Source organism: Aeromonas sp. R1-2, from assembly GCF_040908505.1.
Lineage (GTDB): Bacteria > Pseudomonadota > Gammaproteobacteria > Enterobacterales > Aeromonadaceae > Aeromonas > Aeromonas veronii.
In genome coordinates, this window is record NZ_JBFODU010000010.1 from 114733 (window position 1) to 172403 (window position 57671).

Here is a 57671-nt window from a genome sequence, read left to right on the forward strand (position 1 = left end):
TGGGGGGACGCACCAGCAAGAAGACCCCCCGTACTGGCAAGCTGTTCCTCAACTGGGTCACCGAAGAGGTGCTGCACGCAGTGATCAAGAACCTGTTCGAGTTCGAGGCCGAGATGCTGGATGGCAAACCCATCTATCTGCACATGGGTCACCTTATCGACCGGGCCGGTTATCACAAGTTCAAGGAGCGGGTGCTGCGCGGCGTCACCCTCAACCCGGAAGCCATGGTCGCTGACCGCATCTTCTGGGCCGAAGATCAGTACGTCGCCAACATGCACGTCAAAGCGGTGCAATAGGAAAAACCTCGTTTGGGGAAGCGTGATCAAGTGGCCGACACCGGTGGGGATCTGTCGTTGGCCCGGGCGTAGATCACCCTTCCCCTTTTTTATTCCCGTCGGGGGATCTTTCCCCCGACTATCCGGGGTGCGTCACGGCGTGCCCTGCTATCTCGCCCGGCGCGGCATTGCGAGCGGGCCAGCATCCGGAGCCTGTTATGGACTTTCTCCCTCTCTTCTGTCAGCTGCAAAACAAGCCGGTTCTGATCGTCGGCGGCGGTGAGGTGGCGGTGCGCAAGGCGCGCCTGCTGCTCGATGCCAAGGCGAAGATCACCATCAATGCCCCGCACCTGGAACCCCAGCTGATGAGCTGGGCCGAGCAGGGACGGCTGACCGTCTGCGCCGCCGGCTTTCACCCCGAGCTGCTCGATGGCAAGTGGCTGGTGATCGCCGCCACCAACCAGCCAGAGGTCAACCAGCAGGTCTTCAACGAAGCAAGCCTGCGCCAGATCTTCTGCAATGTGGTGGACTCTCCGGCCCACTGCAGCGCCATCATGCCCGCGATCATTGACCGCTCGCCGCTGATGGTGGCCATCTCCAGCGCAGGTGCGGCGCCGGTACTGAGCCGCCAGCTGCGGGAAAAACTCGAAGCCATGCTACCGCAACACCTCGGCCAGCTCGCGGCGCTGGCAGGCAAGCTGCGCGAGCGGGTCAAACTCATTCCGGACAAGCTGGCCCGCCGCCGCTTCTGGGAGCGGCTCTTTAGCCATGAGCGACTGGCATGCCAGCTGGCCCGCGGCCAGCAACAGGCCGCCGAGCAGAGCGTCGCCGAGCTACTCGATGAGCAACCACAGAGCAAGGGAAGCGTCATCCTGGTGGGCGCGGGCCCCGGCGATGCGGGGCTGCTCACCTTAAGCGGCTTGCAGCAGTTGCAACAGGCGGATGTGGTGGTCTATGACCGGCTGGTCTCGCAGGAGGTGCTGGCACTTGTTCGCCGGGATGCCGAGCGGATCTTTGTTGGCAAGGAGGCGGGCCGCCACTGTGTGCCCCAGCAGGCGATCAACCAGCTGTTGCTGGAACAAGCGCAGCTGGGCAAACAGGTGGTGCGGCTCAAGGGGGGCGATCCCTTTATCTTTGGCCGTGGCGGTGAGGAGCTGGAGACCCTGGCCGAGGCGGGCATCCCCTTCTCGGTGGTACCGGGCATTACGGCAGCCTCAGGCTGCGCCGCCTACAGCGGCATTCCCCTCACCCACCGCGATCACGCCCAGCGAGTGCAGTTCATCACCGGCCACGACAAGGAGGGCAATATCGCCCAGGAGTGGTCGGCGCTGGCCGCCCCACGCCAGACCCTGGTCTTCTACATGGGGCTGGCCCACGCCGCCCGCATTCAGGATGCGCTGCAAACCCACGGCATGCCCGGCCACACCCCGGTGGCGCTGGTGGAGCAAGGCACCCAGCTCAGCCAGCGGGTGGTGCGCGGCGAGCTGCAGCAGTTGGCCGAACTGGCCCGTCAGGTGAAGAGCCCGAGTCTCATCATCATCGGCTCGGTGGTCACTCTGGCCGACAAGCTGGACTGGTATGGGGAAGCCAACGCCATCCACGGCATCTAACCCCGCACGGCGATCACCCAATAGAGACAACAAAACAGAGAGCGGCCATGCCGCTCTCTGTTTTTTGCATCAATGACCAAGCCGTGGCACGGCGTGTCTGTTACTCGAGCCGGATGGGGCCGGTATTCTGAACATCGCTGTCATTCCAGTCGCTCTCATCGCGAATGCGCGGATCCCCCTGCAAGGTGTAGAGGATGGTGCCCTGACGAAACTGCAGCGCACCATCGGCCCGTTTCGCCTTCACCTTGACTCCGTTGACCCACACCTGCTCCTTGCCATCCACCTGAATATTGGCCACCGTGGCGCCTGTCTCGCGGTTTTTGGCGATCCACTTGCCCTGATAGGGCGAGTCCCCCTTGGCCATCGGCAGTGCGGCTGCCTTGCCCGCCGACCAGGCGTGCACGGTGCAAAAGCCGTGGGCCCGGCGATCATGCTTGATGACGTAATCCAGGGTGGGTTCGCTGGCGGGCAGATCGAAGGTGATCCCGATGACCACCTTGCCGTTTGTGGCCGAATAGGCGGCGGGCGCCAGTGTTTTCAGGGTCGCCTTCTTGCCATTGATAAAGACGTTGCCCCCTTGTGACTTGACCCGGATATCGGTGGGACAGGTGGCGCTGAAATTTGGCAGCGCCGCGAGGGCACTGCCGGCATGGGCGGTCATGGCCAACATGACAAGGGTCAGCAGAGCAGGTTTTAGATTCATAGTGATACGCCTTCAAGAGAAGAGAACCTCGTCCGTGAGCGGTGTCGTTCCTGATGGCGGCACTCTAGCTTGACCCTCTCGGGCTACCCAGTTAAAAAAAATAAAACCGGTCAGTGGAATTATTAATAAATATAAATATTTAAAATCAATAGGTTGAGTGACAACCCCGCCAGCCGCCACGTATCAGACAGGCAATAAAAAAGCCGATAACCCGGTTATCGGCTCATTGCCCATGCAGAAGTGGATGCCCGATCAGACCACCACGGCGGTGCCACTGATGCTGACCATCAGCATGCTGCCATTTTGCCCCACCACTTCGTAGTCGATATCGATGCCGACCACCGCATTGGCGCCAAGGGCGGCGGCGCGCTCTTTCAGCTCATCGAAAGCGATCTCGCGGGCACGGGCCAGCTCTTTTTCATAGGCACCGGAGCGGCCGCCGATGATGTCGCGGATCCCGGCAAAGAGATCCTTGAAAATGTTGGCGCCGAGAATGGCTTCGCCTACCACTATGCCGCGGTATTCACGAATGGTTTTGCCTTCCAGCGTGGGGGTCGTCGAGAGGATCATCTTGAACTCCTGTGAGTAGCAGAAGGGCTCAGACTACCCCAACTGCCCGAAAATCCCAACCGGGGGGTGACCTGTACGACGCCGTCCTTAAAAATCACGACGGCCAGATAAAAAAACACCGCGCACGGGGCGCGGTGTTTGTTTCAGAGGGCCATTGCCAACGGCAAGCCGTCACGGATTGTAAGAGACCACTGAGCCACTGAGGCCGGTCATCTGGGAGATCCGCCCCTGCATCCCCTGCAGTTTGGCCTTGGAGACATCCGGTCCGATAAAGACCCGGTTGAGCTGACCCTGCACCGGTGTGCGCGGCGAGGTGTGGGCAGAGTAGCCCGCCGCTCGCAGCTTGCTCACCAGCGCGTTGACGCTGTCGACGTTCTTGAAGGCGCCAAGCTGGAGGATCCAGCTACCCTGTGCCGGTGCCGCAGCAGGCGCGGGTGTGGTCGGCTGGGTCATCTTGCTTTCAATCAGATCGTCGAGGGACTTGATCTGACCCGCCTGCGGCTTGGCCGGTGCGGGCGCCTTGGCCACTTCAACCGGTTTGGCTGGCGTCGGCTTGGGTGCTGGCTTGGGCGGTTCGACCGGTTTTTTGGCCACCACTTCCGGCTTGGGCTGTGGCTTGGGTTGGACATTCTGTTGCGGCTGGACCGGCGCCGGTGCGGCAGGGGTTGTCGCCGGTTGCGCACCGTTGCCCTGACCGGCGAGGGTCATGGGGTCAGCCACCTCTTCCACTTGCCACTGTTGGGCCGCAGAGGCCTGTTGCTGGCTGGCCAGATGATCGGCGGGCAGGCTGCTGGCTGCCGAGACCTGCAGCGCAGGCTTGGCAGGCTCCAGCTCGGGGCGCAGCGGGATCTTGGCAAAGGCCTCCTCCTTTTGTGCCAGCTTGTGACCATCCAGCAAGTCCGGCAGGAAAATAACAACCAGGGCCACCAGGATGACGGTGCCCACCAGACGGTTTTGAAACTTCGAGGCCAAGTTGAATCCTACCTTTACGTAACTCAATATGCGATTTGGCTCCCCGCCCGAGGGCCGGGGAGCCGGGGTGTGGCCTAGACGGCGACACCCGCCAGAATGTCGGCGACAGTGTAAAACGAACCAAACACAATGACCATATCGTCCGGACTCGATGCGGCCAACGCTGCCTGATAAGCGGCGCTGACATCATCAAACTCCCTGGCAGGGCCCTTGCCCTCTCCCAACGCCGCAGCCAGTTGCGCAGCGGTGGCGGCGCGCGGGCCGGTGAGGCTGGCCAGATACCACTCGCCGATCAGACCATCGAGTTCGGCAAGGGATCCCGCCATGTCCTTGTCTTTGAGCATGCCGACCACGGCACGGCGTACACCCGCGCAGGGCATCTTGCGCAATTGCGCGGCCAGATAGGCTGCCGAATGGGGGTTATGGGCCACATCGACGATCACCAGCGGCGCACTTTGCAGCTGCTGCATCCGGCCAGCCAGCCGGGCATTGGCCAGCCCGTCACGAATGGCGGACTCCGGCAGCGGCAAGCCGAGGGATTCCAGCGCCGCCAGCACGGTCACCGCGTTCATCAGCGGCAGCGCTGGTTTTGGCAGATCCCGCCACTGGTTGAGGCCGTGATAATCCCAACCGCTCTCGTGCTCATCGCCACGAAAATCGATACCGACCTGACGCAGGTTTGCGCCAATACGCTGGGCTTCGCTGGCGATAGTCGCAGGCGGATTGGGCTCGCCACTGATGGCGGGTTTACCGGCGCGATAGACCCCAGCCTTCTCCACCGCTACCGCTTCGCGGGTATCACCCAGCCAGTCGCAGTGATCGAGGGCAATGGAGGTGATCATCGCCACATCGGACTCCACCACGTTGGTGGCGTCGAGCCGACCGCCCAGTCCCACTTCCAGCAGCAGCACATCGGGGGCGGCGCGGCAGAAGAGCCACAAGCCAGCCAGGGTGGCGAACTCGAAGAAGGTAAGGGCAATCTCGCCACGCGCCGCTTCCACTTCGGCAAAAGCGGCGCAGTGATCGCTGTCGGACAGCTCTTGCCCGTTGACCCGCACCCGCTCGGTAAAGCGCAGCAGATGTGGCGAGGAGTAGACGCCGACCTTGTAGCCTGCGGTCATCAGAATGCTGGCCGCCATGGCACAGCTGGAGCCTTTGCCGTTGGTGCCCGCCACCGTGATCACCTTGAACGGCAGCTGGGTGAGACCCATGCGCCGGGCGACAGCACCGACCCGATCCAGCCCCATGTCGATATTGACCGGATGGATCTGCTCCAAATAAGAAAGCCAGTCGACAAGCGACCGGCTTTGGGATTGTTGCATGTTTGAACTCATCTTCACTCTTCGATGACGTGAGTATTCAGCATTTTGGCGAGCAGGCTGGCCAGACGGTTACGCATTTCGCGGCGATCGATGATGATATCGATGGCACCCTTTTCCAGCAGGAACTCGGAGCGCTGGAAGCCTTCCGGCAGCTTCTCGCGCACGGTCTGCTCGATAACACGCGGACCTGCAAAGCCGATCAGCGCCTTGGGCTCGCCCACGTTGATGTCACCCAGCATCGCCAAACTGGCAGAGACGCCACCCATGGTGGGGTCGGTCAGCACGGAGATATAGGGCAGGCCCGCCTTGGTGAGTCGGTCCAGCGCTGCACTGGTCTTGGCCATCTGCATCAGGGAGAAGAGGGCTTCCTGCATGCGAGCACCACCAGAGGCGGAGAAGCAGACCAGGCCACGGCCTTCCTTGATGCACTCCTCGACGGCGCGTACAAAGCGGGCACCGACCACGGAGGCCATGGAGCCACCCATGAAGGAGAATTCGAACGAACAGGCGACAACCGGTACCCCTTTGAGGGTCCCTTTCATCACCACCAGCGCATCTTTCTCCGCCGTCTCTTTCTGAGCGGCAGACAAACGATCCTTGTAGCGCTTGGAATCCTTGAATTTCAGTACATCCTGCGGCTCCAGCTCGGCACCGATCTCGGTACGACCCTGCTCATCGAGGAAGCTCTCGAGACGGGCGCGGGCGCTGATGCGCATATGATGATCACACTTGGGGCACACTTCGAGGTTGCGCTCCAACTCTGCCCGGTAGAGCACCTGTTCACAAGCACTGCACTTGGTCCACACCCCTTCCGGAATGTTGTGACGACGGGGCGCAGTGATCTTGCTCTTGGGAAGAATCTTCTCAAGCCAGCTCATGGAATTCCTTAATGCTTTTGTGCCTGACAAAACGCATCGAGCCTAGATTGTTCAATGACTTAATAGCTCGATGGCAACAAATGACGGGTCATTAAACCACAATTTTTCGGGCGCAGTTACTAAAAACTGGTCGTACCCGGTGCCGAGTCCGGCAGCCACAGCGGGCCGAGCGGCAACTGCGGCAGAGCAAACTCGGCCGGGTAATCCACGTCGACCAGATAGAGGCCACCGGCCTTGGCGGTCGGCCCGGCCAGATTGCGATCCTTGGCAGCCAGCACCTCGGCAATCCACTCCACCGGTTTGAGCCCCTGCCCCACCAGCAGCAGGGAGCCGGTGATGTTGCGCACCATATGGTGCAGGAAGGCGTTGGCCTTGATGTCGAGCACGATGTAGGGGCCGGAGCGGCTGACACACAGATGGGTCACATTGCGCCACGGGGTGTTGGATTGGCAGGCGACGGCACGGAAGGTGCTGAAGTCGTGCTCCCCCAGCAGGCTCTGGCCCGCCTGGTGCATCAACTCGGCATCGATGGTCTCGTGGTAGTGGCTGACGCCACTGCCGAGGATCGCCGGCCGGTAGTTGTGGTTGTAGATGACATAGCGGTAGCGACGGGCGGTGGCGCTGAAGCGGGCGTGGAAGCTCTCGTCCACCTGCTTGACCCAGCGCACGGCGATATCCGGCGGCAGGTTGGAATTGAGCCCCAGGGTCCAGGCCCCTTCGGCACGGTTCGCCTCGGTATCGAAGTGGATCACCTGACCGGTCGCATGGACACCGGCATCGGTGCGTCCGGCACACTGGATGGAGACAGGATGGTTGGCAATCCGGCTCAGCGCCGTCTCCAGTTCAGCCTGCACGCTGATCACTTCACGCTGACGCTGCCAGCCGAAATACCGGCTGCCGTCATATTCAATACCTAGGGCAATTCGCATGGATAAACTTGTCTTGTTGTGAAAACGCAGTGAAAGAAACGGGGCGGATTATACGCGCTCAGCCCGAAAAGTCCCACCACGCGCGCAATTGGCCTGGATTGCGAGCCTGCGCGGCCATACTCGCACCGTCGCAACTCGCCAAAAGAAGAGGGCAGCCTGCTGGCTGCCCCCGTTTTGCTGACCCCGTAATGGGGAATGCTTTAGCCCAACCGCTTGAGTAACTTCTCGGCTTCGGCGCGCTGGTGATCGCTACCCTGTTCCGCCGCCTCTTGCAGCAGCTCGCGAGCGCTATCCTTGTCATCAATCTCGAGGTATGCACGGGCCAGATCCAGCTTGGCACCCACACCGCCGTCGTCGGCATCCACGTCAAATCCGGTGGATTCCGGCAGCACCTCGGGGAAGCCATCGAGCCCCACATCCAGCGAGAAGCCCTGATACGGCTCCTGCTCCGGCGCGGTGGCATCCGCTTCAGCCAGCAGCTTGTCAATCTCGACGTAGCCGCTCTCCTGCGCCTGCTCACGGGGTTGAACATCTGCCGGATGAGACTCCACCTCGGCAAACGCATCTTCGAAATCGGAGAGCGCCAGCTCGTTGGGATCCCACTCCAGATCCAGCTCCGCTTCCTTCGCCTTGACAGGCTCAAGACCGAGCTCGGCCAGCATGGCATCCGCACTCTCGTCAGCGTCCTCTGCGGCACTGAGATCAATGGCGTTATCATCTTTGCCAGCAGCAGGCTCGTCGAGGGCACTGTCGAAATCACCGAGATCGAAGCTCGCCAGACCGTCGTCAGCGGCGCCGACTTCGTCGATGGAGCTCAAATCGGGCTCGAGGTCGGCGGAGAGATCCGCATCCAGCTCGGCAAACAGGGCTGCCTGCAGCTCCTCTTCGCTCATGATCTCGTCAGCGGCCTTGGGCTTGGGGTTGAACTCGCTGGCCAGATCCATGGCGGGCTCGTTGGCCAGCGCAATGGGCTCATCCAGCGAGAGATCGAGATCCGGCACCAGATCCGGGTCACGACTGGCTGGCTGGGCCGCCATCCGCTCGGGCTCAAAGCCCTGCAGCTCCATCTCGCCCTCGTCACTGAACACCAGATCGACATCCGGCTTGGCGGCCGGCTCGTCAGACTCCATCGGCATAAAGCCATCCGGTGTGTTGAGATCCGGCACCGGGCGCACCGGCTCGTTGTCGGTCACATCGACGCTCAGCAGATCATCAAACTCGCTCTGCTCCTGATCCATCATCATGGCGGTGGATTCGGAGAGACTCTTCTCCTGCTCTTCCAGTTCGCGGCGAGCACGGGCACGCAGCCACAGAGTCACCAGTGCCAATACCAGCAGCACCGGCAGCAGGATGATCATGGCGAGGTTGAGCGGCGAGGAGAGCAGATCCATCAACCAGTTTTTCTCAGGCTCAGGCTCGGCTGCCACCGGCGGGACCGGTTGCGCCTTGAGCTCGGCAATCTCTTTTTGCAGCGCGGTCTGATCCTGCAGCTGGGCCTTGAGGGTCTCCACCTCTTCGGTCAGGGATTGCAGACGCAGCTTGAGCCTGTGGTTCATCTCGGTCACCTGGCCGAGCTGGGCATTGGCATCTTCCAGTGCCAGCGCCATCTCGGTAGCCGGTTTGCCCACCGGTTTATCCAGATCGGAAGGCAGAGGCGCTGGTGTGGTGCCTTCTGCTGCGCTCGGAGCAGGTGCTACCGCCTCTTTCGGCGCAGGCTCGCTCACCTTGGCCACTTCTTTGGTTTCAGCCGCCGCTTGCGGTGCCACCACCGGGGCTGGAATGGGGGCGGCTTTCGCCACTGGCAGCGGCGCAGGCGCAGCCTTCACCGACTCGGTCTTGACGGCTTCAACCTTCGCGGGTTTGGCGGCAGCCGGTTTGGCGGTATGGGCCTGCTTGTCAGCCAGATATTTGGGGCTTAACCCCTTCCAGCTGGCGTTGTCGCTGCGGAACTTGGCGCGAGCCTGAGCATCAGTAATGACGCTCGCCTCGGCCGCGGTCGGCAGCAGAATGCGGGATCCCACCAGAATGTGGTTGATATTGCCATCGGCGAAACTGCGGGGGTTTTTCTCGTAAATCGCCACCATGGTCTGGTAGACGCTGACCCGATTGGAGGGGCGATATTTGCTCGCCAGGCTCCAGAGGGTATCGGTCGGACGAACAGGGCCATAGCTACCGGCATTGGCAGTGACCTGACGCACCACCGGCTGGGCGGTTGTACGCACCGGTTGTGCGACGGGTCTGGCGACCGGCTGCGCCAGCGGCTGGGAATTGACGGCGGGAGGTGCGGGTTCGTCAGGGCCTTTTAGCTCGACAAAAAAAGGCTCCCGCGCCGAGTCTTCAGCCTGGACGGTGCCCAGCAGACCCAATGCGAGTAGCGTTGCCAATGTTATGCGGGAATGTCCCATATTCGTTCCTTCGTATGACGGCCCTATCACATTGAAAAATCTGGATAGTTACCCCAAAACAGTCGGTTCAATATAAATCAGGCTCGCCTGGCAAGCCAGCAGTCCGACACATTTAGCACCCAACTTGACCCTGAGTGTAGGAAAAAACTTAATCAGTTGATATCGCAACAGAATCTTGAAGTGACGGAGTGCGGCATGGGTCACACCCCGGTTTGATCACAGGCCGGATGCGCAGCACTCCCTGCTGCGCATCGGTGGCATCTGACCAGCCTTACAGATAGTCGCGAACCAGCAGCTCGGCAATCTGTACACTGTTGGTTGCCGCGCCCTTACGAACGTTATCGGCCACGATCCACATATTGATACCACTTGGATGAGAAATATCCTGGCGCACCCGACCCACCAGCACCTCATCCTTGCCGGTTGCGTCACGCACCGGGGTCGGATAGTCCCCTTCGTCATCAAACAGGGTCACACCCGGCGCATTGCGCAGCAGGTCCTTGACCTGTTCGGCATCGAGCGGCTGGTGCAGTTCGACGTGTACCGCCTCGGCGTGGCCGTAGAAGACCGGCACCCGCACGCAGGTGGGGTTCACGGCAATGCTGGCATCGCCGAGGATCTTCTGGGTTTCCCATACCATCTTCATCTCTTCACGGGTGTAGCCGTTGTCGGTGAAGCTGTCGATCTGCGGGATCAGGTTAAAGGCGATCTGTTGCGGATAAAGGGTCGGTTCCACCGGACGGCCGTTGAGCAGATGAGCTGTCTGACCTGCCAGCTCGCTGACCCCCTCTTTGCCGGAGCCTGATACGGATTGATAGGTGGCCACGTTGATGCGGGCAATGCCCACTTCGTCGTGCAGCGGCTTCAAAGCCACCAGCATCTGGATGGTGGAACAATTGGGGTTGGCGATGATGTTGCGATTGCGAAAATCGGCCAGCGCATCCGGGTTCACTTCCGGGATCACCAGCGGGATATCTTCGTCGTAACGGAAGCAGGAGGTGTTGTCGATGACGATGCAGCCGTGTTCGGCAGCAATCGGCGCCCACTTGGCAGAGACCTCGGCACCGGCGGAGAAGAGTGCGATCTGTACCTGGCTCCAGTCAAACTCCTCCACATCGAGGATCTCGAGGTTCTTGCCGCCAAAGCGCACGGTATCACCGGCGCTGCGGCTGGAAGCCAGCGGATAGAGGGTCGCTACCGGAAATTCGCGCTCTTCCAGGATCTCGATCATCGCCTGACCCACGGCGCCGCTGGCACCCAATACTGCTACGTTAAACTGCTGGCTCATTCTGTTCTCCTCTGATAATGCTGCAATGGCGCCGGGTGGCGCCATGGTCGGCAGGCTCCCGCACGGCGAGATGACGCAGCCTGATATGGCTGAGCCGGCGCAGTAGCATCTGCGCCAGCTCAGTAAAAAAATGGGAGCGAGGTAGGCAGTACGGCTCACCCCTTCCGGTTATCTTCCAACTCCTAGTCCCCGATTCGGGGGCGTGACAGCGCAAATCCCAGCTCGCCCAGCGCTTGGTCGGCAAACGCCCCCTCAACCTGCAGGGAGGATAGTTCACGGCGCTCGGGGTAGTGTTTGCGCTGCTCGTCAAAGCTGCCGGGCAGACCGAGTCGGGCCCGGAAACGGGCATCATCGCGGCGCACGTCATAAACCAGATGCACCAGCTGCTTGATCAACGCCTGATCCGGTGCGCGGCCCGGCACCACCGCCTGCACATCGGGGGCTGGCAGGAGCTTACTCAAATCCTGACGAGGCTGGCGTCCCAGCTGCTGGCAGAGCGCCTGGTAGAGCATCCAGGTACCGCGGGCCTTCCCCTCCAGGCTGTAACCGGCTATATGGGGGGTGGCAATCTCGGTATGGGGCACCAGCGCAGCCAGTGGCTCGGGCTCGTTCTCCCACACATCCATCACCAGTCGCAAAGGCGTATCGCCCAACTGACGCGCCAGCAGGGCCCGGTTATCCCACACCTCGCCACGGGAAGCATTGATCAGGATCTGCCCGGCAGGGCGCGCGGCAATCTGTTCGGCATCGAGCAGATGGTAGGTGGCATCCACTCCTTCGCGTGTGATCGGCACGTGGAAGCTGACAATATCGGCGCCAAGGGCGGCCTGATAATCGACAAAACCCGCTGCGGGATTTTCCCGCGCCTTGGGCGGATCGCAGCGCAGCACCCGCATGCCGAGCGCTTGGGCCTTGGTCGCCACGCACTCGCCGGTATTGCCCGCGCCAATCACCGCCAACGTCATGGCCGAGAGGTCGAGTTCATAGCGCTCCGCCAGCACCAGCAGGGCGGAGAGCACATAATCCCCCACCGAATACTTGTTGCAACCGGGGGCGCTGAAGAAGGGAATATTGCGGCTTGCCAGCAACGCCTTGTCCACATGGTCGGTGCCTATGGTGGCGGTGCCGACAAACCCGAGTTTGGGGCTGGTCGCCAGCAAATTGCCGTTGACGCGGGTGACCGAACGCACCAGCAGCACATCGGCATCGAGCAGATCGCGGGCCTGCATCTGCCGTCCGGGCAAGGGGATCACCTCGCCAAATTCGGCAAACAGCTCCACGGCATGGGGCATATTCTCATCAACGACTATCTTCATCGGGCTCTCTTTGGTCACAACCGCCACGGGGGCGCCATTCTAGCGCAAAGCCGCCCGAGATTTCAGCCTGTGATGCAATCCGGCGCGAAACGGGCCCACATTGCGCGGCAGCCGCTCCATCCGCCCGCTCAAACAGAGGATGTCGCCACAAATGTGTAAGCAGAGGTAACAAACGTGCTGCTCGGCTTTGTCCGGGCATATCACGGTGGCACAATGCCCTCTTTTTCGCGATCGCCCATACCCACCATGCCGCCACACGCTCCGCCGCTCCCAATGTCAACCGCCTCACTCACCCGCAGTCAGGTGCTTGGCTTCACAGCCCTGTTAATCCTGCCCCTGTTACTACTCGCCACATTGCCCTGGCAGCCTTTTCTGACCGGTTCACTGCAATCAGGCTGGTTATGGTGGTCATACGCCCTCACCCGCATGGTCGATATTCCCGGGATCGGGGTCAGTGGCGCCCTCTTGCTGTTGCTGACCCGCTACAAACTCAAACTGGAGCTGGCTCCCTTCATTGCGCTGGGGTGTGCGCTTGCAGCCCTGCTCGCCAGCGACTGGGTGCTCAAGAGCCTGATCAAACACCTGACCGAAGAGCCCAGACCCTATCTGCTCTGGCTGGAGAGTCAGGCGCTGATCCCGGCCATCAAGCACTTCTACGCCAGTAGCATCGATGTGCGCAGTGAACAGGTTCACGCCGCCAGCCAGTTGCTGGCCCTGCCAGAGTGGCTCGGCCACCACTGGCAGGCCGAGGTGAACTACGCCTTCCCCTCCGGCCACAGTATCGCCGCCATCAGCCTGGCCCAGTTCTTTGGCCTTATCTGGCTGGCCCGCGCCCCCACGGGCGTCTGGCTGCTGCCGTTGTGGGCGCTAGGGGTTGGTCTGTCACGCATGGTAATGGGAATGCATTGGCCGGTGGATGTGCTGGCCAGCGCCCTGTTGGGCACGCTCACGGCGTTGGTTGCCGCCCGCTGGTGGCTGCACAGATATTGAATTGTGCGCCATCTTGGCGCGGCCGACTGCGTGGGATGGGAGGACAAGCCTGTGCTTTTTTGCCATAATGCCGCCTCATTTTATCCCGACCGAGATCCCATGACCGACGCAGTTCATACCCTCAAGGGCCGTTTCCGTGGTTTTTACCCCGTCGTCATCGATGTTGAAACAGCCGGGTTCAACGCCAAGACCGATGCCCTGCTCGAAATCGCGGCTTACACCCTGAAAATGGATGAGCAGGGCTGGCTCGTTCCCGATCAGGTATTCCACTTTCATGTCGAGCCTTTCGAAGGGGCCAACCTGGAAAAGGCTGCGCTGGAGTTCACCGGCATCGACCCCTACAACCCGTTGCGTGGCGCTGTCTCGGAAAAAGAGGCACTGACCGAGATCTTCAAGGGGATCCGCAAGGGGATGAAGGAGCAGGATTGCGGCCGCGCCATCATAGTGGCCCACAACGCCACCTTTGATCACGGCTTCGTGATGGCTGCCGCCGAGCGCGCTGGCCTCAAGCGCAATCCGTTCCACCCGTTTGCGACCTTCGACACCGCAGCCCTCTCCGGATTGGCGCTGGGGCAGACCGTGCTGGCCAAAGCGTGCCAGAGCGCCCGCATCCCGTTTGACAATAAAGAGGCGCACTCTGCCCTCTATGACACCGAACGCACCACAGAGCTGTTCTGTCATATCGTTAACCGCTGGAAGAGCATGGGGGGTTGGCCGCCAGCGCATCCGGATGATGACACAACCGATGCTCCTGCCGACGATGAGGGGCAAGAATAAACGGACGAAGGCTGCCACTGGCAGCCTTCGCTTTTTGGGGAAGTGATTGATTGCACGGCGCATCGGAAATCGCTATCAACGTCACTATCCACCGCTGCGCACGGGATGCACGGAGACAAACAGGTCACAAACCCTCATGTTGAGCAACCTTGTGCCACATGCTGCTGCGATATGAGGGGTTTGACTGATTTTTTTCTCGACATTTGTCACATTTTTCGCAAACTAACTCCCCTTCACATGACAGACAGCAATAACAAACTATAAGGAAATCAAATGAATCCAGTTGTTATCGCAGTCGGGCTGATGCTGGTGCTCAGTCTGCTGCGGATCAATGTGGTGGTCTCGCTGGCGCTGGGGGCCATTGCTGGCGGCCTGGTCGGTGGGCTGTCGTTGACCGATACCCTCACCACCTTCAGCGGTGGCCTGGGCGGTGGCGCCGAGATTGCTCTCTCCTACGCCATGCTGGGCGCCTTTGCGGTTGCCATCTCCCGCTCCGGGATCACCGACCTGCTGGCCCGCAAGGTGATCAGCCAGTTGGGCAAGGATGCCAGCTCGACCCGCATCATGTGGGTCAAAACCCTGCTGCTCTCTTCCGTGCTGGCCGTGGCGATCTCCTCCCAGAACCTGATCCCGGTTCACATCGCCTTTATTCCCATCCTGATCCCGCCGCTGCTGCATGTGATGGCGCAGATGCAGATCGACCGTCGTCAGGTGGCCTGTGTCATCACCTTTGGCCTGACAGCTACCTATATGGTGCTGCCGGTCGGCTTTGGTGGCATCTTCCTGAACAACATTCTGGCCAAGAACCTGATTGATAACGGCGTGCCCATCACCACCAGCCAGATCCCGCTGGCGATGGCCATTCCGGTCGCCGGTATGGTACTGGGCCTGCTGATTGCGGTATTCATCAGCTATCGCAAACCGCGCCAGTACGATCTGGCCAAGATCCTGGATGCCGAGCCCGAAGCGGTCGAGCTCAATCTCACCCACATCTGGGTGGCCCTGCTGGCCATTGGCGTAGCGCTGGGGCTGCAACTGATGACCAACAGCATCGTACTGGGTGCACTGGCCGGTTTTGTCATCTTCACCTGCGGCGGCGTCATCAAGTTTCGCGAAAGCCAGGATGCTTTCACCCAAGGGGTGCGGATGATGTCGCTGATCGGCTTCATCATGATCTCCGCCGCCGGTTTTGCCGCGGTGATGAAGGCAACCCACGGGGTCGACTCTCTGGTTCAGGTGGTCGCCTCCGGCATCGGTCAGCACAAGGGGATCGCCGCCTTCCTGATGCTGCTGGTGGGTCTGCTCATCACCATGGGGATCGGTTCTTCCTTCTCCACCGTGCCCATCATCGCCACCATCTATGTGCCGCTCTGTCTGCAGCTTGGCTTCTCACCAATGGCGATCATCGCACTGGTTGGTACCGCTGGCGCGCTGGGGGATGCGGGTTCACCAGCCTCCGACTCGACTCTGGGGCCCACCTCCGGCCTCAACGCAGATGGTCAGCACGACCATATCTGGGACAGCGTGGTGCCCACCTTTATTCACTACAACATCCCGCTGGTGATCTTCGGCTGGATTGCCGCCATGGTGCTCTGATAGCCCCTCGGGCTGCGAACTCTGCACGTCACAATGCACAACAAGAAGGCGACCAGATGGTCGCCTTCTTGTTGTATTCGACTAGATAAACAACAGCACGTTAGCTTGTGGTGACGGTGAAAAGGTACCGCTCGCTAACCCAGCGCAACCTCCTGCATGATGCTCCGATTGATAAAGTAGCGATGGCAGAACAGCAAAAAGTCCTGCAACGGCAAGGGCCTCGAGTAGAAATAGCCCTGAATTTCATCAACGCCGATGCTCAGCACCGCCTTCAGCTCATCGTTGTTCTCCACCCCTTCCGCCACCACCCGCACACCGAGTTGATGAGAGAGGCTGGTGATCGCCTCGACGAACAGGGCCTGACGGGTATCGTTGTCGATGGCAGTGATAAATGAGCGGTCAATCTTGAGCTTGTCGAAATAGAGTTCCCGCAAGTAGGAGAACGATGACCAGCCGGTACCGAAATCATCAAGGGCCACCCGCACTCCGATATGACGCAGGGTATCGATGATCTGCTTGCTCAGCTCGATATCATCCAGAGCAATCGTTTCGGTCAGCTCTACGATCAGCTGTTGCAGGCTTAGCGGCCCCTCCCTCATGTTCTCATCCAGCTGGGCTGCCAACCCTATAGTGAACATGGAACTCGAGAGGTTGACCGAGATCTCCAGCGGTTCAATCAAGTCGCTCGGGAAAATGGCGAGATCATGTTGCAAGCGCCGGAAGATCCATAACCCGAGCGCCTCCCCCAGCCCGTTATCTTCCGCCAGCGAGATGATATCGAGGGGCGGAATAAACCCGTACTCCGGGTGATTCCAGCGGATCAGTACCTCAGCCCCCAGTCGCACCCTACCTTGACCACGGACAATGGGCTGATAGTAGAGGCTCAACTGCAAATTGCTGTGGTGCTGGATCAGCTCGCGCAACTCGGTCGACAAACGGCGGTTGCGCAGATAGTGCTGATACATGCTGCTGGAGAAAACCACGTAACGATTCAGCCGCTTGCGCTTGGCACTGTCGAGGGCGATATCGGCAAACAGCAGCATCTCCTCCGGCGTGTGTACCGGTCGCACGTACTGGCTGACCCCCATAAAGACCCGCACCCGGTGGGCGGGATCAGTCGCCAAGGCAAGCCCGGCAAGTTCGTTACGCAGCTGCTCCAGAAATGGAAAGCGCAAATAGGTGGGCATAACGCCGGAAATAATAATGGCAAACTCATCGCTACCGGTTCGGGCGGCAAAGAGACCGTCAACCGATACCGCGCGGATCCGCTCGGCCAGTTGCGTCAGCAATGCATCCCCCACCTCGTAGCCCAGGCTGTCATTTACCTCCCTGAAATGGCCAAGATCCACCAGACAGACGGTCACGCTGCTGCGCCCCCCTTTATGTCCCGTCAGCTGCTTGAGGTGTTTGATCAAGGAGGCCCGGTTTGGCAAGCGGGTTAGCGCATCATTCCACGCAAGAAAGTGCTGGTGGCGCACTTCGCGAAACAGCATCAGCAGCATCACCACGGTCGCCAACATCAAGAAAGCCAGAATGAAGAAGTTCTGGATACGCGACGAGTTGAGTACCTCCCGCTGGGCAATAGCGGATGGACCGGTGAAATTTTTCACCATCACATCGCGGATGGCAGCCAGATCCCGAGCCAACTCCTCGGCGAAACGAGCAAGTTCTTTCGAATCTCGATCTCCACTGACCACGGCCTGCTCATACTTCTCGAACAGGGCCATGATCTTCCCTACCGCTTGTTCAGCACCAAAGCGAGCTCGGACCTGCTTTGCCTCTTCACCGTGCAGGAAGACATCGAGGCGGTTCCAGGCAATATCAAAACGCTTGTTCATCTCTTTCTGACTGGTCGAACCGGTGCGATAGAGAGAGAGCGCCTCATCAAAGCCACGGATTTCCAGCTCCAGCTGCGCCAACGCCCAGGCGGAGAGTTGGGTATAGCGGGTCACAGCATTAAAAGCACGGTCATAGTTCCAGACCGACCAGATGGCGACCCCCAAAAAGGCAGTCACCATCAGGATCAAGCTCAGAAACTTGCCGCGCAGCATCTTATTTGCTCTCAATCGCCGTCAGTTGCCACACCATCCGGCTGTGATAGAGCTCCTTGTTCAGCTCCGGGTGATCAGAGAGGGGATAGATGATCCAGAGCGGCCCCTTGTTGCGCAGGGTCAACACCTTGCCATCCTGCTTCTCGGCCAGCAGTACCGCATATTTATCTCCATCTTCCAGCGGCACAGCTGCCCAGTAGTCATTGATGGCGACCGCCTTGACCTCCCCACTCTTGAGACCATACATCTTGACCAGGTCTCGCAGCAGCACACCACGATAGGTGTGCACCCCCTCGGTCCAAGGGGTCTCGGTCTTGACCTCTGTCTGAGGCAAGGCCTCAAACTCGGCCCGGGTCAACACGACCTCCCCTTTACCATTACAACAGCCATTTCCCTTGATCTTGAGGAAAGGATCATCAGCCAACACCATGCCAGAAACGAGACAGCCGGATAACAGCAACATACTGCCAAGCCATCCACCCATGATAGACCTCCGTATCGTACTGTTTGTTTTATTGGTTTCACTCTGCTCACCCACATGACAACGGTAGAGTCACAATGCAAAACAATGTTGCTGCAACCAGCTCACCACAACAGGCAACCTGCATCAGGCTGTACCCGAATGCCACCAAAAGCATGGCATCCTGGCTCCGAATGTCACAACTGCATCGGAAAATATTCATGTCCCTTTGGCTCTCGACCTGGCTTATGGAACAGAAATATGACCCCTACACAGGCAAACTGACGGTACAGTCCCTATCGCAGATACAAAAAAAGGCCGCTCCATGAGCGGCCTTCTTCATAACGGGATCAGCAATCAGCTTTCGCGACGCTTGCCACCGAATTTGCGATCTTTGTTGAAGCCACCTTCACGGCGCTCCCCGCTCTTGTTGAACGGACGGTCACCCTGGGGACGGCGATCCTTGTTGAAAGGACGGTCGCCACGGAAAGGACGATCACCACGGGGCGGACGGCTGCTGGTGTTGCCACCGGCCGGCACTTCGGTGTAGCGGGTGATTTGCAGCGGACGCTGGCAAACACGGGCTTTCTTGATCACTTCCAGTACATCGGCGGTCATGCCTTTCGGCAGATCGACGGTGGAGAAGTCATCAGCGATGTCGATGTTGCCGATGAAGCGGCTCTCGATGTTCGCTTCGTTGGCGATGGCGCCTACGATCTGGCCCGGCTTGACACCGTGATGGGCACCCACGTCTACGCGATAGCGCTCCATCTCCACATCCGGGTTATCTTTCAGCGGACGGGGCTCCAGGGACGGCATGCGACGGGCAGGACGATCGCCACGGTCACCGAAGTCACGACCGCCACGGTCGTTGAAGTCACGGCGCTCGAAGCCACCACGATCGTTGCCAGCATTCAGCAGCGGATCCGGAATGGAGTCATCCAGCAGCAGCGGTTGGTCACCCTGTACCAGCTTGGCCAGTGCAGCAGCCAGCTCCAGCGGATCGGCAGAATCCTCTTCGATCAGCTCGTTGACCAGGTTGTGGTAGATCTCGAGCTCTTCACCCATCATGGTTTCGCGGATGCGCTCTTTGAACTTGGCCAGACGATGCTGGTTGATGTCCTCGGTACTCGGCATCTTCATCGGCTCGATGGCCTGGCGAGTTGCGTGCTCGATGGCGCGCAGCATACGACGCTCGCGGGGAGCGACGAACAGGATGGCTTCGCCTTTACGACCGGCACGACCGGTACGACCGATACGGTGAACGTAAGATTCGGTGTCGTACGGAATGTCGTAGTTCACTACGTGAGTGATGCGCTCAACGTCCAGACCACGGGCGACAACGTCGGTGGCGATCAGGATATCCAGCTGGCCTTGACGCAGTTTGTCAACGGTACGCTCACGCAGTTTCTGCGGGATGTCGCCATGCAGCGCTTCACAGGCGTGACCACGGGCGGCCAGCTTGCCAGCCAGCTCTTCGGCAGCGTTCTTGGTACGCACGAACACCAGCAAGGCTTCGTAGGATTCCACTTCCAGCAGACGGGTCATGGCGTCCAGCTTGTGCAGACCGGTCACTTGCCAGTAGCGCTGGCGAATAGTGGTCGCGGTAGCAGTCTTGGAGGCGATCTTGATCTCTTTGGGCTGCTTCAGGTGCTTCTGGGCCACGCGACGGATCTGCTCCGGCATGGTGGCAGAAAACAGGGCAACCTGACGAGTGCTCGGGCACTGCTCCATGATCCAGTCAACGTCGTCGATGAAGCCCATACGCAGCATTTCATCAGCTTCGTCCAGTACCAGAGCTTTCAGGCCGGAGAGTTCCAGGTTCTTGCGACGGATCAGATCCATCACGCGGCCCGGAGTACCGACGACAACCTGAGCACCGCGACGCAGGGCACGGGTCTGGGTTTCGTAGGAGGCACCGCCGTAGATGGGCAGTACGTGAAAATCAGGCATGTGGTGGGCGTAGCGTTGGCACGCTTCAGCCACTTGCAGCGCCAGTTCGCGGGTAGGCGCCAGCACCAGGATCTGGGTGTTGCGGTTACCAGCTTCCAGACGAGACAACAGAGGCAAGGCAAAAGCAGCGGTCTTCCCTGTACCGGTTTGCGCCTGCCCCAGCAGATCGTGTCCCGCCATCAGGTGGGGAATTGCTGCGGCCTGGATCGGTGACGGGCGCTCATAGCCCACGTCCTGCAGCGCTTTCAATACAGGCGCGGCCAGTCCAAGCTCACTAAAAAGGGGCAGTTGTTCGGTATCAGACATAGATTCTTCCAGATTAAGGCAGGCGGCTAACACCGCGGAATAGCAAAAAGGCGGCGATTATAGCGCCACTTTGTTCTGCTGTCTTGAAAAATGTGATAAGCCTCTCAAGACGTTGGCAATTATAGAGGGATCTGACGAGTATGGCTTGCTTATTTTGCACTCATAGTGCGTTATTGCAGATCACTCCTCGCTGGAGTCCTTGCCCCGCTTGTGTTTGAGCACCGCCATGGTCAGTCGGCTGGTGCACAATAAACGCTCACGTTCGTCCCGAATTTCAATCTGCCACACTTGGGTTGTTGCTCCCAGATGGAGCGGTGCGCAACGCCCGGTCACCACCCCTTCCCGTTTGGCCCGCAGATGGTTGGCATTCACCTCCAACCCCACACAGTAGCTATCTGGCCCGACCGCCATATTGGCCGCAAGCGACCCAAGCGTCTCCGCCAGCACAACAGAGGCACCACCGTGCAGCATGCCAAGGGGCTGGTGGGTGCGGTGATCCACCGGCATGGTCGCTTCCAACCAGTCGGGGCCAAAAGCGGTGTAGACGATATCGAGATGGGCCATCAGGGTGTTGCGAGAGGTGGCGTTGAGCCCCTCCAGACTCATGGGTTTACGCCATATAGGCGCAATATCGTGACTCATTGCGAGCAGACTCCTTATGTAGCGATGAATGCGTACCGATATGAGTGAAACGACCTCCATCGGCAACATGGTTCGGTTATATGAGTTGTTGGTTACCAGGTGACGTGGTAACAACGCAGCCCCGACTCGGCGCTGCGTGTTACACAATCATGCCATTAAGCGGGATGTTACCAGGGGTAGGTAACGCCGGGCCACTCGGCCCACGGCACATCTCGCCCCGGCAAGCGGGGGGCTGGCCACTGCCACACCCTGGCGAGCCACTCGCGCAGCTGAATCTCCAGCTCTTCATCCGTGATGGGCGCCTCGGCCACCTTCCAGAAGAAAAGCTCCACCGCTACCTCTGGCAACACCGAGGGGTAGAGATAAACCCCGCCCCAAAATTGCGGCTCCCGATCCGGGCTCCAGAGGCCATAGGCAAAGGAGCGCTTGGCCAGAAACTCCGACTGCTGCCACTCCAGATCTCCTTCGTGCTGGCTCAGGCTGAAGTTGGCGGAGGGCCAGAGATCGTGCGGGCGAAACAGCTGATGGAGCTGCTCGCGCTCGCGCAACATGGCGACAAACTCCACCACCGCCTGAGCGGGAGTGGTGGGTAACAGCAAGAAACGTGGGTGCCGATAGGCCTTCGGCACCCGAAACCGCTTGGGAAACGTCAGCATCAGAGCAGCTCCAGCAGGGCTTGCAATGGATGTTTGAGCTTTTCCCCCTCCATCCGCTTGACCTGACTGCGACACGAATAGCCGGTCGCCAGACAGCGCGCTCTGGGCAGGCGGGCGAGCGGGTCGGCCCAGCTCAACCCATAAATCCCCTTGGAGTTCTCCACCTGTTTGACGTCGTGACCATAGGTGCCCGCCATACCGCAGCAACCCACAGAGACTGGCTGCAAGCTGGCCCCGAAGCGGCCAAACAGGGTGCTCCAGTCGCCGTGAGTGGAGGGCTTGGCGGTCTTCTCGGTGCAGTGGGCAAAGAGATACCAGGGCTCGCCCCCCTCCTCGCTCTTGGTCTTGTCAGTGCGAGCAGGCAGTTGATCTGCTGGCAGCGAGAGCAGCCACTCCTGCGGCAACAACACCTGAAAATCACCGCGGGCCGACCCCAGCGCCTTGGCATACTCGTCGCGATAGCAGAGCACCATGGCCGGATCCACCCCCACCATGGGAATGCCAAGCGCCGCCACCTTGTTGAGGAACTGGGCGCTGTTGGCCGCTGTACGGGCAAAGGCGCGCAGGAACCCCTTGATATGCTGGGGTTTACCGTTGGGTTTAAAGGGCAGCAAGTAGGGCTGGAAGCCGAGCTTGCTGGCGAGTTTCACCAGGTCGCGCACCACAGGGGCGTCGTAATAACTGGTGAAGGGATCCTGCACGATGAGCACCACCTGCTTGCGCTGCTCGACGCTCATGCGCTCCAACCCCGGCAGATCAAAATAGCGGGCACGGTTATCGTGCAGGCTCTCGGCAAGGGTCGGCACCGAGAGCAGCGGCACATCGACCATGCCGATGCTCTTCTCGGTCGCCTTCTGGGCCCACTCTTTTTCGAGGAAAAAGTTGACCAGCTTCGGCGCCTTGGCAAGCAACGGCGTATAGCTTTCGACGGTGCCGACGAAGTAATCCTTGGGGGCGCGCAGGTAGCGACCGTGATAGAGCTGCATAAAGCGGGCGCGAAAATCGGGTACATCCACCTTGATCGGGCACTGACTGGTGCACGCCTTGCAGGCCAGACAGCCCGCCATCGCCTCCATCACCTCATGGGAGAAATCATACTCGCCGCGCTGTTTAGCCCAGCTGTTGCGCACCTTGTCCACCAGCTGTTTGAAGCGCACACCACCGGATTGCAGTGCAACCTCTTCCGCCAACGGATCGAAGCCCTGTTCCGCCAGCTGACGCAACCATTCACGCATCAGGCCCGCCCGCCCCTTGGGGGAGTGGCGGCGATCGCGGCTGACCTTGACCGAGGGGCACATGGGGGAGTCGGTCTCGAAGGTGAAGCAGAGACCGTTGCCGTTGCAATCCATGGCGCGGGTGTAGCTGGTGCGCACCGCGAGCGGGATCTGGCGGTCAAACTTGCCGCGCTTGGGCCCATCCACCGACACCAGCTCGGCATCGCTGCCATAGGGGATACAGATCTTGCCCGGGTTGATACGGTTGGCCGGGTCGAACGCCCCCTTGACGCGCTGCAGCTCCTCCCACAACTCGCCAAAGAAGGCGGGGCTGTATTCGGAGCGAAAGCCCTTGCCATGTTCCCCCCACATCAAGCCGCCATATTTGGCAGTGAGCGCTACCACCTGATCGGAGATGCGGCGCAGCAGCACCTCCTGCTCGGGATCGCACAAATCTAGCGCCGGGCGCACGTGCAGCACACCGGCATCGACGTGGCCGAACATGCCGTAGTCGAGGCCGTGGGCATCCAGCAGGGCGCGAAACTCCATGATGAAATCGGCCAATGACTCGGGCGGCACCGCGGTATCTTCGGTGAAGGCCACCGGCTTCTTGCGTCCTTCGGCGTTGCCCAGCAGCCCCACCGACTTCTTGCGCATGGTGTAGATGGTCTCGATGCTCGGCAAGTGGTCACACACCTGATAGCCGATGATCCCTGCCTCGCCCTTGGCCAGCAGCGCGTCGATACGACGGCAGAGCTCCGCCACCTTGGCCCTGTGTTCTGCCTCGTCGGTGTCGGCAAACTCGACGATGTTGAGCCCCTGCAGATCCTTGCCGGGCACATCCTGAATAAGCTCTTTCACCGAATGCCAGATGATGTCGGCGCGGGCCAACCCGAGCACCCGGGAATCCACCGTCTCCACCGACAGCGCTTGGGCTTCAACCATAAAGGGGGCGTTGCGCAGGGCGGAGGGGAAACTGTCGTACTTGACGTTGACCAAGGTGCGGTAGCGCGGGATTGGCGTGATATTGAGTTTGGCTTCGGTGATAAAGCCGAGAGACCCTTCAGATCCGCACAGCACCCGGCTCACATCCAGCGTGTCGGTATCGGGTTGATAGAGGTGCTTGAGATCGTAGCCGGTCAGAAAGCGGTTGAGCTTGGGGAAGGTCGCCTCGATGTCGGCGCGGCGCTCCTTGCCGATACGATAGAGGGTGCGATAGATCTCCCCTTCCCGATTCTCCAGCGCCAGCTTGTCGGTCAGTCGCTCACCGGTCAGCGGCTCGGTGGCCATGATGTCGCCATTCTCCAGCACCGCTTTGAGCCCCAGCACGTGATCCGAGGTTTTGCCGTAAACCAGAGACCCCTGCCCCGAGGCGTCGGTGTTGATCATGCCGCCTAAGGTGGCGCGGTTGGAGGTGGAGAGATCCGGCGAGAAGAAGTAGCCATGGGGCTTGAGATAGGCGTTGAGCTGGTCTTTCACCACCCCGGCCTGGGCGCGCACCCACCCCTCATCCAGATTAATTTCCATGATCTGGTTCATATAACGGGAGAGATCGACGATAATGCCGCCGCCCAATGACTGGCCATTGGTGCCGGTACCGCCACCACGAGGGAAAAAACTCAGGGAGGCGAACGCCGGCTCTGCGGCCAGCTTGAGCATTGCTGCTATGTCGTCCGCACTGCGCGGATAGAGAACCGCCTGAGGTACTACCTGATAGACGCTGTTATCCGTCGCCATCGCCAACCGGCTTGCATAAGACTTTTCGATATCACCACGAAATGCGCTGCGCTCTAGCAACTCAAGAAACTGCAGGGTTGTGGGTGACAAACTGTCCTGGTAATCGAGTCTCGGGATCATGAATCCTTGTTCCCATCCTTTGCTTGATGCCGGCACGCCGGCGACAACGACTGGCCAGCCGCCTGTCAATGGCAATCAGGCCAGTCCGCTCACATGTGAGCGGGCAGTATATCAGCTAGAAAACCGCTTGCGCTTGGCAATATTCACCATTTGAAAGGAGGACTTTTATGGCTCACCACAGCCATGTTATCAGTACGCTGGTCACCACCGAAAAACAGGCGCTTACCCTGTCGCTGTTCGGTTGTATCACCTTTGCCATCTTCGGCATCGGCTACGGCCTCTTCGTCGGTTCCAACGCCATCATGCTCGATGGTATCTTCACCCTGTTCAGCATGGGTATGACGGGCCTCGGTCTTGTTACCGCCTATCTCGTTACCCGCCCTTCCGATGCGCGCTTCCAGTACGGCTATGCCCACTTCGAGCCCATCACCAACGTCATCAATGGCGCCATTATCTTGCTGCTCTGCCTTGGCGCTCTCTATAGCGGCATCACCACCCTGCTGGAGGGCGGACGGGAGATCGATCTTGGCCACGCCCTCATCTATGCCGCCGTCTCCACCTTCTTCTGCGCCATCATCTATCGCATCGAAGCCCAGGTTGCCGAACAGGTAGACTCCGAGCTGGTGCGGGTCGACTCCAAGGAGTGGCTGGTGGATACCCTGCTCAGCGCCACCCTGCTTATCGGTTTCGTGGTCGCCATTGGCCTCGATGCCATCGGCTACGGCCAATACAACCGCTACATAGACCCGGTGCTGGTCTCGCTGCTGGCCCTCTGTGCCACCCTCATTCCCATCAAGGTGCTCGGCCGCAACCTGCGGGAAGTGCTGAAGATCGCCCCCAAGGGAGATGTGCCACGGCAAGTCGAGCAGGAGATCGAGGCGCTGCGCCAGCGCCACGGCATCGAGTGCTACAGCCATCTGGCCAAAAGCGGTCGTCGCTTCGATCTGGAATTGAACATTCTGGTGGCGCCGGGTCAGGAGTGGCCTGTCGAACGTCAGGATGCCCTGCGTCAGGAGCTCTGGTCTCGCCTTGGCGACACCCTGGGGGATGCCTGGCTCTCGGTCTGTTTCACCCGCGAAAAGCGCTGGTTGTAACGACCGCACGGGGGAGCGCGGCACCGCCGCCTCCCCTGTCGCATCACAACCCCATCACGCCTCGCTGACACTGCGCTTGCCAAATTGGCGCCAGCCGCTATCATCAGGGCTCATTTTTCACCCGAGGTTTTATTGCCCATCATGGACAATCCCCGAAGTTGCCCTTCGTCTCTCTCTGTCAAAGCCTATCTTTTTCTGCTTAATCAGCGCCTCTGAATAACACCTTTGCCTTGCTGTTACTGCGGCCATCGTGCGCCGTGATCACTGTTTGCTCTGTCTGTTTTTATTGAGGTCATACAATGGAATTGCTGCTGGATCCCCACATCTGGATTGGTCTGTTTACCCTGATCATTCTGGAAATCGTGCTGGGGATCGACAACCTGGTCTTTATCGCCATCCTGGTGAAAAAACTGCCCCCCGCCCAGCGGGACAAGGCACGCGTCATCGGCCTGTCGCTGGCCCTGCTGATGCGACTTGGGCTCTTGAGCGTCATGTCATGGCTGGTCACCCTGACCACCCCGATTTTGCACCTGTGGGATCACCCCTTCTCCGGTCGGGACCTGATCCTGATGGGGGGCGGCCTGTTCCTGCTGTTCAAGGCCACCTCCGAGCTGCATGAGCGGCTGGAAGCCAAGCCCCAGGATGATGGCCCGGTTGGCGCCTACGCCAGCTTCGGCGTGGTGATCGCCCAAATTTTGGTGCTAGATGCGGTCTTCTCGCTCGACTCCATCATCACTGCCGTCGGCATGGTGGAACACCTTGGCGTGATGATGGCCGCCGTGACCATCGCAATGGTGGTGATGGTGCTCGCTTCCAAGCCGCTGACCCGCTTCGTCAACGCCCACCCCACCGTGGTGGTGCTCTGTCTGAGCTTCCTGCTGATGATCGGCTTCAGCCTGGTGGCGGAAGGGTTCGGTTTCCACATTCCGAAGGGCTACCTCTACGCGGCCATCGGCTTCTCGGTGCTGATCGAGTTTTTCAACCAGCTGGCCCAGCGCAGCGCCATGCGTCACGAATCCAAACAGCCGCTGCGCGAGCGCACCACCGCCGCCATCTTCAAATTGATGGGCAGCAAGGCCTATCAGGATCAGCCGGATGACGATCTGGATGCCCCGGCCGTAGCGCCGGTGAGCTTTGGCGAGGAGGAGCGCTATATGGTGACCGGCGTGCTGTCGCTGGCCGAGCGCTCCATTCGCACCATCATGACCCCGCGCTCGGAGATGGCCTGGATCGATATCAACGACTCCATCGACGAGATCCGCGCCCTGCTGCTGCGCGAGCCCCACAGCCTGTTCCCTATCTGTGACGGGGATCTGGACGAGGTGATCGGAGTGGTCAAGGCGCGGGACTTGCTGTTTGCCTTGAACGAAGGGCAATCTTTGAGCGAACTGGCCAAGCAGAACGATCCCATCATCGTGCCGCAGACCATCAACGTGATCCGCCTGCTGGCGGAGCTGCGCAAAGCCAAGGGGAGCCTTATTCTGGTCTCCGACGAGTTTGGCGTGATCCAGGGGCTGGTCACCACCCACGATCTGCTGGAGGCCATCGTCGGCGAGCTGCCGGACGAGGACGAAACCCCGGATATCGTGCGCGATGGCGAAGGGTGGCTGATCAACGGCAGCACCAACATCCACCATGTGGAGCAGGTGCTGGAGCACGAGGGGCTGGTGAGCGAGAGCGATGAATACGTGACCCTGGCGGGCATGCTGCTCTCCCACTTCGGCACCCTGCCCACCCCGGGTCAGCAGTTGCAACTGCAGCAGCTCAACTTCGAGGTGATCGAGGTGAGCGAGCGGCGCATCGAGCGGGTGAAAGTGATGCCCGCCGCGGCTTGAGCCTGCCACCAGCAGAATACAAAAGAGGGCCAGACGGCCCTCTTTTTTATGCCTAAACGCCTCTTTCCCGGCGGTTTGCACTGATTGCTGCATCAAGCACAATTCTCTTGTGCAATTACCCCTCTTTTTCACAACAAGATGGCGGCATAAAGTGGCCTCACTTCCACCACGAGGAACTCAAGATGAGCCACGATCACCTGTTCTGCCCGCTGCGCCTTGGCCAGCTGCACCTTGCCAACCGCATCGTCATGCCCCCCATGACCCGCTCCCGTGCCAGTCAGCCCGGTGATGTGGCCAACGCCATGATGGCGAGCTACTACGCCCAGCGCGCCGAGGCGGGCCTGATCATCAGCGAAGGCACCCAAATCGACCCCATGGGCAAGGGCTACGCCTGGACGCCTGGCATCTACAGCGCAGAGCAGATCGCTGGCTGGAAACTGGTGACCGATGCCGTGCACGCCAAGGGGGGCACCATCTTCGCCCAGCTCTGGCACGTGGGCCGCGTCACCCATCCGGATAACATCGGCGGCGCCCAGCCCATCTCCGCTTCAGCCCTGCCCGCAGTGGGCGTCAAGGTGTTCGTCGATAACGGCAGCGATGCGCCGGGCTTTGTCGAGACCGTCACTCCGCGCGCCATGACCCAGGCCGATATCGATGCGGTGGTGGGCCAGTTCCGTCAGGCGGCCCGCAACGCCATTAGCGCCGGTTTTGACGGCATCGAGCTGCACGCCGCCAACGGATATCTGATCAACCAGTTCCTCGACTCCGAATCCAACGCCCGCACCGACAGTTACGGCGGAACGCTGGAAAACCGGCTGCGCTTTCTCAAAGAGGTGACCGAGGCGGTCAGTAGCGAAATCGGGGTCGAACGTGTCGGGGTGCGTCTTGCGCCGCTCACCACCCTCAACGGCACAGTCGATGCCAATCCACAGGAGACCTATCTGGCGGCCGCCCGTCTGCTGGGCCAGCTCAATGTCACCTACCTGCACATTGCCGAGGCGGACTGGGACGATGCTCCCCTGATGCCGGAGAACTTCAAGCAGGGTCTGCGGGATGCCTTCCCCAACACCCTGATCTATGCCGGCAAATATGATGGCGAGCGGGCTCGCGCCGCCCTCGAAGCGGGCTGGGCCGACATGATTGGCTTTGGCCGCCCCTTCGTCGCCAACCCGGATCTGCCGAACCGGCTGCGCCACGGCTATCCGCTGGCCCCCCACGATCCGGCCACCCTGTTTGGCGGCGGTGAGAAGGGGCTGACCGATTACCCCGTCTATCAGGCCGATGACGCAACCACCAGCCGCTGATTGTCGATGGCCAACCGGCCACGTAACGCAGGCCCCACAGGTTGGGGCCTGTCGTATTGTTGCCCATTCTCAGCAGTGGCAGTTTCTCTGTATTGCTTTTGCAATGACCTCGTTGTTCTCTCCCCTCGCTTTCACAAGGAGTCATCATGAATCACACCCAAGCCTGGTGCTGGCATGCCCCCGGTGAACCGACCCAGCTTACCCTCGCCGATCTGCCCCTGGCACCGCTCGCCCCTGACGAGGTACTGGTAGCCAATCGGGTTATCGCCTTCAATCCGGTGGACTGGAAGCTGATCGAATATGGCCACTCCAACTGGCAGGACGGTCAGGTGCCCGGCGTCGATGGCATGGGCACTATCGTGGCCCTCGGCACCAACGTCAGCCATCTGCGCCTCGGTGCCCGGGTCGCCTATCACACCGACCTGCGCCACCACGGCAGCTTTGCCCGCCACACCCGGGTACCGGCCCGCGCCCTGCTGCCGGTGCCCGATGCCCTGAGTGACGAGGCGGCCGCCGCCCTGCCCTGTCCCGGCCTCACCGCGTGGCAGGCGCTGGCCAAGTTGCCGCGCCTGCACGGGGAAGCGCTGCTCATCACAGGTGCCGGCAGCAGTGTCGGCCGTTTTGCGGTACAGCTCGCCCTCCAGCAAGGAGCGCGGGTCTTTGCCAGTGCCAGCTCACGCCACCATCACTGGCTCAAGCAGATAGGTGTGCAGGGGGTGGCCGATTATCGGGATCCCGACTGGCTGGCCACTTTACAGGCGGCCAACGGCAACGAGCCGTTTGAGGGGATCATCGATCTGGTCTCCAGCCAACAGGCCGAGAGCCTGCTGCCCGCCCTTGGTTACTACGGTCATATGGTGACTGTGCTCGGACGCATCCCGCACAACCCGCTACCCGCCTTTAGCCATTGCCATTCGTTGCACGAGATTGCACTGGGTGCCCAACACGCCTTTGGCACCGACAAGCAGTGGAGCCGGCTGGTGGCCGCCGGTGTCGCCATGATGGAGCAGATGGCGAGCGGCGAGCTGACCCTGCCGCCGCTGGTGGTGGGCGACTTCGAGGCGCTGCCTACCCTGCTCGAGCGCTTCAAGCGCGAAGGACGGGGTGAGAAGTTTCTGGTGCGAGTGGCATAACGCTGACCTTTCCCGATAACCACACCAGTCTTTGAAATGAGAGAGGCCCGCCAGTGATGGCGGGTCTCTCTTTATATAGTGCATGTCATCTCGACTTCATTGGCGCCTGACTCAATTCAGGATCACCCCGTGGGTCTCGGCATAACTGCGGATCTCCCGGGTCAGCCTCGCCTTGTCGGCCAGAGAGAGCCAGCTCGCCTCCACCGCATTGAGCGACAAGCGGCAGAGCTGGCTCATGGTCGCGCCAAGGCCATCGGCCAGCGCCGCAAAGTTGGCATTCATATAGCCACCAAAGTAGGCGGGGTCGTCCGAGTTAATGGTGACGCAGAGCCCCTGCTCCAGCAGCCGCAACACATTGTGCTGGGCCATATCGCCGAACACCTTGAGCCGGGTGTTGGAGAGGGGACAGACGGTAAGCGGCAGCCAGGTATCGGACAGATAGCGCAGCAGCTCGGGATCGTCTGCCGAACGCACTCCGTGATCGATGCGGCATACCTGCAGCTCGTTGATCGCTTGCCAGATGTAGTCGGCAGGCCCCTCTTCACCTGCATGGGCCACCACCGGCAGCCCCAGCTCGCGGCATTTGGCAAAGACCCGGGCAAACTTGGTCGGTGGGTTGCCCTTTTCACCCGAGTCGAGGCCGATGCCGTGAATGCGTGACAAGAAGGGCATAGCCTCTTCCAACGTCGCAAAGGCATCCTCTTCACTGAGGTGGCGCAAAAAGCTCATGATAAGGCGCCAGCTGATGCCAAGCTCCTTCTCCCCGGTCTGCAGCGCCCGCTCGATGCCGCCCAGCACAGTGGCAAAGGGGATACCGCGGGCGGTGTGGGTCTGCGGGTCGAAGAAGATCTCCACATGCACCACCTTGTCGGCGGCGCAACGCTCAAGATAGGCCCAGGTGAGGTCGAAGAAGTCCTGCTCGGTCACCAGCACGCTGGCGCCGCGATAGTAGAGGTCGAGAAAGGATTGCAGGCAGTCAAAGTCATAGGCGGCGCGCACGCTGGCCACGTCGGGCCAGGGCAGTGGCACACCGTTGCGGCGGCCCAGCTCAAACATCAACTCGGGTTCGAGGCTGCCCTCGATATGCAGGTGCAGCTCCAGTTTCGGCAGTCCGGCGATAAATTGCGCGGCGGTGAGGTGTTCGGGTGTGACTGGCTTGGGAATCGGGGTGTCCATAGCGACGGCTCCATCAGCAAAGTGATCCGGCGTCAGCCCCTCCACCAGACTGACCCGACGGCAGCTTTATTGTGCACCGAAGTGGCGAGACAGGGGAGACTTGTCATCAAACAGACTTATAATGGCGTCACAAAAATCATAAATGATTGAACATCTTAACGATTGGCGGCTCGCCTGCGCCCTGACAAGGAGTTTTCATGAAGAAGAACGTCATCTGCGATATCGACGGTGTCATCCTACACAACAACGATCTCATCCCCGGTGCCGACCGTTTCGTCCATCGCCTGTTGGAGCAGGGCAGCAAGCTCTTGTTCCTCACCAACTACCCGGCCCAGACCCAGAAAGATCTGCAAAACCGCTTCCGTTCCGCCGGGATCGAGGTGCCGGAGGAGTGCTTCTATACCTCCGCCATGGGCACCGCCGACTTCCTCAAGCGTCAGGATGGCAAGAAGGCGTATGTGATCGGTGAAGGGGCGCTGACCCACGAGCTCTACAAGGCCGGTTTCACCATCACCGACATAGACCCGGACTTCGTGGTGGTTGGCGAGACCCGCAACTACAACTGGACCATGATGCAACAGGGGGCCAAGTTCGTCGATCAGGGGGCCCGCTTTATCGCCACCAACCCCGATACCCACGGCCCCATGATGCACCCGGCCTGTGGCGCCCTGTGCGCCCCCATCGAGCGAATGACCGGCAAGAAGCCGTTCTATGTCGGCAAGCCGAGCGCCTGGATCATCCGTGCGGCGCTCAACCGGATGGAGGCCCACTCCGACGACACCATCATCATCGGCGACAACCTGCGCACCGACATTCTGGCGGGCTTTCAGGCCGGTCTCGAGACGGTGCTGGTGCTATCCGGGGTGAGCAAGGTCGCTGATATCGACCGCATGCCGTTTCGCCCGAACCATATTTTCGACTCCGTGGTCGACATCGATATCGTCTAATCACCACCCAAGCGTTAAACAGGGCAGGTCTCTCCTGCCCTTGCAGGATCTGTTATGGAACCCATTCTGATCGCTGTGGCCTTTGGCTGCGGCATGGTAGTCAATCTGATTGGCCTGCCCCCCCTGCTCGGCTTTCTGGCCGCCGGTTTTATCCTCAACGGCATGGGATATGAAAATACTCCTGCCCTGAGCGAGGTAGCCGATCTCGGCGTCACCTTGCTGCTGTTCACCATCGGTCTCAAGCTCAATATCAAGACCCTGATGCGGCGCGATGTGTGGGGTACCACCAGCCTGCACCTGCTGCTCTCCACCCTGCTCTTTACCGTGGTACTGCTGGTCTGCAAGGGACTGGGGCTTGAACTTGCCCTGTCGCTGGACTGGAAGCTGGCGCTGCTGCTGGGCTTTGCCCTCTCCTTCTCCAGCACTGTCTTTGCGGTCAAGGTGCTGGAAGATCGCAGCGACATGAATGCCCTCTACGCCCGCATCGCCATCGGGGTGCTGGTGATGCAGGATGTGTTCGCCGTGGCGTTTCTGGCCTTCTCCAGCGGCAAGTGGCCCAGTATCTGGGCGCTCTGGGTACTGGGATTGCCGCTGCTGCGCCCGCTGCTGTTCAAGCTGCTGGAGCGTGCCGGGCACGGCGAGCTGCAGGTGCTGTTCGGGGTGTTTTTGGCGCTGGTGGTCGGGGCCGCCGGTTTTGAAGTGGTCGGCCTCAAACCGGATCTCGGGGCACTGATCATCGGCATGATGCTCGCCTCTCATCCGGCTGCGGCAGGGCTTGCCAAGGCGCTCTTCAACCTCAAAGACCTCTTTCTGGTCTGCTTCTTTCTCACCATCGGCCTCAACGGCCTGCCGACCCACGACACCATGCTGCTGGCACTGGCGCTGGTGCTGGCCCTGCCGCTCAAAAGTGTCCTCTACTATCTGGTCTACAGCGGCGCTCACCTGAGGGTGCGCACCGCCCTGCTCTCGACCCTGGCGCTCACCAACTTCTCGGAGTTTGGCCTGATCGTCGCGGCCATTGCCGCCAAGGCGGGCTGGCTCTCCCACGAGTGGCTGGTGGCGGTCTCGCTGGCACTGGCGGCGAGCTTTATGATCTCCGCTCCCCTCAATGCCCAGAGCGAGCGCATTTACCACCGCATCGGCCACTGGCTGCGGGGATTGCAGGCGAGCAACCTCCATCCGGAAGACAGGCCCATCGAGCTGGGCGATGCCGAGGTGATCATCCTAGGCATGGGGCGGATCGGTCAGGGGGCCTACTTCGAGCTGGAGAACAAGTACGGCAACGTCATTCTCGGGGTGGAGAACGACAGCGAGAAGCTGCCGACCCTGCGCGCCCAGGGGATGAACGTCATCGAGGGGGATGCTACCGATACCGACTTCTGGGACAAGGTGCTGCTCTCCAATCAGGTCAATCTGGTGCTGCTGGCGATGCCCCACCACTCGGGGAATCTCTACGCCATCGAGAAGCTGCGCAGCCACGGTTTTGCCGGCAAGATAGCCGCCATCGTCCGCTTCGAGGATGATATCGCCTCCCTCAAGGAGCAGGGGGTGGATGCAGTGTTCAACGTCTACAACGAAGCGGGCAGCGGCTTTGCCCGCCATGTGATCCGCCGTTTGCAGCCGCTCTGATCCTGCGGCCAGCAGCCCTTGGCGAGGGCTCTTGGCAAGGGAATGCGCATCGTTTAAGTTATGCACAACCTCGTTTAATAAAACGAACAAACGCGGGGCCGGGATGGCCCCGCGTTCCTATCTGCCGAAGCCAAGGAGGCACCATGAAGACCCTCAACGACTGGATTTTGCTCGATCGCCACGAGGCGGCCCCTACCCCGCTGATGCCCGCCCCCGAGCGCATTAAAGCAGGCCATCCGAGTCAGACGGTGTGGAACCACTACTCCGATCCCAGCCAGCAGTTTCACGTGGGCTTCTGGGCTTGCGAGCCGGGCCGCTGGGCCATCCACTACACCGAGCACGAGTATTGCCAGCTGCTGGAGGGGGATGTGGTGATCCACGACAGTCAGGGCGGCCAGCTGGCCCTCAAACCCGGCGATCAATTCGTCATTCCCGCCGGCTTTGTCGGTGAGTGGGAGACCCTCACCCCCTGTCGCAAGGTCTATGTGATCTTCGAACCCGCCTCGGCTTGACGTTCACGTCACCCTGCCCCGTTGCAGCAGCCCTTATCCTGTTGATCCGCTTGACGCTTACGGCATGATTTTCTGCGGTTTTCCCGCTTGCAAAAGGTTTTTCCGCTAGGCATTGTGTCTGACGAGGAATGTAAATGGAATTTCGAGCCCAAACGTGGGGGGCTCATATAAAAATCAAGAGGATTACCGCCAATGTGTTCAATTTTCGGCATTCTGGATATCAAGTCCGATGCAGTAGCCCTGCGCAAATCGGCGCTGGAGATGTCCAAGCGACTGCGTCACCGCGGGCCTGACTGGTCCGGCGTCTATAGCTCAGACAAAGCCATTCTGGTGCACGAGCGTCTGGCCATCGTCGACCCGGGCAATGGCGCCCAGCCGCTCTACAACCCCGAGCGCACCCATGTGCTGGCGGTCAACGGCGAGATCTACAACCACAAAGAGCTGGAGAAAACCCTCAAGGTCGACTTCCAGTTCCAGACCAAATCTGACTGTGAAGTGCTGCTGGCTCTCTACAAAGAGAAGGGCCCGGCGTTTCTCGACGATCTCAACGGCATCTTTGCCTTCATTCTTTATGACGCCGAACAGGATGCCTACCTGATTGGTCGCGACCACATGGGGATCATCCCCCTCTATACCGGCCGCGACGAGCACGGCAACTTCTATGTCGCCTCCGAGATGAAGGCGCTGGTGCCGGTCTGCAAGAGCGTCGAAACCTTCCCGCCGGGACACTATCTGTGGAGCAAGGATGGCGAGCTCAAACAGTGGTACAAGCGCGACTGGATGGAATACAGCGCGGTCGAGCACAACGTCAGCGACAAGGCCGAGCTGAAAGCCGCGCTGGAAGCCGCGGTCAAACGCCAGCTGATGTGCGACGTGCCTTATGGCGTGCTGCTCTCCGGCGGACTGGACTCCTCCGTCATCTCCGCCATCACCAAGCTCTATGCGGCGCGCCGCATCGAGGACGATGGCAAGAGCGAAGCCTGGTGGCCGCAACTGCACTCCTTCGCCGTCGGTCTGGAAGGGTCGCCGGATCTCGCCGCCGCCCGCAAGGTGGCTGATCACCTCGGCACCATCCACCACCAGATCCACTTCACCGTGCAGGAGGGTCTGGATGCCCTGCGCGACGTCATCTATCACCTCGAGACCTATGACGTCACCACCATCCGCGCCTCCACGCCCATGTATCTGATGGCCCGCTACATCAAGGCGATGGGGATCAAGATGGTGTTCTCCGGTGAAGGCTCCGACGAGCTGTTTGGTGGCTACCTCTACTTCCACAAGGCGCCCAACGCTCGCGAATTCCACGAAGAGAACGTGCGCAAGCTTGCCTCACTGCACCTCTATGACTGCCTGCGCGCCAACAAGTCGATGGCCGCCTGGGGTGTCGAGGGTCGCGTGCCCTTCCTCGACAAGGAGTTCATGGACGTGGCGATGCGCCTGCAGCCCGCCGACAAGATGTGCGGCAAGGGCAAGATCGAGAAGCACATCCTGCGCGAAGCGTTCGAGGATCTGCTGCCCCACGAAGTGGCATGGCGCCAGAAGGAGCAGTTCTCCGACGGAGTAGGCTATTCGTGGATAGACAGCCTGAAAGCCATGGTGGAACAGGAAGTGACGGATCAGATGTTCGAGGCGGCCGCATTCCGCTTCCCCATTAACACCCCGCTCACCAAAGAGGCCTACTTCTACCGCGCCATCTTCGACGAGCACTTCCCGCTGGAAGCCGCCGCCCGCACCGTGCCCTACGGCAAGTCGGTCGCCTGCTCCACTCCTACCGCGCTGGAGTGGGATGCCAAGTTCAAGGAGATGGCCGACCCGTCAGGCCGCGCTGTGATGGACGTGCACCAGCAGGGCTACTAAGCCAGAGCGGGGCGACCCCAGCGGCTAACGCCAGATAGCAAAAAGCCCTTCACCATGGTGAAGGGCTTTTTCATCTCCCCGCGGTCACGCACGCCAAATCACATCAGACCATCGCAGATAGTTGATTTTTCATAAATATTTAATTTTTTTACCGAGTGACCATGCATTGACAGGAAGCGCGTCGATTGACTATGCCTGAAGGGTGATCACCAGGATGACAGCAAGGATCGGGAGGGGGCATGGACGCTAACACTCTATCAAGGTTCGGCCTGCTGACAGCACTGCTCGCCAGTCCGTCTGCAATGGCGAATGACAATATCGTGGTACTGCAGCTTGGCAAGGCCTTCAGCAATGAAAAGCTCGACATCAACATCGCCGACGCCAAGTTCCACCACATGTTCTGGCGCTGGGGAGACTCAGGCTGTCAATTTGGACTGGGGGTACGTGCCGGAACGCTCAAGGTAGAAGATGAAGAGACCGCCAGACTGGGGGGCGGCGCCCGTATCGAATGCCAATGGGGTAACTGGGTGACCTGGCTACCCGGCGAAATGGTCTGGCTCGATCAGTACCAATTTGGCACTCGCGGCCACGGCTACAAGGATTACGGCGGCCCCTTCCAGTTCGCTCTGGGGATCGGCCTCGGCTACGCCATCACCAAGAATTGGCTGATCGGCTATCAGTATGAGCACATGTCCAACGCCCATATGTATGACAAGAATCCGGGGCTGGACAGCCATACCCTCCATATCGAGTACCGTTTTTGACTACAAACCCATTCCTTAGACTGCAGACTGCGCTGCTGGATACAAGCAGGTGTACATTGCTCAAAACGACATGCCCATAGCCTCGTTGACCAATTGTGATATACACAAAATAGGCGTCATAGCCGACTGGCCAGCAATGCAGCCACCGAGAAAAAAAGTATCGCCGTGCAGCTAGAAGAACTACCGGAGTGGCATCTGGATGCGAGAAGGGAGTGATCTGCTGAGACGACTATCTGGCTCGCAGGAGAGTGATTAACCGTAAGCGCATGCAACTGCGGCGGTTGTTCACAGCGAGCCAGAGCTCAGCAGGCCGCAACCCCTTGATGTCGGTGATGCGGATGTTGTGGGTATCAGCTTGGCCGAGTCAAAGTACGTAACCTGATAAAGGAAGACGGGCTGGCATCCAAACAACCGGGCGCACACCGCTATAGGTGTTGAACGGTCAAAACGACCGGACATTCCCAATCTGCTGGCCCGAAAAATTGATCTTCCGCAACCCAATCAAGTGTGATGTGGAGATACCACCGACGGCTGAGCAGGCGCTCGTTAGCATTACCTTGGCCGCAATGCTCGCCCTGCATAACCAGCGGGTCATGGGTTGAGCAGTGTCTGACAAACCTGATGCAGTACTGAGAACAAAAGTGCTCGATATGGACAATCTGGAGCGGGCTTTCCCCTCAGGTGTCGTTTCAATCTGCCTGGGTAACCGACACGACAACTGGGCCTTTCCGCAACGACGGTGGCACTATCGCATGACCCAGAACATGAGCCGTAGTAGTAACTGCTGGGATAACGGCTGATGGATTACTACAACTGGCAGCGTCCACATCGCCAGAATTATGGGATGCTGCCAGCAAAAGCCAAGGAACGGCCTAACCAAATGTCCGTATTTAGTTGGACCACTACGCTTTCCAGGCCTTTCCCGCCCGCCATAACCAACAAAAAAGTGCGCTTCTTAACAAAATTTAATTACCGGTTAACCGATTAATAATTAACCCGTAAAAATGACATGTAAATCAGTGCGAAAGTGTCATAATGCGTAACATTATTGTTAAGTCGCTTGATTAATTTGGTTAGGAAAAACCTCTATGTTTGCTGATATTTCTGCTCAACATTGGGCTTTTGCCATTTATGTCATCGGTGCCATCACCATCTGTCTGGTGATGATAGGCCTCGCTGCCCTGCTGGGAGGTCGCGCCTACGGCCGCACCAAGAACAAGCCATTTGAATCTGGTGTCGACTCGGTCGGCAGTGCCCGCCTGCGTTTTTCCGCCAAGTTCTATCTGGTCGCCATGTTCTTCGTCATCTTCGACGTCGAGGCCCTTTACCTGTTTGCTTGGTCTGTCTCCGTGCGGGAGAGCGGCTGGGTCGGCTTTATTGAAGCCACCATTTTCATCGGACTGCTGCTTATCGGCCTGATCTACCTCTGGCGCATCGGCGCACTGGACTGGTCACCGCGCAAACCGCAGTTGAACAACAAAAACAGTGATTGAACCACAGACCCTTTCCTTGAGGTTGCACCATGAAGTACACCCTGACCCGGATTGACCCGGATGCACCCGTTGAGCGCTACCCCCAGGAGCAGCGCCAGACCGTCGATGACCCACTGGCGCAAGAAGCGACGCGCGGCATCATGATGGGCCGCCTCGAGGAGGTGCTGCAAGACACAGTCAACTGGGGCCGCAAAAACTCCCTCTGGCCTTACAACTTCGGCATCTCCTGCTGCTACGTAGAGATGTGTACCGCCTTCACCTCCCCCCACGATGTGGCCCGCTTCGGCGCCGAAGTTATCCGCGCTTCGCCCCGTCAGGCCGATTTCATGGTGATTGCAGGGACCCCCTTCATCAAGATGGCGCCAGTCATCCAGCGCCTGTATGAACAGCTGCTCGAACCCAAGTGGGTGATCTCCATGGGGGCCTGTGCCAACTCCGGGGGCATGTATGACATCTATTCAGTGGTGCAGGGGGTGGATAAGTTCCTGCCGGTCGACGTCTACATTCCGGGTTGCCCGCCCCGTCCCGAAGCCTTTTTGCAAGCCCTGATGCTGCTGCAGGACTCCATCGGCAAAGAGCGCCGCCCCCTCTCCTGGGTGGTGGGCGATCAGGGGATCTACCGTCCCCAGATGCAGGCCGAAAAAGAGCGCAAGCGCGGCGAACGGATCAATGTGACCAACCTGCGCACGCCGGATGAGATCTGACCATGAAACTGACTCGTGATTTTCCCAGCAATTACGCCATGGCCCAGTGGCAGCCCAGCGACCACAAGGATGCCAAAGTCATTGGCGAACTGTTTGCCCACTTCGGGGCCGAGCACTTCACCGTGCAGACCACGCGCATCGGCGTGCCGGTGGTCTGGCTTCCCCGCGAACTGCTGCAGGATGTGATGGGCTTTTTGCGCAAGGTGCCCTCCCCGTTTGTGATGCTGTTTGATCTCAGCGCCACCGATGAGCGGCTGCGCAGCCATCGTGACGGTCTGCCCCAGAGCGATTTCACCGTCTTCTATCACCTCATCTCCATCGACCGTAACGCCGATGTGATGTTGAAAGTGGCGCTGGCCGAAAGTGACCTGCATCTGCCCACCATCACCAACCACTTCCCCAACGCCAACTGGTACGAGCGGGAAGTGTGGGATCTGATGGGCATCACCTTCGATGGCCACCCCCATCTGACCCGCATCATGATGCCCAAGAGCTGGCAGGGTCACCCGCTGCGCAAGGATTACCCGGCGCGCGCCACCGAATTCGATCCCTTCATGCTCGATGCCGCCAAACAGGACATGGAGCAGGAGAACCTGCTGTTCAAACCGGAAGAGTGGGGGCTGGCCCGCGGCAACGAGAATGAGGACTACATGTTCCTCAACCTCGGCCCCAACCACCCCTCTGCTCACGGCGCCTTCCGGTTGGTGTTGCAGCTCGATGGCGAGGAGATCCGCAACTGCGTGCCCGATATCGGCTATCACCATCGTGGTGCCGAGAAGATGGGCGAGCGCCAGTCCTGGCACAGCTACATCCCCTATACCGACCGGGTCGAGTATCTGGGCGGGGTGATGAACAACCTCCCCTATGTGCTGGCGGTCGAGAAGCTGGCCGGCATCAAGGTGCCGCAGCGAGTCGACATGATCCGGGTGATGATGGCGGAGCTGTTCCGCATCCAGAGCCACCTCTTGTTCCTCGGGACCTATATTCAGGACGTGGGGGCCATGACCCCGGTCTTCTTCACCTTCACCGATCGGCAGAAGATCTACACCATCATCGAAGCGATCACCGGTGCCCGCATGCATCCGGCCTGGTTCCGTATCGGCGGTGTGGCCCACGACCTGCCGAAGGGATGGCAACGGCTGGTGCAGGACAACCTGCTGAGCTGGCTGCCCAAACGTCTGATGGATTACGAAAAAGCGGCGATGCGCAACAGCATTCTGCGCGGTCGAACCATAGGCGTCTCTGCCTACACCACCGAGCAGGCGTTGTCCTGGGGCACCACGGGGGCCGGATTGCGCGCCACCGGCCTCAACTTCGACATACGCAAGTGGCGCCCCTACTCCGGTTACGATCAGTTCGACTTTGAAGTGCCGGTCGGCAGCAATGGCGATGCCTACGACAGAGCCACCGTGCGGATCGAGGAGATCCGCCAGAGCATGTCGATCATCGAGCAGTGCATGAAGAACATGCCGGAGGGCCCCTTCAAGGCGGATCACCCCCTCACCACCCCGCCGCCCAAAGAGCGCACCCTGCAGCACATCGAGACCCTGATCAACCACTTCTTGCAAGTGTCTTGGGGCCCGGTGATGCCCGCTGCCGAGTCGTTCCAGATGATTGAGGCGACCAAGGGGGTCAACAGTTACTACCTGACCAGTGACGGCTCCACCATGAGCTACCGGACCCGGATCCGCACCCCGAGCTTTGCTCACCTGCAGCAGATCCCCTCGGTGATCAAGGGCAGCATGGTGTCGGACCTCATCGTCTATCTGGGCAGTATCGATTTTGTTATGTCGGATGTGGACCGTTAAGTGATCCGCCCTCCCGGCCATGGCCGGGAATTGGGATCGCCGGACGAGCAGTAAAAGGACAAGCCACCAAAGGTCAAGTCATGAGCCAGCAATGTCAGTGTCACAATAATCAGACCCCACAGGGGCAAGGGGCATGCAGCAGCAAACAGGACGACTTCGTTCTGAGCCAGGCTGAACGCGATGCCATCGAACACGAGAAACACCACTACGAAGATCCACGCGCCGCCAGCATCGAAGCGCTCAAGATCGTGCAGCAGGCCAGAGGCTGGGTACCCAACGGCGCCATTCACGCCATCGCGGCCGAGCTCGGCATTCCCGCCAGCGACGTGGAGGGGGTTGCCACCTTCTATAGCCAGATCTTCCGCCAGCCGGTGGGGCGCCACATCATCCGCGTCTGCGACAGCATGGTCTGCTACATCAATGGCCATGAAGATCTGCTGGCCGGTCTCAAGGAGGTGATGAACCTCGGCCCCGGTCAAACCACCCCGGATGGCCGCTTCACCCTGCTGCCGGTCTGCTGCCTTGGCAACTGCGACAAGGGGCCAGCGATCATGATCGATGACGACACCTATGGCGGCCTCGATCCGGTGACCTTGCTGAAAACCCTGGAGGCTTACCCATGAGCCTGCCGCAGAACAAGATCCTCGCCTCTCTTGGCACCGCCAACCGCACGGCCCGCACCGCCGAGACCCACCCGCTCACCTGGCGGCTGCGGGATGACGGCCAGCCGGTGTGGCTGGAGGAGTATCAGGCCAAACAGGGCTATGAAGCCGCCCGCAAGGCACTCGGCCAGATGAGCCCGGACGAGATTGTCAGCACCGTCAAGGATGCCGGTCTCAAGGGGCGCGGCGGTGCGGGCTTCCCCACTGGCGTGAAGTGGGGGCTGATGCCCAAAGATGAGAGCATGAACATCCGTTACCTGCTCTGCAACGCCGACGAGATGGAGCCCAACACCTGGAAAGATCGCCTGCTGATGGAGCAACTGCCCCATCTGCTGATCGAGGGGATGATCATCAGTGCCCGGGCGCTCAAGGCCTATCGCGGCTATATCTTCCTGCGCGGCGAGTATGTGGATGCTGCCATCCACCTGCGCCGCGCGGTGGAAGAGGCAAAGGCCGCCGGTCTGCTGGGCAAGAACATTCTGGGATCCGGTTTTGACTTCGAGCTGTTCGTCCACACCGGCGCCGGCCGCTACATCTGTGGTGAAGAGACGGCGTTGATCAATTCGCTGGAAGGGCGCCGCGCCAACCCGCGTGCCAAACCCCCCTTCCCCGCCGTCTCAGGTGTCTGGGGCAAACCCACCTGCGTCAACAACGTCGAAACCCTCTGCAACGTGCCCGCCATTATCGGCAACGGAGTCGCCTGGTATCACGGGCTGGCGCTGCCGGGCTCGGAAGATCACGGCACCAAGCTGATGGGCTTCTCCGGCAAGGTGAACAACCCCGGGGTCTGGGAGCTGCCCTTTGGCATCACCGCCCGCGAGCTGTTTGAAAATTACGCCGGCGGCATGAAGAGCGGCTATCGCCTGAAAGCCTGGCAACCGGGCGGCGCGGGCACCGGCTTCCTGCTGCCGGAGCACCTCGATGCCCAGATGTATACCGCCGGTATCGGCAAGGTAGGTACCCGGATGGGGACTGGCCTCGCCATGGCGGTGGATGACTCCATCAGCATGGTCTCCCTGCTGCGCAACATGGAGGAGTTCTTCGCCCGCGAGTCGTGTGGCTGGTGCACGCCCTGCCGCGACGGCCTGCCCTGGAGCGTCAAGCTGCTGCGGGCACTGGAACGTGGCGAAGGGCAATCCGGCGATCTGGCGACCCTGGAGCAACTCTGCGGTTTCCTTGGCCCGGGCAAGACATTCTGCGCCCATGCTCCGGGCGCCGTTGAGCCGCTGGCCAGCGCCATCAAATATTTCCGCTCCGAATTCGAGGCCGGGATCAAAGGCAGCGGTGATAACCGCAAGCCGGTCAAAGGGATCCAGCCCAATCTGCTGGGCGAGCGCTGGTAACGACACCACAGATTTCACAAAACAGGTTTCAGGGAAGTTGTATGGCAACCATTTATGTAGACGGCAAAGAGTACGAGGTAGACGGAGCAGATAACCTACTGCAAGCCTGTCTGTCGCTGGGTCTGGACGTCCCCTATTTCTGCTGGCATCCGGCGCTGGGTAGCGTTGGCGCCTGCCGCCAGTGTGCGGTGAAACAGTATCAGAATGCCGATGACAAGCGCGGCCGTCTGGTCATGTCCTGCATGACCCCGGCCACCGATGGCAGCTACATCGCCATCGAGGATGAAGAGGCTAAAGAATTTCGCAAGAGCGTGGTGGAGTGGCTGATGACCAACCACCCCCACGACTGCCCGGTGTGTGAAGAGGGCGGCGCCTGCCACCTGCAGGACATGACGGTGATGACCGGCCACAACAGCCGGCGCTACCGCTTCACCAAACGCACCCACCAGAATCAGGAGCTGGGCCCCTTCATCGGTCACGAGATGAACCGCTGCATCGCCTGCTACCGCTGCGTCCGCTACTACAAGGATTATGCCGGTGGCGCGGATCTTGGCGTCTACGGTGCCCACGACAACGTCTATTTCGGACGGGTCGAGGATGGCACCCTGGAGAGCGAATTTTCCGGTAACCTGGTGGAGGTCTGCCCCACCGGCGTTTTCACCGACAAGACTCACTCCGAGCGCTACAACCGCAAGTGGGACATGCAGTTTGCCCCCAGCATCTGCCAGCAATGCTCCGTGGGTTGCAACATCAGCCCGGGCGAGCGTTATGGCGAGCTGCGCCGCATCGAAAACCGCTTCCACGGCAGCGTCAACCACTACTTCCTCTGTGACCGTGGCCGCTTTGGCTATGGCTACGTCAATCTGGCCGACCGCCCGCGCCAACCACTGCTCAAAGATGGCAACGACCAGCTGACCATCACGGTCGATGGCGCCCTCAACCGAGCCGCCGATGCCCTGCGCACGGCCCGCGGCCTCATCGGCATCGGCTCGCCCCGCGCCTCGCTGGAGAGCAACTTTGCCCTGCGCGAGCTGGTGGGTGAAAACAACTTCTACGCAGGCGTCGAGCAGGCCGAGTGGGCCTGTCAGCTGAAGATGCTGCAGATCCTGCAACAGGGCGGCGTGCCGACTCCGAGCCTGCGGGACATGGAAGAGGCCGACGCCATTCTGCTGCTCGGCGAGGATGTCACCATGAGCGCAGCCCGTATCGCGTTGGCGCTGCGCCAAGCCGTCAAGGGCAAGGCCCGCGAGCTGGCCCGCAAGATGAAGGTGGATCTGTGGCAAGTCGCCGCCGTTCAGACCCTGGGCCAGAACGAGCGCTACCCGCTGCTCATCACCAGCCTCGACACCACCCGTCTTGACGATGTGGCGGCCGACACGCTGCACGCCCCCTATGCCAATCAGGCGCGCCTTGGCTTTGCCATCGCCAACCTACTCGACCCGGCCGCACCGGCCGTGGCCGACCTCTGCCCCGAACAGCAGGCACAAGCGGCTCGCTGGGCCGAGCTGCTCGGCAACGCCAAGAAGCCGCTCATCATTGCAGGCTCCAGTGCCCGCGATGTGGCGCTGCTTGAGGCGGCCAGCAACATTGCCCACGCCCTGAAAGGCCGAGGACTGGAAGCCAGCATCGCGCTGGTTGGCCAGGAGGCCAACTCGCTGGGTCTGGCCATGCTGGGCGCTCAAACCTTGTCAGACAAGCCGCTCGAAGCCGCCCTTGCGCGTATCGAGTCAGAAGAGGGGTTGGCGCTGGTTGCCCTGGAGAACGATCTTTACCGCCGCGCGCCGCGCAACCGGGTGGATGCTGCACTGGTACGGCTGCAGCACCTGCTGGTCATCGACCATCAGGCGACCCCGACCGCCAACAAGGCTGATCTGGTGCTGCCAGCGGCCAGTTTTGCCGAAGCCGATGGCACCCTGGTGAACATGGAAGGGCGCGCCCAGCGCTTCTTCCAGGTCTATGCACCCGCCTTTTACAACGCCGATATTCAGGTGCGTGAAGGGTGGCGCTGGCTGGCGGCGCTGCAAGGGGCGATCGAACGCAAGCCGCTGCGCTGGCAGAACTTTGACCAGGTCAACCATGACTGCGCCACCAGCAATCCGCTGCTCGCTACCATGCTGGAAGCGGCGCCCAACGCAGGCTTGCGGATCCGTGGCATGCGGCTGGCCCGTGAGCCACACCGCTACAGTGGTCGCACCTCCATGCTGGCGGATCAGAACGTCAGCGAACCGCGGGTAGCGCAAGATCCCGACTCCCCCTTCAACTTCTCCATGGAAGGGTATGCCGGAGCCCGTCAGCCGCTGCCACAAGTACCGTTCGCCTGGGCGCCGGGCTGGAACTCTCCCTCCGCCTGGAACAAGTTCCAGGATGAAGTGGGTGGCAAACTGCGTGCTGGCGATCCGGGTCGCCGTCTGCTGGAAGCAACAGACCCGCAGGCAGAAGGCAAGGAGCTGCTCGGCTGGTTCACCACCATCCCTGCCCCCTTCAAGGCCGCAGAGGCGCTGCAAGTGGTCAATTATGCCCAGCTGTTTGGCGGCGAGGAGCTCTCCGCTCGCAGCCCGGTCATTCAGGCCCGGATGAACGAACCCGAGCTGGTGCTCAATCCCCTTGATGCGCATCGTCTGGCCCTCCACGGGGGCAGTCAGGTCTCCTTCTCCTGGGGCGGTAGCCACTGGCAACTGCGTCTGCGGCTTAGCGAGCAACTGAGCGCCGGTCTGGTGGGGCTCCCCCTTGGGGTGAACGGCCTGCCGACGGCCCTGCAACAAGCCTCAATCACTAACCTGCAGGAGGTGATCGCATGAGCGAGTCGCTGATCGATCTGTTGCTGGAGGTGGGCAAGGCACTGATCGTGCTGGTGGGGATCGTGGGGGCTGGCGCCTTCATGAGCTTCATCGAGCGCCGTCTGCTGGCACTGTGGCAGGATCGCTACGGCCCCAACCGGGTGGGGCCGTTTGGTCTGCTCCAGCTGGCCGCCGACATGATCAAGATGTTCTTCAAGGAGGACTGGATCCCGCCGTTTGCCGATCGCCGGATCTTTATCCTGGCCCCCATCATCGCCTTTACCGCCTTTATTCTGGCGTTTGCGGTGGTGCCCATCACCCCCACCTGGGGCGTGGCGGATCTCAACGTGGGGCTGCTCTACATCCTGGCCATCGCGGGGCTGGCGGTCTATGCCGTGCTGTTCGCCGGTTGGTCGAGCAACAACAAATACTCCCTGCTTGGCAGCTTGCGCGCCTCGGCCCAGACCCTCTCCTACGAGGTGTTCTTGGGCTTGTCGCTGATGGGCATCGTCATCCAGACAGGCAGCTTCAACCTGCGGGATATCGTCGAGGCACAGGCAGATTTGTGGAACGTGGTGCCCCAAATTCTGGGCTTTGTCACCTTCCTGTTTGCCGGTGTCGCCGTCACCCACCGTCACCCGTTCGATCAGCCGGAAGCCGAGCAGGAGCTCGCCGACGGCTATCACATCGAGTATGCGGGGATGAAGTGGGGTCTCTTCTTCGTGGGCGAATATATCGGCATCGTGCTGATCTCCTCGCTCATCGTGACCCTCTTCTTCGGTGGCTGGCACGGCCCCTGGCTGCCCCCCTTTATCTGGTTTGCCCTGAAGACCGCCTGTTTCATGGTGTTCTTCATCCTGCTGCGGGCTTCCCTGCCTCGCCCGCGCTTTGACCAGGTGATGTCGTTTGGCTGGAAAGTCTGCTTGCCGCTGACCCTGATCAATATGCTGGTCACCGCGGCAGTTGTACTGATAAGTACGCAGTGAGGCACTCATTATGAAAATTGTTAGCATTATTCAGGGTGTCGGCACCCAGTTACGCAGCCTGGCCATGGTCTTCTCCCATGCCTGGCGGCCCCGTGAAACCCTGAGCTATCCGGAGCAGACGGTCTATGCGGCCCCCCGCTACCGCGGCCGCATCGTGCTGACCCGCGACCCCGACGGGGACGAGCGCTGCGTGGCCTGCAACCTCTGCGCGGTTGCCTGCCCGGTCGGCTGCATCTCGCTGCAAAAGTCAGAACGTGAAGATGGTCGCTGGTATCCGGAGTTTTTTCGCATCAACTTCTCTCGCTGCATCTTCTGCGGCCTGTGCGAAGAGGCTTGCCCCACTACCGCCATCCAGCTGACGCCGGATTTCGAGATGGGTGAGTATCGCCGCCAGGATCTGGTGTACGAGAAGGAGGATCTGCTGATCAGCGGGCCCGGCAAATACCCGGACTACAACTTCTATCGCATGAGCGGGATGGCCATCGACGGCAAGCCGAAAGGGGATGCCGAAAACGAAGCCAAGCCCATCGATGTCAAGAGCCTGCTGCCCTGAGGAGTCAATCATGGAACTGGCATTTTATGCCTCGGCCCTGGTGGCCGTTTACAGCACGCTGCGGGTGATCAGCACCAGCAATCCGATGCATGCGCTGCTCAATCTCATCATCTCCCTCATCGCCGTGGCCATGATCTTCTTCTGCCTGGGTGCCGCCTTTGCAGGCGCCCTGCAGGTGATCGTCTACGCCGGCGCCATCATGGTGCTGTTCGTGTTCGTGGTGATGATGCTGAACCTGGGGAGTGCCCAGGCGCAGGAGAAAAAGTGGCTCACCCCCATGACCTGGGGGGGCCCAGCCCTGCTCTCGCTGATCCTGCTGGGCTTTCTGGCCCACGGCATTCTCGGGGTGACCGGGGGCCTGATCGGAGTGACCGAGGTGACCGCCAAGCAGGTGGGTGTCGAACTCTTTGGCCCCTATGTGCTGGCGGTGGAGCTTGCCTCCATCCTGCTGCTGGCGGGTCTGGTAACCGCCTATCACCTGGGTCGGGAAGAGAAGAGCGGTGAAGTGCTCTCCGTCCCGCGCTCTGCTTCCCGCTCTGCACAAGAAGGAGGTCAGCAATGAATGGAATCCCTATGGAGCACGGCCTCCTGCTGGCCGCGGTGCTCTTCTGCATCGGCTTGTGCGGTCTGCTGATCCGCCGCAACCTGCTCTACATCCTGATGAGTATCGAGATCATGATGAATGCCTCGGCACTGGCGTTTGTGGTGGCGGGTAGCCGCTGGGCCCAAGCCGATGGCCAGATCATGTATATCCTGGTGATTTCTCTGGCGGCAGCGGAGGCCAGTATCGGCCTTGCCCTGTTACTGCTGCTCTATCGTCGTTACCACACCCTGAACGTGGACACTGTGAGCGAGATGCGCGGATGAGCCTCTTATATCTGACTTTTCTATTTCCGCTGCTGGGATGGCTGGTGTTGGCCTTCTCCCTCGGCCGGTTTGGTGAGCGTACCTCGGCGCTGATCGGGGTTGGCTCCATTGGCCTGTCGGCCCTCACTACCCTGTGGGTCGGCATCGACTTTCTGGGCAACCCGCCTGAGGGAGGCGTCTATATCCAGCGCCTGTGGCAATGGATGGCGGTGGGCAACTTTACCCCGAGCTTCTCGCTGGCACTGGATGGCCTGTCGCTGACCATGCTGGGGGTGGTGACTGGGGTCGGTTTCTTTATCCACCTGTTCGCCTCCTGGTATATGCGCGGGGAAGAGGGTTACTCCCGCTTCTTCACCTACACCAACCTCTTTATCGCCAGCATGCTGTTTTTGGTGCTGGCCGATGACCTGCTGTTTGTCTACCTCGGCTGGGAAGGGGTAGGGCTGTGCAGCTATCTGCTGATCGGCTTCTACTACAAGGATCGCAAGAACGGAGCGGCGGCCCTCAAGGCATTTGTCGTGACCCGGGTGGGTGATGTCTTCCTCGCCATCGGCCTGTTTATCCTCTATCGGGAGCTGGGCACCCTCAATATCCACGAGCTGCTGGTGCGTGCCCCGACCCTGTTTGCCGAGGGCTCCCCTGCCCTGTCACTGGCCTGCCTGATGCTCTTGGGCGGCGCGGTCGGCAAATCGGCCCAGCTGCCGCTGCAAACCTGGTTGGCAGATGCGATGGCTGGCCCGACTCCGGTCTCCGCGCTGATCCACGCCGCCACCATGGTGACCGCCGGTGTCTACCTGATTGCCCGCACCCATGGCCTGTTCCTGCTCGCCCCGGAGATCCTCCATCTGGTCGGGCTGGTTGGCGCCATCACCCTGGTGCTGGCAGGCTTCGCCGCGCTGGTTCAGACCGATATCAAGCGGATCCTCGCCTACTCCACCATGAGCCAGATTGGCTACATGTTTCTGGCACTGGGTGTCGGCGCATGGCAAGGGGCCATCTTCCACCTGATGACCCACGCCTTCTTCAAGGCGCTGCTGTTCCTCTCCGCCGGTGCCGTGATCAACGCCTGCCACCATGAGCAGAACATCTTCAAGATGGGCGGCCTGCGCAAGAGTCTGCCACTGGTCTATGCCTGTTTCCTGGTGGGGGGCTCGGCGCTGGCGGCGTTGCCGCTGGTCACTTCCGGTTTCTACAGTAAGGACGCCATCCTGTGGCAAGTAGAAGCCTCTGGCCAAAGCGCGCTGCTGTGGGCCGGTCTGGCGGGGGCATTCCTCACCTCGCTTTACACCTTCCGGCTGATCTTTATCGCCTTCCATGGCAAAGAGCAGACCAAAGCCCACGCTGGTCACGGTCTGGCTCACCATCTGCCGCTGCTGGTATTGCTGGTGCTCTCCACCGGCATAGGCGCGCTGATCACCCCGCCACTGGCAGGTGTACTACCCGCAGGCCCTGGTGATCATATCGAAGAGGGGCGCCATGCACTGGAAATCACCTCCGGCATCATCGCCATCGCAGGCATTGCGCTGGCCGCGTTTCTGTTCCTTGGTGAGCGCCGTCTGGCCACCTCCATTGCCAACAGCGCGCCGGGCCGCCTGCTCAGCCCCCTCTGGTTCAACGCTTGGGGCTTTGACTGGCTCTATGACCAGCTGTGGGTCAAGCCCTATCTGCTTGCGACCCGACTGCTGGCCCGCGACCCGCTGGACTGGATGATGGGCCTGCCCGCCTGGCTTGCCCTGCGTGGCAACCAGCTGCTGGCCTGGACCGTGACCGGCAAGTTGCGCTGGTATGCTGCCTCCATGGGGATCGGCGCCGTGCTGGTGCTGGCGCTGTTGCTGCTGGGGTAACGCGATGAACAACCGGACAATCATACAGCCAGGCTGTTTGCTCTCCCTGATGGAACAGGGAGCGCAATCTCATATGAACTTGAACGAGAGCTGATACCGTGACCTTACTCTGGATCTTGCTAATTCCTTTTATCGGCGGCTTGCTCTGCTGGCAGATGGAGCGTCTCGGCGGGCAGTTTGTCCGCTGGGTTGCCCTGCTCTCCATGAGCGCCAGCCTGCTGCTCTCCTGTGCCATCTGGCTAAGTGGTGATTTCTCCCTTGCCACCACGGGCCTAGACAGCGCGGGCGTCTCCGGTGCAGCCTCCGCCTGGGCCGCCGAGTGGCGCCTGCCGTGGATCCCCCGCTTCGGCATCTCTTTGCATCTGGCGGTGGATGGCCTGTCGCTCTTGATGGTTATCCTCACCTGCTTTATCGGGGTGCTGGCCATTCTTTGTTCGTGGAAAGAGATCGTGCAGCGCATCGGCTTCTTCCACCTCAACCTGCTCTGGATCCTGGGCGGCGTGCTCGGGGTCTTTATGGCGCTGGACCTGTTCCTCTTCTTCTTCTTCTGGGAGATGATGCTGGTCCCCATGTACTTCCTGATTGCGCTCTGGGGCCACTCGGTCACTGACGGCAAATCACGGATCAATGCGGCGACCAAGTTCTTCATCTACACCCAGGTTTCGGGCCTTATCATGCTGGTGGCCATCATCGGGCTGGTGCTGACCCACCAGCATGCCACCGGAGTCTTCACCTTCAACTATCTGGAGCTGCTCAATACCCCGATGAGCAAGGGCGTTCAGTGGCTGCTGATGCTGGGCTTCTTTATCGCCTTCGCGGTCAAGATGCCGCTGGTGCCGCTGCACGGCTGGCTGCCGGATGCCCACAGTCAGGCGCCGACTGCAGGTTCGGTGGATCTCGCCGGTATTTTGCTCAAAACCGCCGCCTACGGTCTGCTGCGTTTTGCCTTGCCGCTCTTCCCCGAGGCGTCCGCCGAATTTGCCCCCTACGCCATGGTGCTTGGCCTGATCGGTATCGTCTACGGTGCCATCGTGGCCTTTGCCCAGACCGACATCAAACGGCTGGTAGCCTACACCAGCATCTCCCACATGGGCTTTGTGATGATCGCCATCTACTCGGGTAGCGAGCTGGCCCTGCAGGGCGCCGTTGTGCAGATGATCGCCCACGGTCTCTCGGCTGCCGGTCTCTTTATCCTCTGCGGTCAGCTCTACGAGCGGTTGCATACCCGGGATCTCCGCCAGATGGGCGGCCTGTGGGGACGCCTGCGCTATCTGCCCGGCGTGATGCTGTTCTTCTCGGTGGCCTCTCTGGGCATGCCGGGCACCGGCAACTTCGTCGGCGAGTTCCTGATCCTGGTCGGCAGCTTCCAGGTTGCCCCGGTTATCACGGCGGTCGCCACCTTCGGTCTGGTACTGGCCTCGGTCTACTCCCTCATCATGTTGCAGCGCGCCTGCTTTGGCCCCGCCAAGGATGAGAGCATGCTCAAGGGACTGGATCGCCGCGAGCTGACCATGATGATGGTGATTGCGGGCCTGCTGGTTCTGCTTGGCCTCTATCCCCAACCCGTGATTGATACCGCCAGCAGCAGCCTTATCAACGTGCTGCACTGGTATCTGCTGCCAACTGCTGGAGCTCTGCAATGACTTTCTCCGCTTCCCAACTGCTGGCACTGCTTCCCCTGCTGCTGACCACCGGGGCCATGGCGGCCCTGATGCTGGCCATCGCGTGGCGCCGCTGTGTCACTACCGCCTTTACCGTCACCATCATTGGTCTCAACCTGGCGCTCTTCTCCCTGCCCATCGTCATGGCGCAAGGAGATCAGGGAGTCACCCCGCTGCTGCAAGTGGACAGTTACGCCGTCTTCTACATGGGACTGGTGCTCATCGGCGCCCTGGCCACCTGCACCTTCGGTCAATCGTGGCTGAAAGCCTACCCGGACAACCGGGAGGAGTTCTTCCTGCTGCTGCTGATCGCCACCGCTGGTGGTCTGGTGCTGGCCTGCTCCCGTCACCTCGCCTCTCTCTTTATCGGGATCGAGATGCTGACCCTGCCGATGTTCGGTCTGGTGGGTTACGCCTACCGCGAGCGTCACTCGCTGGAAGCCGCGGTGAAATACATGGTGCTCTCTGCCGCAGCCACCGCCTTCCTGCTGTTTGGCATGGCGCTGCTCTATGCACAGGCAGGCAGCCTGAGCTTTGCCGCCCTGGGGCAGACCCTGGCCGAGAGCCCGGCTCACCATCCGCTGCTGATGGGCGGTTTGGGGTTAATGCTGGTCGGCTTTGCCTTTAAATTGTCGCTGGCCCCCTTCCACCTCTGGACCCCGGATGTCTACGAAGGTGCCCCGGCACCGGTCGCCACCTTCCTCGCCACCGTTAGCAAGGTGGCGGTCTTTGCCGTGCTGCTGCGCTTCTATCTGGCGGTACCGGCGGCGAGCGATCCCATGATCCACTGGCTGCTGGCAGCCATGGCGGTCATCTCCATCTTGGTCGGCAACCTGCTGGCCTTGGTGCAGACCAACGTCAAACGGATGCTGGGTTACTCCTCCATCTCCCACTTCGGTTACCTGCTGGCGGTGATCGTGGCGAGCCGATTCGGCCAGATGCCGGTGGAAGCAGCCGGGGTCTACCTGCTGATGTATCTGTTCACCAGCCTGGGTGCCTTTGGGGTGGTGAGCATGATGTCGAGCCCCTATCGCGGCAAGGATGCCGACTCCCTGCACAGCTATCGCGGCCTGTTCTGGAAGCGCCCCTATCTGACTGCCGTGCTGACGGTGATGATGCTCTCCTTGGCGGGCATCCCGATGACCCTCGGCTTTATCGGCAAGTTCTACCTCATCGGCGTCACCGTCGAGGCGCAGCTCTGGTGGCTCTCCGGTGCCATCGTGCTCGGCAGCGCACTGGGTCTCTACTACTACCTCAAGGTGATGGTGACCCTCTATCTGCGCGAACCGGGCATGCAGCAACGCGATGCCAGCGCCGACTGGGCGCTCTCCTCCGGTGGTGTGGTGGTACTGCTCTCTGCTGCCCTGGTGGTGTTGCTGGGGCTCTATCCCCAGCCGGTCATCAGCCTGGTACAAGGGTTCCAGCACGTGGTATTGCAGTAACCTTTACCGTCGCTACCCCTCATTACCCGCAAAACCGGCAGCCTTGGCTGCCGGTTTTCTATTTCCGGCCCGACAGCATCGCGCACTCCGCGAGCCAGCAAATGACAGATAAGTCAGCTTGGGTGATGCCCATCATGGTTTTTGCCATACAACCAGAACCGGGCGAGATCCTCATACCCTCTTGAATTCCTTATTGATATATTGGTTATATTCTGGAATGGAGTTCAGATTGATGAAGCAACTCTACGTTTGCCAATTTAACCCGACAGAACTGGCCGCCACGCTGGCACCCTTGCAAGGAGGCAAGCTGACCATACTGCTGGCCGAACAGGATTGCGCGCAGGTTCCCCTGTTGCAGCAGTTGTGCCGCGACTTCAACATCGCCCTGGATGGCGCCATTTTCCCCCAGCTGATCGGTGCGCAAGGATTGTTGCCGCAAGGGGCCTGGCTACTGCCCAGAGCCAACCCCTATCACGCCACACTGCTGCCCCTGACACCGCAGGCCAGCGCAGCATCCCTTGCCCACCGGATTGCGGAACAGGTGGAGAACATGCTGGCCACCTGGCCAACCCCTTCGCCGCCACCAACCCTGTTTCTGACCTTCGACAACCTCATTCCCAATATCGCCTCCATTCTGGATGCGCTTTATCTGCAGCTGGCCAATCGCGTCAACTATGCCGGCGCCAACGCAGGCAGCGGCAGCTTCACCCCCCTTGCCTGCCTGTTCGATAATCAACGGCAACTTGCCTACGGGGTCACCTGCACGCTGCTGCCCAGCAACAGCTTTCCCTTTCTGGAACATGGTTACCAACTCTCGGCCCAACCGATGCTGGCCACCAGCAGTGAAGCGAACAAGATTGCCTACATCGACTGGCAACCGGCCTTTCAAAAATATCAGGGGCTGATCCGCCAGCAATTCCAGCACACTATGGTGCGCGAGGAGCTCTACCGTTTCGTGGTGCACATGCCACTGGGCCTGCTGCGGGCCAACGGGGATGTGATTGTCAGGATCCCCGTCGAGGCAAACGATGACGGCGCTCTGCTCTGCGCCGGCGAGGTCGCAGAGCACAGCATCCTCACCCTGCTGAAGGCGCCAGAGAGTGCCACCGAACATGCCTGCTCACTGGCCAGGCGCCTCAACCAGCAACAAACCCTCACCCGGGCACACTTGCTGGAGGTCTACTACTGCGCGGGACGCCAGCTGCACTTCGACCAGCAGACAGTGACCGAGCTGCACACCCTGCTGACCCACTCGGGGGCCGGCGATCTGGCAGGAGCCCTCTCCCTTGGCGAAATTGGCAGCGTGCGCCATGGGGATTACCCCCAATTTCATAACGGCGCCATTCTCTGTAACGGGGCATTGATATGAACAACGACCACGCCATGGCCATCGTCTGCGATCTGGCGCTCTGCATCGGGCGTGAAGTGACGCTGGATGCGCTGCTCACCAAGGTACTGCAACGTTTTATGCATCACTGCGCCACGCCGGTTGGCGCGGTATTGCAGCAACAACGGGAGGGATACAAGCTGCTCAAGGTGATCGGCGACGAGCAGCTGCGCCAGCACACCGGCACCACCCTGCCACTGCCTGGGTGGGTCAGCGAGGAGGAACACTGCCTGCTGCAACAGACGCTCCCCCTGCCGGGCAGCCGCCCCTACCAGTTTGCCTATCGGCTCAAGGTTGAAGGGGGTTATCTCATCTTGCTGCTCGCCCCCCAGCCACATCAGCAGATCGTACCGGTCTGCCATCTGTTCAGCCCGGTGCTCGGCAACCTGGCCCGCGCCATTTCCCTCTGCAAGGACAGCGAGCTGCTCGCCCTGCGTCAGCAGGCCGAACTGAAGGATCTGAAACACTTCAACGAATCCCTGCTCAAGGCTATCCCGATCCCGGTGTTCTACAAAGATATCGAAGGGCGGTTTCTGGGCTGCAACCAGGCCTTCAATCAGGTGATCGGCATCGGCAAGGAGGCGCTGCTGGGTCGACGGGTCGAGGAGCTGCTGCCAGTCGGGCTTGCCGAAGCCTACAGCATGCGGGAAGCCGAGTTGCTGCGCAGTCGCCAGCCCCAGTGCATCGAACAGCAGTTGCATGACCGCAATGGCATGCGCTATCAGGTCATCTGTTTCAAGGATCTCTTCTATGACCATCAGGGGATGGTTGCCGGCATCATCGGCACCCTGGTCGACATCACCCGCCTCAAGGAGAGCGAGCGTCACCAGCGTGAGCTGCTGTTCCAGACCATCAGTGCCCTTGCCAGCGCTATCAGTCGCAAGGATCGCAACAGTGCGGGCCATGAGCTGAGGGTGCGCGATTTGGCACTGGCCATCGGGCAGGCCATGCAGCTGCGGCAAGAGCGGCTGGATGCGCTGGGACTGGCGGCCATGGTGCACAATATCGGCCTGCTGCAGATCCCCACCGAGATCATCACTCGCCCCCGTGAATTGCGGCCGGTGGAGTTCGAACTGATCAAGCAGCACCCCCAGGCCGGCCACGATATTCTCAAACAGATCGACTTCCCCTGGCCCATCGCCACCATAGTGCTGCAGCACCACGAAAACCTCGATGGCAGCGGCTATCCGCAGGGGCTGGCGGGCAACGCCATTACCCTGGAGGCGCGCATTATCCGGGTGGCCGACTCGCTGATCGCCATGACCTCCCATCGCCCGTTCCGCCGGGCCATGCCCCTGAGTGACGCCTTTGCCGAACTGACCCGCTATGCCGGGATCCATTACGATGAAAAAGTGGTCAACAGCTGTATCGTGCTCTGGCAGACCGGCTACCACTTCGGCCCTCCCATCAGTCAACTTGCAGACAAGGCGGGATAAGATGTCCGAACTCCTCACCTCCTGTGCACTCCCCCACCCACTGACCGATGCGCTCCCCTCCTCGGCGCTGTTGCTGACCCAGGTGATGGATCAGCTTCCCTATCGGGTGCTGCTCAAAGACACCCGATTCAGCTACATTGCGGGCAACCGCCTGCTGGCGGCGGATCTCGCCCTCTCCCCAGAGGCACTGGTGGGCAAGAATGACTGCGACTTTTTTCCCCCCGAACTGGTACAGCGCTATCGGGAGGATGACGCCCGAGTCATGCGCGAGGGGATACACCAGCACATCGAAGAGCCCTATCTGAAGGGGGGAGAAGCCCGCTGGCTCAGCACCACCAAGTTTCCCCTGCGTGATGAGGCGGGGAGTATCGTGGGGGTCGGCGTCTTCTTTGAAGACATTACCGAGCAGAAGTGGCAGCAGGAGAAACTGCAACAGTACAGCTGGACCCAGCAGGCGATCAGCCGCGCCCACCACGCCCTGCTCAAACCGGGCGATGAACCGCAACTGCTGCAGGATATCTGCGATGCCATCACCGTCGATGACCGTTTTCCGCTGGTCGCAGTGCTGCAAGGCCAGCCCGAACTCGCCCAACCGCCGAGGATCGTGGCGCAGGCAGGCAGTGCCGATGCCTCGGAACAAACGCTGTGGTTGAACGATGAGGCCCTCACCCAGGCCATCCTCCACCAGCGGCGCCTCAATCAGGTGATCTTCCACGAGCGGCCCCATACCGGCCGCCACCCGTTGCGCTCCCGCCTACTGATCCCCTTGCCACTGCAGGAGGATCAGGCCGGTGCACTGATCATTCACAGCGACCAGCCACGGTTGTTCAGCCAGGAGGAGGAGCAGCTCTTCATCCAACTGACCGACTACCTCACCTATGGCCTGCAGGCGCGCCATACCCAGCAGGCTTATCTGCGCTCGCAACAGGAGAAGATCTTCCATGCCCGCCAGCTGGAGCTGGCACTGGAAGATGCCCTCGGTGCCATCGCCGCCGTGCTGGAGCAGCGCGATCCCTATACCGCTGGCCATCAGAAACATGTGGCCAAGCTGGCCCAAGCCATCGGCCGGGAGCTCAGGCTGGAAGAGAAGCGGCTGCGAGGGATCTATCTGGGCGCCATGGTGCACGATATCGGCAAGATCCAGGTACCGGCCGAAATCCTCACCAAACCGGAGCGCCTCACGCCGCTGGAGTTCGAGCTGGTCAAGGAGCACCCCGCCATCGGCTATCTGGTGCTCAAGGATATCGACTTCCCCTGGCCCATCGCCCGGATGATCCACCAGCACCACGAGTATCTCGATGGCTCCGGCTATCCGCTGGGACTCAAGGGGGATGAGATCCTGCTGGAGGCCCGCATCCTCACCGTCGCCGATATCGTCGAATCCATGTCCTCGGATCGCCCCTATCGCGCCGCCCTCGGCATTCCCCAGGCCCGTGAGCAGATCATCCAGATGCGTGGCCATCAGCTCGATGCGGATGTGGTGGATGCCTGTCTGCGGATCCTCGACCGGGGAGACTTTATCCCCCAACCGCTCGGCAAGCCGTAACGACACGGATAAAAAAACCGGCCAATTGGCCGGTTTCTGTTTTTATGCGCTGGTGCTGTCTCTATTAACCCAGACGAACCCGGGCGTTGCGGAACATCCGCATCCAGGCGCCGTCCTCGCCCCAGTTGTCGGGGTGCCAGG

47 protein-coding genes and 1 pseudogene (2 of these 48 only partly in view) are annotated in these 57671 nt (G+C 60.6%); 31 read left to right on the top strand and 17 right to left on the bottom strand.

Annotation, left to right across the window (positions count from 1 at the left end):
- Together asrC and cysG are read left to right on the top strand one after the other, a co-directional pair.
- Positions 1-296: the 3' portion of a sulfite reductase subunit C gene (gene asrC / locus AB5Y76_RS02755; RefSeq protein WP_040066440.1), read on the top strand. It extends 715 nt beyond the left edge of the window; the window shows 296 of its 1011 coding nt (coding positions 716-1011); the start codon falls outside the window, past its left edge; its stop codon occupies positions 294-296.
- Positions 297-493: 197 nt separating this feature from the next.
- Positions 494-1885, top strand: a complete 1392-nt coding sequence (gene cysG / locus AB5Y76_RS02760; RefSeq protein ID WP_263717351.1) for a siroheme synthase CysG — start codon at positions 494-496, stop codon at positions 1883-1885.
- Between the two features lie 100 nt (positions 1886-1985).
- Here cysG and AB5Y76_RS02765 read toward each other — a convergent pair whose 3' ends face one another.
- The 9 genes from AB5Y76_RS02765 to AB5Y76_RS02805 all read right to left on the bottom strand — a co-directional run bounded on the left by AB5Y76_RS02765 (position 1986) and on the right by AB5Y76_RS02805 (position 12268).
- The gene (locus AB5Y76_RS02765) at positions 1986-2588 is read right to left on the bottom strand and encodes a hypothetical protein (protein WP_236356557.1); all 603 of its coding nucleotides are present in this window, start codon (positions 2586-2588) and stop codon (positions 1986-1988) included.
- 252 nt (positions 2589-2840) lie between these two features.
- Positions 2841-3158, bottom strand: coding sequence for a heavy metal-binding domain-containing protein (locus AB5Y76_RS02770; protein WP_005333757.1), 318 nt, complete (start codon positions 3156-3158; stop codon positions 2841-2843).
- A 171-nt stretch (positions 3159-3329) separates the two neighbouring features.
- Positions 3330-4130 carry a cell division protein DedD gene (gene dedD, locus AB5Y76_RS02775; protein WP_263717352.1) on the bottom strand — a complete coding sequence of 267 codons (801 nt, stop codon included), beginning with the start codon at positions 4128-4130 and terminating at the stop codon, positions 3330-3332.
- A gap of 74 nt (positions 4131-4204) precedes the next feature.
- Positions 4205-5464: a bifunctional tetrahydrofolate synthase/dihydrofolate synthase gene (gene folC / locus AB5Y76_RS02780; protein ID WP_263717353.1), complete on the bottom strand. Its 1260-nt coding sequence runs from the start codon at positions 5462-5464 to the stop codon at positions 4205-4207.
- Between the two features lie 2 nt (positions 5465-5466).
- Positions 5467-6330 carry an acetyl-CoA carboxylase, carboxyltransferase subunit beta gene (accD, locus tag AB5Y76_RS02785; protein WP_005333765.1) on the bottom strand — a complete coding sequence of 288 codons (864 nt, stop codon included), beginning with the start codon at positions 6328-6330 and terminating at the stop codon, positions 5467-5469.
- Positions 6331-6449: 119 nt separating this feature from the next.
- Positions 6450-7259: a tRNA pseudouridine(38-40) synthase TruA gene (truA, locus tag AB5Y76_RS02790; RefSeq protein WP_040066446.1), complete on the bottom strand. Its 810-nt coding sequence runs from the start codon at positions 7257-7259 to the stop codon at positions 6450-6452.
- Between the two features lie 200 nt (positions 7260-7459).
- A complete protein-coding gene (locus AB5Y76_RS02795; RefSeq protein WP_263717354.1) occupies positions 7460-9664 on the bottom strand; it encodes a FimV/HubP family polar landmark protein in 2205 nt (734 codons plus the stop codon).
- A 271-nt stretch (positions 9665-9935) separates the two neighbouring features.
- The gene (locus AB5Y76_RS02800) at positions 9936-10952 is read right to left on the bottom strand and encodes an aspartate-semialdehyde dehydrogenase (protein WP_005344937.1); all 1017 of its coding nucleotides are present in this window, start codon (positions 10950-10952) and stop codon (positions 9936-9938) included.
- Positions 10953-11134: 182 nt separating this feature from the next.
- Entirely contained in the window at positions 11135-12268 is a 1134-nt protein-coding gene (locus tag AB5Y76_RS02805) for a 4-phosphoerythronate dehydrogenase (RefSeq protein ID WP_263717356.1), read from the bottom strand.
- Positions 12269-12514: 246 nt separating this feature from the next.
- On the opposite strand from AB5Y76_RS02805, the gene AB5Y76_RS02810 reads away from it, so the two are divergent.
- The 3 genes from AB5Y76_RS02810 to AB5Y76_RS02820 all read left to right on the top strand — a co-directional run bounded on the left by AB5Y76_RS02810 (position 12515) and on the right by AB5Y76_RS02820 (position 15631).
- The gene (locus AB5Y76_RS02810) at positions 12515-13258 is read left to right on the top strand and encodes a phosphatase PAP2 family protein (RefSeq protein ID WP_263717357.1); all 744 of its coding nucleotides are present in this window, start codon (positions 12515-12517) and stop codon (positions 13256-13258) included.
- A 99-nt stretch (positions 13259-13357) separates the two neighbouring features.
- Positions 13358-14035, top strand: coding sequence for a ribonuclease T (gene rnt / locus AB5Y76_RS02815; RefSeq protein WP_005333780.1), 678 nt, complete (start codon positions 13358-13360; stop codon positions 14033-14035).
- Positions 14036-14308: 273 nt separating this feature from the next.
- Complete coding sequence (locus AB5Y76_RS02820; RefSeq protein WP_005344933.1) at positions 14309-15631, top strand: Na+/H+ antiporter family protein; 1323 nt, start codon at positions 14309-14311, stop codon at positions 15629-15631.
- 134 nt (positions 15632-15765) lie between these two features.
- Here the strand turns inward: AB5Y76_RS02820 and AB5Y76_RS02825 are convergent, their stop codons facing one another.
- The 6 genes from AB5Y76_RS02825 to AB5Y76_RS02850 form a co-directional block, all read right to left on the bottom strand.
- The gene (locus tag AB5Y76_RS02825) at positions 15766-17682 is read right to left on the bottom strand and encodes a bifunctional diguanylate cyclase/phosphodiesterase (protein ID WP_064338214.1); all 1917 of its coding nucleotides are present in this window, start codon (positions 17680-17682) and stop codon (positions 15766-15768) included.
- A 1-nt stretch (position 17683) separates the two neighbouring features.
- Positions 17684-18166 (bottom strand): molybdopterin-binding oxidoreductase, encoded by a 483-nt coding sequence (locus AB5Y76_RS02830; protein ID WP_263717358.1) that lies wholly within the window; start codon positions 18164-18166, stop codon positions 17684-17686.
- A 333-nt stretch (positions 18167-18499) separates the two neighbouring features.
- A complete protein-coding gene (locus tag AB5Y76_RS02835; RefSeq protein WP_263717359.1) occupies positions 18500-20401 on the bottom strand; it encodes a DEAD/DEAH box helicase in 1902 nt (633 codons plus the stop codon).
- Between the two features lie 180 nt (positions 20402-20581).
- Positions 20582-21043, bottom strand: a complete 462-nt coding sequence (locus tag AB5Y76_RS02840) for a hotdog fold thioesterase (RefSeq protein ID WP_005337262.1) — start codon at positions 21041-21043, stop codon at positions 20582-20584.
- Between the two features lie 167 nt (positions 21044-21210).
- The gene (locus AB5Y76_RS02845; protein WP_206899826.1) at positions 21211-21699 is read right to left on the bottom strand and encodes a hypothetical protein; all 489 of its coding nucleotides are present in this window, start codon (positions 21697-21699) and stop codon (positions 21211-21213) included.
- Entirely contained in the window at positions 21699-24770 is a 3072-nt protein-coding gene (locus AB5Y76_RS02850) for an FAD-binding and (Fe-S)-binding domain-containing protein (protein ID WP_263717360.1), read from the bottom strand. Before AB5Y76_RS02850 ends, AB5Y76_RS02845 begins: the two co-directional genes overlap by 1 nt.
- 167 nt (positions 24771-24937) lie before the next feature.
- Here AB5Y76_RS02850 and AB5Y76_RS02855 point away from each other — a divergent pair, with 167 nt between their 5' ends.
- The 4 genes from AB5Y76_RS02855 (at position 24938) to AB5Y76_RS02870 (ending at position 30136) form a co-directional block, all read left to right on the top strand.
- On the top strand, positions 24938-25864 hold the full coding sequence (locus AB5Y76_RS02855) for a cation diffusion facilitator family transporter (protein WP_236396842.1): 927 nt from the start codon (positions 24938-24940) through the stop codon (positions 25862-25864).
- Positions 25865-26163: 299 nt separating this feature from the next.
- On the top strand, positions 26164-27699 hold the full coding sequence (locus AB5Y76_RS02860) for a TerC family protein (protein ID WP_263717361.1): 1536 nt from the start codon (positions 26164-26166) through the stop codon (positions 27697-27699).
- Positions 27700-27881: 182 nt separating this feature from the next.
- Positions 27882-29003, top strand: coding sequence for an alkene reductase (locus AB5Y76_RS02865; protein ID WP_263717362.1), 1122 nt, complete (start codon positions 27882-27884; stop codon positions 29001-29003).
- A 146-nt stretch (positions 29004-29149) separates the two neighbouring features.
- Positions 29150-30136, top strand: a complete 987-nt coding sequence (locus AB5Y76_RS02870) for a zinc-binding dehydrogenase (protein ID WP_263717363.1) — start codon at positions 29150-29152, stop codon at positions 30134-30136.
- A gap of 111 nt (positions 30137-30247) precedes the next feature.
- Here the strand turns inward: AB5Y76_RS02870 and AB5Y76_RS02875 are convergent, their stop codons facing one another.
- Positions 30248-31312, bottom strand: coding sequence for an adenosine deaminase (locus tag AB5Y76_RS02875; RefSeq protein WP_263717364.1), 1065 nt, complete (start codon positions 31310-31312; stop codon positions 30248-30250).
- A gap of 197 nt (positions 31313-31509) precedes the next feature.
- Between AB5Y76_RS02875 and AB5Y76_RS02880 the strand changes: the two genes are divergently transcribed.
- The 22 genes and pseudogenes from AB5Y76_RS02880 (at position 31510) to AB5Y76_RS02985 (ending at position 57530) form a co-directional block, all read left to right on the top strand.
- Positions 31510-32259, top strand: a complete 750-nt coding sequence (locus AB5Y76_RS02880) for an HAD-IIA family hydrolase (RefSeq protein ID WP_005337281.1) — start codon at positions 31510-31512, stop codon at positions 32257-32259.
- A 54-nt stretch (positions 32260-32313) separates the two neighbouring features.
- A complete protein-coding gene (locus AB5Y76_RS02885) occupies positions 32314-33888 on the top strand; it encodes a cation:proton antiporter family protein (protein WP_263717365.1) in 1575 nt (524 codons plus the stop codon).
- A gap of 143 nt (positions 33889-34031) precedes the next feature.
- On the top strand, positions 34032-34400 hold the full coding sequence (locus AB5Y76_RS02890) for a cupin domain-containing protein (RefSeq protein ID WP_071911449.1): 369 nt from the start codon (positions 34032-34034) through the stop codon (positions 34398-34400).
- Positions 34401-34592: 192 nt separating this feature from the next.
- On the top strand, positions 34593-36257 hold the full coding sequence (gene asnB / locus AB5Y76_RS02895) for an asparagine synthase B (RefSeq protein ID WP_263717368.1): 1665 nt from the start codon (positions 34593-34595) through the stop codon (positions 36255-36257).
- 239 nt (positions 36258-36496) lie between these two features.
- Positions 36497-37021, top strand: coding sequence for an acyloxyacyl hydrolase (locus AB5Y76_RS02900; protein ID WP_368177671.1), 525 nt, complete (start codon positions 36497-36499; stop codon positions 37019-37021).
- A 227-nt stretch (positions 37022-37248) separates the two neighbouring features.
- Positions 37249-37916 (top strand): annotated as a pseudogene (locus AB5Y76_RS02905) (IS3 family transposase); the annotation flags it as partial.
- A gap of 193 nt (positions 37917-38109) precedes the next feature.
- On the top strand, positions 38110-38514 hold the full coding sequence (locus tag AB5Y76_RS02910) for an NADH-quinone oxidoreductase subunit A (protein ID WP_005344919.1): 405 nt from the start codon (positions 38110-38112) through the stop codon (positions 38512-38514).
- A gap of 29 nt (positions 38515-38543) precedes the next feature.
- Entirely contained in the window at positions 38544-39218 is a 675-nt protein-coding gene (locus tag AB5Y76_RS02915; RefSeq protein WP_005344917.1) for an NADH-quinone oxidoreductase subunit B family protein, read from the top strand.
- A gap of 2 nt (positions 39219-39220) precedes the next feature.
- A complete protein-coding gene (nuoC, locus tag AB5Y76_RS02920) occupies positions 39221-41026 on the top strand; it encodes an NADH-quinone oxidoreductase subunit C/D (RefSeq protein ID WP_263717370.1) in 1806 nt (601 codons plus the stop codon).
- 80 nt (positions 41027-41106) lie between these two features.
- The gene (nuoE, locus tag AB5Y76_RS02925) at positions 41107-41649 is read left to right on the top strand and encodes an NADH-quinone oxidoreductase subunit NuoE (protein WP_263717371.1); all 543 of its coding nucleotides are present in this window, start codon (positions 41107-41109) and stop codon (positions 41647-41649) included.
- Positions 41646-43031 (top strand): NADH-quinone oxidoreductase subunit NuoF, encoded by a 1386-nt coding sequence (gene nuoF / locus AB5Y76_RS02930; protein ID WP_005351112.1) that lies wholly within the window; start codon positions 41646-41648, stop codon positions 43029-43031. The genes nuoE and nuoF overlap by 4 nt, the downstream gene beginning before the upstream one ends.
- 41 nt (positions 43032-43072) lie before the next feature.
- A complete protein-coding gene (gene nuoG / locus AB5Y76_RS02935; RefSeq protein ID WP_263717372.1) occupies positions 43073-45829 on the top strand; it encodes an NADH-quinone oxidoreductase subunit NuoG in 2757 nt (918 codons plus the stop codon).
- Positions 45826-46794, top strand: a complete 969-nt coding sequence (nuoH, locus tag AB5Y76_RS02940; RefSeq protein WP_005337244.1) for an NADH-quinone oxidoreductase subunit NuoH — start codon at positions 45826-45828, stop codon at positions 46792-46794. Before nuoG ends, nuoH begins: the two co-directional genes overlap by 4 nt.
- 10 nt (positions 46795-46804) lie before the next feature.
- A complete protein-coding gene (gene nuoI, locus AB5Y76_RS02945; RefSeq protein WP_127006464.1) occupies positions 46805-47347 on the top strand; it encodes an NADH-quinone oxidoreductase subunit NuoI in 543 nt (180 codons plus the stop codon).
- Between the two features lie 10 nt (positions 47348-47357).
- Positions 47358-47909 (top strand): NADH-quinone oxidoreductase subunit J, encoded by a 552-nt coding sequence (nuoJ, locus tag AB5Y76_RS02950; protein WP_263717373.1) that lies wholly within the window; start codon positions 47358-47360, stop codon positions 47907-47909.
- Positions 47906-48214: an NADH-quinone oxidoreductase subunit NuoK gene (gene nuoK / locus AB5Y76_RS02955; RefSeq protein WP_005337247.1), complete on the top strand. Its 309-nt coding sequence runs from the start codon at positions 47906-47908 to the stop codon at positions 48212-48214. Before nuoJ ends, nuoK begins: the two co-directional genes overlap by 4 nt.
- Positions 48211-50058 (top strand): NADH-quinone oxidoreductase subunit L, encoded by a 1848-nt coding sequence (gene nuoL, locus AB5Y76_RS02960; protein ID WP_263717374.1) that lies wholly within the window; start codon positions 48211-48213, stop codon positions 50056-50058. The genes nuoK and nuoL overlap by 4 nt, the downstream gene beginning before the upstream one ends.
- 98 nt (positions 50059-50156) lie before the next feature.
- On the top strand, positions 50157-51701 hold the full coding sequence (nuoM, locus tag AB5Y76_RS02965) for an NADH-quinone oxidoreductase subunit M (RefSeq protein ID WP_005337249.1): 1545 nt from the start codon (positions 50157-50159) through the stop codon (positions 51699-51701).
- Positions 51698-53161 carry an NADH-quinone oxidoreductase subunit NuoN gene (gene nuoN, locus AB5Y76_RS02970; RefSeq protein ID WP_160880672.1) on the top strand — a complete coding sequence of 488 codons (1464 nt, stop codon included), beginning with the start codon at positions 51698-51700 and terminating at the stop codon, positions 53159-53161. Before nuoM ends, nuoN begins: the two co-directional genes overlap by 4 nt.
- A 232-nt stretch (positions 53162-53393) precedes the next feature.
- Positions 53394-54530 (top strand): FIST signal transduction protein, encoded by a 1137-nt coding sequence (locus AB5Y76_RS02975; protein WP_263717375.1) that lies wholly within the window; start codon positions 53394-53396, stop codon positions 54528-54530.
- On the top strand, positions 54527-55984 hold the full coding sequence (locus tag AB5Y76_RS02980; RefSeq protein ID WP_263717376.1) for an HD-GYP domain-containing protein: 1458 nt from the start codon (positions 54527-54529) through the stop codon (positions 55982-55984). Before AB5Y76_RS02975 ends, AB5Y76_RS02980 begins: the two co-directional genes overlap by 4 nt.
- Position 55985: 1 nt before the next feature.
- Positions 55986-57530, top strand: a complete 1545-nt coding sequence (locus AB5Y76_RS02985; protein ID WP_263717377.1) for an HD domain-containing phosphohydrolase — start codon at positions 55986-55988, stop codon at positions 57528-57530.
- A gap of 64 nt (positions 57531-57594) precedes the next feature.
- Here the strand turns inward: AB5Y76_RS02985 and purL are convergent, their stop codons facing one another.
- Positions 57595-57671 carry the 3' end of a phosphoribosylformylglycinamidine synthase gene (purL, locus tag AB5Y76_RS02990; RefSeq protein WP_263717378.1) on the bottom strand. The gene runs 3847 nt beyond the window's last position, so the window shows 77 of its 3924 coding nt (coding positions 3848-3924); the start codon falls outside the window, past its right edge — the gene reads right to left on this strand; its stop codon occupies positions 57595-57597.

What these genes read in the sequence shown, in the direction of transcription:
- cysG (WP_263717351.1), top strand. Translation starts at nt 494, where the DNA reads ATGGACTTTCTCCCTCTCTTCTGTCAGCTGCAAAACAAGCCGGTTCTG.
- AB5Y76_RS02765 (WP_236356557.1), bottom strand. Translation starts at nt 2,588, where the DNA reads ATGAATCTAAAACCTGCTCTGCTGACCCTTGTCATGTTGGCCATGACC.
- AB5Y76_RS02770 (WP_005333757.1), bottom strand. Translation starts at nt 3,158, where the DNA reads ATGATCCTCTCGACGACCCCCACGCTGGAAGGCAAAACCATTCGTGAA.
- folC (WP_263717353.1), bottom strand. Translation starts at nt 5,464, where the DNA reads ATGAGTTCAAACATGCAACAATCCCAAAGCCGGTCGCTTGTCGACTGG.
- accD (WP_005333765.1), bottom strand. Translation starts at nt 6,330, where the DNA reads ATGAGCTGGCTTGAGAAGATTCTTCCCAAGAGCAAGATCACTGCGCCC.
- truA (WP_040066446.1), bottom strand. Translation starts at nt 7,259, where the DNA reads ATGCGAATTGCCCTAGGTATTGAATATGACGGCAGCCGGTATTTCGGC.
- AB5Y76_RS02795 (WP_263717354.1), bottom strand. Translation starts at nt 9,664, where the DNA reads ATGGGACATTCCCGCATAACATTGGCAACGCTACTCGCATTGGGTCTG.
- AB5Y76_RS02800 (WP_005344937.1), bottom strand. Translation starts at nt 10,952, where the DNA reads ATGAGCCAGCAGTTTAACGTAGCAGTATTGGGTGCCAGCGGCGCCGTG.
- AB5Y76_RS02805 (WP_263717356.1), bottom strand. Translation starts at nt 12,268, where the DNA reads ATGAAGATAGTCGTTGATGAGAATATGCCCCATGCCGTGGAGCTGTTT.
- AB5Y76_RS02810 (WP_263717357.1), top strand. Translation starts at nt 12,515, where the DNA reads ATGCCGCCACACGCTCCGCCGCTCCCAATGTCAACCGCCTCACTCACC.
- rnt (WP_005333780.1), top strand. Translation starts at nt 13,358, where the DNA reads ATGACCGACGCAGTTCATACCCTCAAGGGCCGTTTCCGTGGTTTTTAC.
- AB5Y76_RS02820 (WP_005344933.1), top strand. Translation starts at nt 14,309, where the DNA reads ATGAATCCAGTTGTTATCGCAGTCGGGCTGATGCTGGTGCTCAGTCTG.
- AB5Y76_RS02825 (WP_064338214.1), bottom strand. Translation starts at nt 17,682, where the DNA reads ATGCTGCGCGGCAAGTTTCTGAGCTTGATCCTGATGGTGACTGCCTTT.
- AB5Y76_RS02830 (WP_263717358.1), bottom strand. Translation starts at nt 18,166, where the DNA reads ATGGGTGGATGGCTTGGCAGTATGTTGCTGTTATCCGGCTGTCTCGTT.
- AB5Y76_RS02835 (WP_263717359.1), bottom strand. Translation starts at nt 20,401, where the DNA reads ATGTCTGATACCGAACAACTGCCCCTTTTTAGTGAGCTTGGACTGGCC.
- AB5Y76_RS02840 (WP_005337262.1), bottom strand. Translation starts at nt 21,043, where the DNA reads ATGAGTCACGATATTGCGCCTATATGGCGTAAACCCATGAGTCTGGAG.
- AB5Y76_RS02845 (WP_206899826.1), bottom strand. Translation starts at nt 21,699, where the DNA reads ATGCTGACGTTTCCCAAGCGGTTTCGGGTGCCGAAGGCCTATCGGCAC.
- AB5Y76_RS02850 (WP_263717360.1), bottom strand. Translation starts at nt 24,770, where the DNA reads ATGATCCCGAGACTCGATTACCAGGACAGTTTGTCACCCACAACCCTG.
- AB5Y76_RS02855 (WP_236396842.1), top strand. Translation starts at nt 24,938, where the DNA reads ATGGCTCACCACAGCCATGTTATCAGTACGCTGGTCACCACCGAAAAA.
- AB5Y76_RS02860 (WP_263717361.1), top strand. Translation starts at nt 26,164, where the DNA reads ATGGAATTGCTGCTGGATCCCCACATCTGGATTGGTCTGTTTACCCTG.
- AB5Y76_RS02865 (WP_263717362.1), top strand. Translation starts at nt 27,882, where the DNA reads ATGAGCCACGATCACCTGTTCTGCCCGCTGCGCCTTGGCCAGCTGCAC.
- AB5Y76_RS02870 (WP_263717363.1), top strand. Translation starts at nt 29,150, where the DNA reads ATGAATCACACCCAAGCCTGGTGCTGGCATGCCCCCGGTGAACCGACC.
- AB5Y76_RS02875 (WP_263717364.1), bottom strand. Translation starts at nt 31,312, where the DNA reads ATGGACACCCCGATTCCCAAGCCAGTCACACCCGAACACCTCACCGCC.
- AB5Y76_RS02880 (WP_005337281.1), top strand. Translation starts at nt 31,510, where the DNA reads ATGAAGAAGAACGTCATCTGCGATATCGACGGTGTCATCCTACACAAC.
- AB5Y76_RS02885 (WP_263717365.1), top strand. Translation starts at nt 32,314, where the DNA reads ATGGAACCCATTCTGATCGCTGTGGCCTTTGGCTGCGGCATGGTAGTC.
- AB5Y76_RS02890 (WP_071911449.1), top strand. Translation starts at nt 34,032, where the DNA reads ATGAAGACCCTCAACGACTGGATTTTGCTCGATCGCCACGAGGCGGCC.
- asnB (WP_263717368.1), top strand. Translation starts at nt 34,593, where the DNA reads ATGTGTTCAATTTTCGGCATTCTGGATATCAAGTCCGATGCAGTAGCC.
- AB5Y76_RS02900 (WP_368177671.1), top strand. Translation starts at nt 36,497, where the DNA reads ATGGACGCTAACACTCTATCAAGGTTCGGCCTGCTGACAGCACTGCTC.
- AB5Y76_RS02910 (WP_005344919.1), top strand. Translation starts at nt 38,110, where the DNA reads ATGTTTGCTGATATTTCTGCTCAACATTGGGCTTTTGCCATTTATGTC.
- AB5Y76_RS02915 (WP_005344917.1), top strand. Translation starts at nt 38,544, where the DNA reads ATGAAGTACACCCTGACCCGGATTGACCCGGATGCACCCGTTGAGCGC.
- nuoC (WP_263717370.1), top strand. Translation starts at nt 39,221, where the DNA reads ATGAAACTGACTCGTGATTTTCCCAGCAATTACGCCATGGCCCAGTGG.
- nuoE (WP_263717371.1), top strand. Translation starts at nt 41,107, where the DNA reads ATGAGCCAGCAATGTCAGTGTCACAATAATCAGACCCCACAGGGGCAA.
- nuoF (WP_005351112.1), top strand. Translation starts at nt 41,646, where the DNA reads ATGAGCCTGCCGCAGAACAAGATCCTCGCCTCTCTTGGCACCGCCAAC.
- nuoG (WP_263717372.1), top strand. Translation starts at nt 43,073, where the DNA reads ATGGCAACCATTTATGTAGACGGCAAAGAGTACGAGGTAGACGGAGCA.
- nuoH (WP_005337244.1), top strand. Translation starts at nt 45,826, where the DNA reads ATGAGCGAGTCGCTGATCGATCTGTTGCTGGAGGTGGGCAAGGCACTG.
- nuoI (WP_127006464.1), top strand. Translation starts at nt 46,805, where the DNA reads ATGAAAATTGTTAGCATTATTCAGGGTGTCGGCACCCAGTTACGCAGC.
- nuoJ (WP_263717373.1), top strand. Translation starts at nt 47,358, where the DNA reads ATGGAACTGGCATTTTATGCCTCGGCCCTGGTGGCCGTTTACAGCACG.
- nuoK (WP_005337247.1), top strand. Translation starts at nt 47,906, where the DNA reads ATGAATGGAATCCCTATGGAGCACGGCCTCCTGCTGGCCGCGGTGCTC.
- nuoL (WP_263717374.1), top strand. Translation starts at nt 48,211, where the DNA reads ATGAGCCTCTTATATCTGACTTTTCTATTTCCGCTGCTGGGATGGCTG.
- nuoN (WP_160880672.1), top strand. Translation starts at nt 51,698, where the DNA reads ATGACTTTCTCCGCTTCCCAACTGCTGGCACTGCTTCCCCTGCTGCTG.
- AB5Y76_RS02975 (WP_263717375.1), top strand. Translation starts at nt 53,394, where the DNA reads ATGAAGCAACTCTACGTTTGCCAATTTAACCCGACAGAACTGGCCGCC.
- AB5Y76_RS02980 (WP_263717376.1), top strand. Translation starts at nt 54,527, where the DNA reads ATGAACAACGACCACGCCATGGCCATCGTCTGCGATCTGGCGCTCTGC.
- AB5Y76_RS02985 (WP_263717377.1), top strand. Translation starts at nt 55,986, where the DNA reads ATGTCCGAACTCCTCACCTCCTGTGCACTCCCCCACCCACTGACCGAT.